The sequence below is a fragment of the Marinobacter aromaticivorans genome, from assembly GCF_002806975.1.
GTDB classification, from domain to species: Bacteria; Pseudomonadota; Gammaproteobacteria; order Pseudomonadales; family Oleiphilaceae; genus Marinobacter; species Marinobacter aromaticivorans.
Genome location: NZ_NIHD01000001.1, coordinates 287,901 through 344,033 on the forward strand (window position 1 = coordinate 287,901; position 56,133 = coordinate 344,033).

The 56,133-nt window shown below is 55.7% G+C and carries 54 protein-coding genes (2 of these 54 running past the window's edge); 29 read left to right on the forward strand and 25 right to left on the reverse strand.

Going from position 1 to position 56,133, the window contains the following annotated elements; translation table 11 throughout:
• Positions 1-316, reverse strand: partial view of a hypothetical protein gene (locus tag CDH48_RS01330; protein ID WP_100687188.1) — the 5' end (the start) only. It extends 812 nt beyond the left edge of the window; the window shows 316 of its 1,128 coding nt (coding positions 1-316); the start codon lies at positions 314-316; its stop codon lies beyond the left edge, outside the window.
• Between the two features lie 138 nt (positions 317-454).
• Between CDH48_RS01330 and CDH48_RS01335 the strand changes: the two genes are divergently transcribed.
• Positions 455-2,311, forward strand: coding sequence for a Na/Pi cotransporter family protein (locus CDH48_RS01335; RefSeq protein WP_100687189.1), 1,857 nt, complete (start codon positions 455-457; stop codon positions 2,309-2,311).
• Positions 2,312-2,542: 231 nt separating this feature from the next.
• The gene (locus tag CDH48_RS01340) at positions 2,543-3,415 is read left to right on the forward strand and encodes a formylglycine-generating enzyme family protein (protein ID WP_100686903.1); all 873 of its coding nucleotides are present in this window, start codon (positions 2,543-2,545) and stop codon (positions 3,413-3,415) included.
• 27 nt (positions 3,416-3,442) lie between these two features.
• On the opposite strand, the gene CDH48_RS01345 is transcribed toward CDH48_RS01340, so the two are convergent.
• The 7 genes from CDH48_RS01345 to CDH48_RS01375 form a co-directional block, all read right to left on the reverse strand.
• Positions 3,443-6,154, reverse strand: coding sequence for a LysM peptidoglycan-binding domain-containing protein (locus CDH48_RS01345; RefSeq protein ID WP_100686904.1), 2,712 nt, complete (start codon positions 6,152-6,154; stop codon positions 3,443-3,445).
• Positions 6,141-7,007, reverse strand: coding sequence for a DUF4123 domain-containing protein (locus tag CDH48_RS01350; protein ID WP_100686905.1), 867 nt, complete (start codon positions 7,005-7,007; stop codon positions 6,141-6,143). Before CDH48_RS01350 ends, CDH48_RS01345 begins: the two co-directional genes overlap by 14 nt.
• Complete coding sequence (locus CDH48_RS01355) at positions 6,970-9,087, reverse strand: type VI secretion system Vgr family protein (RefSeq protein ID WP_100686906.1); 2,118 nt, start codon at positions 9,085-9,087, stop codon at positions 6,970-6,972. The genes CDH48_RS01350 and CDH48_RS01355 overlap by 38 nt, the downstream gene beginning before the upstream one ends.
• A gap of 144 nt (positions 9,088-9,231) precedes the next feature.
• Positions 9,232-11,109, reverse strand: a complete 1,878-nt coding sequence (locus tag CDH48_RS01360; protein ID WP_100686907.1) for a protein kinase domain-containing protein — start codon at positions 11,107-11,109, stop codon at positions 9,232-9,234.
• Between the two features lie 5 nt (positions 11,110-11,114).
• Complete coding sequence (locus CDH48_RS01365) at positions 11,115-12,407, reverse strand: 2-oxo acid dehydrogenase subunit E2 (protein ID WP_100686908.1); 1,293 nt, start codon at positions 12,405-12,407, stop codon at positions 11,115-11,117.
• A 26-nt stretch (positions 12,408-12,433) separates the two neighbouring features.
• Positions 12,434-13,411, reverse strand: coding sequence for an alpha-ketoacid dehydrogenase subunit beta (locus CDH48_RS01370; RefSeq protein WP_100686909.1), 978 nt, complete (start codon positions 13,409-13,411; stop codon positions 12,434-12,436).
• A 1-nt stretch (position 13,412) separates the two neighbouring features.
• Complete coding sequence (locus CDH48_RS01375; protein ID WP_100686910.1) at positions 13,413-14,597, reverse strand: thiamine pyrophosphate-dependent dehydrogenase E1 component subunit alpha; 1,185 nt, start codon at positions 14,595-14,597, stop codon at positions 13,413-13,415.
• Between the two features lie 461 nt (positions 14,598-15,058).
• Here CDH48_RS01375 and CDH48_RS01380 point away from each other — a divergent pair, with 461 nt between their 5' ends.
• The 6 genes from CDH48_RS01380 (at position 15,059) to CDH48_RS01405 (ending at position 19,094) form a co-directional block, all read left to right on the forward strand.
• Complete coding sequence (locus CDH48_RS01380) at positions 15,059-15,442, forward strand: DUF2750 domain-containing protein (protein WP_100686911.1); 384 nt, start codon at positions 15,059-15,061, stop codon at positions 15,440-15,442.
• Positions 15,443-15,482: 40 nt separating this feature from the next.
• Complete coding sequence (gene trxC, locus CDH48_RS01385; protein ID WP_100686912.1) at positions 15,483-15,923, forward strand: thioredoxin TrxC; 441 nt, start codon at positions 15,483-15,485, stop codon at positions 15,921-15,923.
• 16 nt (positions 15,924-15,939) lie between these two features.
• Positions 15,940-16,287 carry a thioredoxin family protein gene (locus CDH48_RS01390; protein ID WP_188437605.1) on the forward strand — a complete coding sequence of 116 codons (348 nt, stop codon included), beginning with the start codon at positions 15,940-15,942 and terminating at the stop codon, positions 16,285-16,287.
• Between the two features lie 172 nt (positions 16,288-16,459).
• Entirely contained in the window at positions 16,460-16,639 is a 180-nt protein-coding gene (locus CDH48_RS01395; protein ID WP_100686913.1) for a hypothetical protein, read from the forward strand.
• A 167-nt stretch (positions 16,640-16,806) separates the two neighbouring features.
• Positions 16,807-18,288: an esterase/lipase family protein gene (locus CDH48_RS01400; protein ID WP_100686914.1), complete on the forward strand. Its 1,482-nt coding sequence runs from the start codon at positions 16,807-16,809 to the stop codon at positions 18,286-18,288.
• 107 nt (positions 18,289-18,395) lie between these two features.
• Positions 18,396-19,094 carry a crotonase/enoyl-CoA hydratase family protein gene (locus tag CDH48_RS01405; RefSeq protein ID WP_100686915.1) on the forward strand — a complete coding sequence of 233 codons (699 nt, stop codon included), beginning with the start codon at positions 18,396-18,398 and terminating at the stop codon, positions 19,092-19,094.
• Here the strand turns inward: CDH48_RS01405 and CDH48_RS01410 are convergent.
• A complete protein-coding gene (locus CDH48_RS01410; protein ID WP_100686916.1) occupies positions 19,091-19,939 on the reverse strand; it encodes a M90 family metallopeptidase in 849 nt (282 codons plus the stop codon). The genes CDH48_RS01405 and CDH48_RS01410 overlap by 4 nt on opposite strands.
• 103 nt (positions 19,940-20,042) lie before the next feature.
• Here CDH48_RS01410 and CDH48_RS01415 point away from each other — a divergent pair, with 103 nt between their 5' ends.
• The 5 genes from CDH48_RS01415 (at position 20,043) to CDH48_RS01435 (ending at position 24,155) form a co-directional block, all read left to right on the forward strand.
• Entirely contained in the window at positions 20,043-20,270 is a 228-nt protein-coding gene (locus CDH48_RS01415; protein ID WP_227520873.1) for a DUF1656 domain-containing protein, read from the forward strand.
• Positions 20,271-20,278: 8 nt separating this feature from the next.
• On the forward strand, positions 20,279-21,151 hold the full coding sequence (locus CDH48_RS01420) for an efflux RND transporter periplasmic adaptor subunit (RefSeq protein WP_100686918.1): 873 nt from the start codon (positions 20,279-20,281) through the stop codon (positions 21,149-21,151).
• Between the two features lie 13 nt (positions 21,152-21,164).
• Positions 21,165-23,222 (forward strand): FUSC family protein, encoded by a 2,058-nt coding sequence (locus tag CDH48_RS01425; RefSeq protein ID WP_100686919.1) that lies wholly within the window; start codon positions 21,165-21,167, stop codon positions 23,220-23,222.
• Positions 23,223-23,311: 89 nt separating this feature from the next.
• A complete protein-coding gene (locus tag CDH48_RS01430; RefSeq protein ID WP_100686920.1) occupies positions 23,312-23,677 on the forward strand; it encodes a thiol-disulfide oxidoreductase DCC family protein in 366 nt (121 codons plus the stop codon).
• A gap of 37 nt (positions 23,678-23,714) precedes the next feature.
• Positions 23,715-24,155 carry a MaoC family dehydratase gene (locus tag CDH48_RS01435; protein WP_100686921.1) on the forward strand — a complete coding sequence of 147 codons (441 nt, stop codon included), beginning with the start codon at positions 23,715-23,717 and terminating at the stop codon, positions 24,153-24,155.
• A gap of 34 nt (positions 24,156-24,189) precedes the next feature.
• Here CDH48_RS01435 and CDH48_RS01440 read toward each other — a convergent pair whose 3' ends face one another.
• Positions 24,190-25,044, reverse strand: a complete 855-nt coding sequence (locus CDH48_RS01440; protein ID WP_100686922.1) for a PA4780 family RIO1-like protein kinase — start codon at positions 25,042-25,044, stop codon at positions 24,190-24,192.
• Positions 25,045-25,326: 282 nt separating this feature from the next.
• On the opposite strand from CDH48_RS01440, the gene efpL reads away from it, so the two are divergent.
• The 3 genes from efpL to CDH48_RS19680 are packed head-to-tail and all read left to right on the forward strand — an operon-like array spanning position 25,327 to position 27,299.
• Positions 25,327-25,893 carry an elongation factor P-like protein EfpL gene (gene efpL, locus CDH48_RS01445; protein ID WP_100686923.1) on the forward strand — a complete coding sequence of 189 codons (567 nt, stop codon included), beginning with the start codon at positions 25,327-25,329 and terminating at the stop codon, positions 25,891-25,893.
• Positions 25,894-25,948: 55 nt separating this feature from the next.
• Positions 25,949-27,127, forward strand: coding sequence for a YbfB/YjiJ family MFS transporter (locus CDH48_RS01450; protein ID WP_100686924.1), 1,179 nt, complete (start codon positions 25,949-25,951; stop codon positions 27,125-27,127).
• 34 nt (positions 27,128-27,161) lie between these two features.
• Positions 27,162-27,299, forward strand: a complete 138-nt coding sequence (locus tag CDH48_RS19680; protein ID WP_100687191.1) for an AraC family ligand binding domain-containing protein — start codon at positions 27,162-27,164, stop codon at positions 27,297-27,299.
• Between the two features lie 72 nt (positions 27,300-27,371).
• On the opposite strand, the gene CDH48_RS01460 is transcribed toward CDH48_RS19680, so the two are convergent.
• Positions 27,372-29,174: an NAD(P)/FAD-dependent oxidoreductase gene (locus CDH48_RS01460; protein ID WP_100686925.1), complete on the reverse strand. Its 1,803-nt coding sequence runs from the start codon at positions 29,172-29,174 to the stop codon at positions 27,372-27,374.
• 379 nt (positions 29,175-29,553) lie between these two features.
• Here CDH48_RS01460 and CDH48_RS01465 point away from each other — a divergent pair, with 379 nt between their 5' ends.
• Positions 29,554-31,515 (forward strand): sigma-54-dependent Fis family transcriptional regulator, encoded by a 1,962-nt coding sequence (locus CDH48_RS01465; RefSeq protein ID WP_100686926.1) that lies wholly within the window; start codon positions 29,554-29,556, stop codon positions 31,513-31,515.
• A gap of 6 nt (positions 31,516-31,521) precedes the next feature.
• Complete coding sequence (locus CDH48_RS01470) at positions 31,522-32,295, forward strand: hypothetical protein (protein WP_100686927.1); 774 nt, start codon at positions 31,522-31,524, stop codon at positions 32,293-32,295.
• A 6-nt stretch (positions 32,296-32,301) separates the two neighbouring features.
• On the opposite strand, the gene CDH48_RS01475 is transcribed toward CDH48_RS01470, so the two are convergent.
• Positions 32,302-32,754 carry an Lrp/AsnC ligand binding domain-containing protein gene (locus CDH48_RS01475; protein ID WP_100686928.1) on the reverse strand — a complete coding sequence of 151 codons (453 nt, stop codon included), beginning with the start codon at positions 32,752-32,754 and terminating at the stop codon, positions 32,302-32,304.
• 284 nt (positions 32,755-33,038) lie between these two features.
• Between CDH48_RS01475 and putA the strand changes: the two genes are divergently transcribed.
• A complete protein-coding gene (putA, locus tag CDH48_RS01480) occupies positions 33,039-36,671 on the forward strand; it encodes a bifunctional proline dehydrogenase/L-glutamate gamma-semialdehyde dehydrogenase PutA (RefSeq protein WP_100686929.1) in 3,633 nt (1,210 codons plus the stop codon).
• Positions 36,672-36,721: 50 nt separating this feature from the next.
• On the opposite strand, the gene CDH48_RS01485 is transcribed toward putA, so the two are convergent.
• Both CDH48_RS01485 and CDH48_RS01490 read right to left on the reverse strand, forming a co-directional pair.
• Positions 36,722-37,420: a lytic transglycosylase domain-containing protein gene (locus CDH48_RS01485; RefSeq protein ID WP_100686930.1), complete on the reverse strand. Its 699-nt coding sequence runs from the start codon at positions 37,418-37,420 to the stop codon at positions 36,722-36,724.
• Positions 37,421-37,639: 219 nt separating this feature from the next.
• Positions 37,640-37,816, reverse strand: coding sequence for a DUF1328 domain-containing protein (locus CDH48_RS01490; protein WP_100686931.1), 177 nt, complete (start codon positions 37,814-37,816; stop codon positions 37,640-37,642).
• Positions 37,817-38,065: 249 nt separating this feature from the next.
• Between CDH48_RS01490 and CDH48_RS01495 the strand changes: the two genes are divergently transcribed.
• From CDH48_RS01495 to CDH48_RS01505, 3 genes are all read left to right on the forward strand, one after another.
• Positions 38,066-38,542: a hypothetical protein gene (locus tag CDH48_RS01495; RefSeq protein ID WP_227520874.1), complete on the forward strand. Its 477-nt coding sequence runs from the start codon at positions 38,066-38,068 to the stop codon at positions 38,540-38,542.
• 27 nt (positions 38,543-38,569) lie between these two features.
• Positions 38,570-38,806: a TIGR02647 family protein gene (locus tag CDH48_RS01500; RefSeq protein ID WP_100686932.1), complete on the forward strand. Its 237-nt coding sequence runs from the start codon at positions 38,570-38,572 to the stop codon at positions 38,804-38,806.
• Between the two features lie 65 nt (positions 38,807-38,871).
• Positions 38,872-39,765, forward strand: coding sequence for a DMT family transporter (locus tag CDH48_RS01505; RefSeq protein WP_100686933.1), 894 nt, complete (start codon positions 38,872-38,874; stop codon positions 39,763-39,765).
• Here CDH48_RS01505 and CDH48_RS01510 read toward each other — a convergent pair.
• A complete protein-coding gene (locus tag CDH48_RS01510) occupies positions 39,762-40,976 on the reverse strand; it encodes an iron-containing alcohol dehydrogenase (protein WP_100686934.1) in 1,215 nt (404 codons plus the stop codon). The two genes, CDH48_RS01505 and CDH48_RS01510, sit on opposite strands and share 4 nt — an antisense overlap.
• A 170-nt stretch (positions 40,977-41,146) precedes the next feature.
• Between CDH48_RS01510 and CDH48_RS01515 the strand changes: the two genes are divergently transcribed.
• The 3 genes from CDH48_RS01515 (at position 41,147) to CDH48_RS01525 (ending at position 43,514) form a co-directional block, all read left to right on the forward strand.
• Entirely contained in the window at positions 41,147-42,049 is a 903-nt protein-coding gene (locus tag CDH48_RS01515; RefSeq protein WP_100686935.1) for a diacylglycerol/lipid kinase family protein, read from the forward strand.
• A 7-nt stretch (positions 42,050-42,056) separates the two neighbouring features.
• A complete protein-coding gene (gene mtgA, locus CDH48_RS01520; RefSeq protein ID WP_100686936.1) occupies positions 42,057-42,755 on the forward strand; it encodes a monofunctional biosynthetic peptidoglycan transglycosylase in 699 nt (232 codons plus the stop codon).
• 78 nt (positions 42,756-42,833) lie between these two features.
• The gene (locus CDH48_RS01525; RefSeq protein ID WP_100687192.1) at positions 42,834-43,514 is read left to right on the forward strand and encodes a Rossmann-fold NAD(P)-binding domain-containing protein; all 681 of its coding nucleotides are present in this window, start codon (positions 42,834-42,836) and stop codon (positions 43,512-43,514) included.
• Here the strand turns inward: CDH48_RS01525 and CDH48_RS01530 are convergent.
• From CDH48_RS01530 to CDH48_RS01560, 7 genes are all read right to left on the reverse strand, one after another.
• Complete coding sequence (locus CDH48_RS01530; protein WP_100686937.1) at positions 43,511-45,184, reverse strand: GMC family oxidoreductase; 1,674 nt, start codon at positions 45,182-45,184, stop codon at positions 43,511-43,513. The two genes, CDH48_RS01525 and CDH48_RS01530, sit on opposite strands and share 4 nt — an antisense overlap.
• Before the next feature lie 55 nt (positions 45,185-45,239).
• Complete coding sequence (locus CDH48_RS01535) at positions 45,240-46,025, reverse strand: ZIP family metal transporter (RefSeq protein ID WP_100686938.1); 786 nt, start codon at positions 46,023-46,025, stop codon at positions 45,240-45,242.
• Complete coding sequence (locus CDH48_RS01540; RefSeq protein WP_227520875.1) at positions 46,022-46,927, reverse strand: alpha/beta fold hydrolase; 906 nt, start codon at positions 46,925-46,927, stop codon at positions 46,022-46,024. Before CDH48_RS01540 ends, CDH48_RS01535 begins: the two co-directional genes overlap by 4 nt.
• Positions 46,924-47,421: a hypothetical protein gene (locus tag CDH48_RS01545; RefSeq protein ID WP_100686940.1), complete on the reverse strand. Its 498-nt coding sequence runs from the start codon at positions 47,419-47,421 to the stop codon at positions 46,924-46,926. Before CDH48_RS01545 ends, CDH48_RS01540 begins: the two co-directional genes overlap by 4 nt.
• Positions 47,422-47,497: 76 nt before the next feature.
• On the reverse strand, positions 47,498-48,163 hold the full coding sequence (locus tag CDH48_RS01550) for an AbiTii domain-containing protein (RefSeq protein WP_100686941.1): 666 nt from the start codon (positions 48,161-48,163) through the stop codon (positions 47,498-47,500).
• A 212-nt stretch (positions 48,164-48,375) separates the two neighbouring features.
• Complete coding sequence (locus CDH48_RS01555; protein ID WP_100686942.1) at positions 48,376-49,182, reverse strand: DUF1338 domain-containing protein; 807 nt, start codon at positions 49,180-49,182, stop codon at positions 48,376-48,378.
• Positions 49,172-50,314, reverse strand: a complete 1,143-nt coding sequence (locus tag CDH48_RS01560) for an arginine N-succinyltransferase (protein ID WP_100686943.1) — start codon at positions 50,312-50,314, stop codon at positions 49,172-49,174. The genes CDH48_RS01555 and CDH48_RS01560 overlap by 11 nt, the downstream gene beginning before the upstream one ends.
• A gap of 116 nt (positions 50,315-50,430) precedes the next feature.
• Here CDH48_RS01560 and CDH48_RS01565 point away from each other — a divergent pair, with 116 nt between their 5' ends.
• Together CDH48_RS01565 and CDH48_RS01570 are read left to right on the forward strand one after the other, a co-directional pair.
• Positions 50,431-50,859, forward strand: a complete 429-nt coding sequence (locus tag CDH48_RS01565; RefSeq protein ID WP_100686944.1) for an Lrp/AsnC family transcriptional regulator — start codon at positions 50,431-50,433, stop codon at positions 50,857-50,859.
• 455 nt (positions 50,860-51,314) lie between these two features.
• Positions 51,315-52,997: an AMP-binding protein gene (locus tag CDH48_RS01570; RefSeq protein WP_100686945.1), complete on the forward strand. Its 1,683-nt coding sequence runs from the start codon at positions 51,315-51,317 to the stop codon at positions 52,995-52,997.
• A gap of 63 nt (positions 52,998-53,060) precedes the next feature.
• Here CDH48_RS01570 and CDH48_RS01575 read toward each other — a convergent pair whose 3' ends face one another.
• Positions 53,061-53,252 carry a hypothetical protein gene (locus CDH48_RS01575; RefSeq protein ID WP_100686946.1) on the reverse strand — a complete coding sequence of 64 codons (192 nt, stop codon included), beginning with the start codon at positions 53,250-53,252 and terminating at the stop codon, positions 53,061-53,063.
• A gap of 140 nt (positions 53,253-53,392) precedes the next feature.
• On the opposite strand from CDH48_RS01575, the gene CDH48_RS01580 reads away from it, so the two are divergent.
• The gene (locus CDH48_RS01580; RefSeq protein WP_100686947.1) at positions 53,393-54,292 is read left to right on the forward strand and encodes a LysR family transcriptional regulator; all 900 of its coding nucleotides are present in this window, start codon (positions 53,393-53,395) and stop codon (positions 54,290-54,292) included.
• A gap of 8 nt (positions 54,293-54,300) precedes the next feature.
• On the opposite strand, the gene CDH48_RS01585 is transcribed toward CDH48_RS01580, so the two are convergent.
• Entirely contained in the window at positions 54,301-54,921 is a 621-nt protein-coding gene (locus CDH48_RS01585) for a transglycosylase SLT domain-containing protein (RefSeq protein ID WP_100687193.1), read from the reverse strand.
• A 251-nt stretch (positions 54,922-55,172) separates the two neighbouring features.
• On the opposite strand from CDH48_RS01585, the gene CDH48_RS01590 reads away from it, so the two are divergent.
• The gene (locus tag CDH48_RS01590) at positions 55,173-55,928 is read left to right on the forward strand and encodes a DUF2059 domain-containing protein (RefSeq protein ID WP_227520876.1); all 756 of its coding nucleotides are present in this window, start codon (positions 55,173-55,175) and stop codon (positions 55,926-55,928) included.
• Between the two features lie 110 nt (positions 55,929-56,038).
• Here the strand turns inward: CDH48_RS01590 and CDH48_RS01595 are convergent, their stop codons facing one another.
• On the reverse strand, positions 56,039-56,133 hold the end of the coding sequence (locus CDH48_RS01595) for a peptidylprolyl isomerase (protein ID WP_303596297.1). It continues 184 nt past the right edge of the window; only the last 95 of its 279 coding nucleotides appear in the window; its start codon lies beyond the right edge, outside the window; its stop codon occupies positions 56,039-56,041.

Below are 56,133 nucleotides of genomic sequence, written 5' to 3' on the forward strand. Positions count from 1 at the left end.
GAATCTCCTCGCCATAGCGCCTGAGGATGTCGCGAAATTCCGGTTCGGTGGCATAAAGCGGAAACAGAGCTCTGGCCATGTCGGGGTAGCGCATGAAGGCAGCCTGGGCCTTTAAAAGCAGAAGAGGGTCATCGGCCATATCGAGCAGTATTGCCTGGATTTCAACAGGCTCCTGCTCAATGCCCGGAAAGTCACCGAGTACGTCGTTGGCCTGAATGTTGATCAGCTTCTGCTCAATGGGAACGGGCTGCGAGACAGTGCTGAAAACAGCTGCCATCACAATGGCCACAGCACAAATCAGGAGTAGCTTTTTCAAATCATCACCCGTGCAGTTCGGTTGTTCATGCCCCCAGTCTAGCGCGAACCGGGTGAGTTGGATTTGTTCCATTTCTGTTATCGTTATCAAAATGCTGTCGCAATGGCACCAACTCCGGGTTTTGCGTAAATGACAAGAATGAAATCGTTTGTACTGCCAGTACTTGCGCTGGTGATATTGTCCGCCAGTTTCTGGTACAGCAGCGGCTGGCTGCAACTGTGTGCGGGCCTGGCACTGTTCCTGTTTGGCATGCAATGCCTTGAAGAAGGCCTGAAAGAGCTTGCAGGCAGCCGGCTGGAGCAGCTTTTGGAGCGCAGCACCGCTACGCCGTTCAAAGGGTTGATGTTCGGTGTGGGCGGCACCATGATTCTGCAGTCCACTACCCTGATGTCGCTTTTAACCATTGCGTTCATCAGTACCGGCTTGATCCACCTGGCGGGTGGTATCTCCATTCTGCTTGGCATTAACCTGGGCACCAGCGGCGGCATCTGGCTGCTTGCTGCAGCGGGGCAGAACTTCAGCCTCAGCCCGCTGGCGTTGCCATTACTTGTATTTGGTGTGCTCGCCGGCTTCAGTTCCCCGAAAGGCAAGGCGTTTGGCCGCATTGTGCTGGGTATTGCCTTTATTTTCCTCGGTATTGATCAGATCAAAAGTGGGTTCAGTGAGTTTGGCGGTGCAATAGACCTTGCCGGAACCATGGACAGCAGCCTCCTGGTTCAACTCAGCTTTGTTGCTGTTGGCCTGTTGCTAACGGCGGTTCTCCAGTCCAGCCATGCCACCTTGATGCTGGTCCTGGCGGCTTTGGCGGGGGGGCAACTGGAGCTTTGGCAGGGCATTGCCATCGCAATTGGCGGCAATATTGGCAGTAGCGTGACCACCGCTATTGTGGGCTGGCTGGGCGGTAACCGCAGTGGCCAGCGGCTTGCACTGGTGCATGCCCTGTTCAACATCCTTACGGGTGTGGTTACCTTCGTGCTTTTGTCGCCCCTCACCTGGCTATCCGAAATAATGATGGCAGGGTTTGGCGCAGGCGATAACACGCTCCTGCAACTGGCCATGTTCCAGACTCTGTTTAACGTAATTGGTGTGCTGCTGTTCTGGCCCTGGCAGCAACAGCTGGAACGTGGGTTGCGCCGGGTATTGCCGGATCGCGCAGAGCCCGCTGTGTTGATTACCGATGCCACTACCGGCCCACGTAATCCGGTAGAACAACGGGAGCTACCGGAGAGCCATGCACGCTACCTGAACGAGGCAGCACTGGCTTCGGTTGATACAGCTTCCCGGGCAGTTGTTCAGGAGTTGCAGCATCTTGGTCGTTTGAGCCTTGAGGTAATCTGCCACGCGCTGTTTCAGCCAGTTGAGCAGCTGATCGCGCGGGAAGTGGATGAAGCGCGTTTGAACGCCCGGCCGGATGAATCCGAAGGGCTGGACACAGAAGACCTATACCGGCGCCATATCAAAGTGGTCTATTCCGATCTCCTGGGTTTTATGAGCCGACTGGATACCACCAAAGATGAGGACCACCAGCAATTCTGGATGACCTGCCAGATGGTTGCATTACAGCTTGTAGACGCTGTGAAAGACGCAAAGGCGCTGCAGAAGAACCTGGGGCGCTATCTGCGCGACGAACGCTCCCTGGCTCACGAACACTATATGGAGTTACGCCGACACCTGCTTTGGGTACTCAGGCAAGTGCGTGAAGTCAGCAGACTGGAGGTGCCCGACGACGTATGGCGCAGGCGACTGGACTGGATTGATAGCGAGGCGGCAAAGTTTGATTCCAGCTTCCGGCACCGAATCTTCAGCGATGTGCGCAAAGGCCAACTCAGTAACCTGCAGGCCAGTTCACTCATGCACGACCTGGGGTATTCCGTTCGCATAACCCAAAGCTTCCGCAACGTGTTGCAGTTGGGGCTTGCCGATGACGATGAGTTGCTGCGTGAAGTGCGCCGGCTGGGCAGTGATGACGACGATTTGCCGTTGATCAGAGCGTGAGGATTAGCCCGTGGGATTTTGCCGTAATTTGTCGGTATAATTCCGCTCTCTGACTAGGCTGCCCCAAGGCAGGGGCGGTCTATTCAAAATATCAACGCGGAAACTTATGGAACCATGCTGGTGTTGGCGAAGCAGGTCGGCTCGCCTGAATTATACACTGAGTAAATACACCAGGTTCTGATTTGATAATATTCTGAAGTAAACCAACATGACGGAAAGGATGCCGTGCTCATGCCATCTTTGTTAGCCCCCTGCAAAATAGTTCCCGTATTGACGTGGGTCTTTGTGTCGCTTTCTGGCTGTAGCCTTTATTACGAGACTAAAGCTGAAGAAATGGTCGAGCGACAAATGAACGCCATGGTGTTTGTTGAAGGCGGGGAGTTCATGATGGGAAACCCTGGGGGGTGGAGTATCCGAAGCGACACGATTCCCGCACACCGGGTGGTTTTGGACGATTTCTATATTCAGAAGTATGAGGTGACTCAGGGGGATTTTGAGTTGTTTATGGCGGTTACGGGATATGAGCCCTCAAGCCGTTTTTATGAGAAATGGCGAACTGAAAATCCGAAGCGTTACCGTGCTGATTTGCCAGCAGTTGCGTCATGGACAGATGCGATCAGATTTTGTAACTGGCTGGGCGAAAAGACGAATAAGCCTGTTCAATTGCCAACCGAAGCTCAATGGGAATTTGCAGCTCGTTCGCGTGGCAAAATGTTGCGTTACGCCACGAGAAATGGCGAAGCAATCGAAAACGAAACCATGGCACCGAGGCGCATTCGTACCCGATATGATGAGCCACCGTTTGATGATTTGTTGCCGCATGCGCCAGGGCTGTTTCCACCAAATCCTCTAGGACTTCACGACATGTCGGGAAATGTTGCTGAGTGGGTTCGGGACTATTATCGAAAAGACTATTACGAGTTTTCTCCAGCCGAGAACCCAGCAGGGCCTGAAACGCCTGCTCCTTCGAGCCCGCCTGATAATCCCTATCGCGTACTTCGAGGTGGGCATTTCAAAGACTTTATCGGTAACACTACGGTGACGAGAAGAGAGGAAATCCAAAATGGTTCTAGTGAAACCACTGGGTTCCGCTGTGCCTATTGAATCGCGACAGCTTTAACCAGTGAGCAGTCAGCTAACTATCTTCTGTAACCAAAACTCTGTTCGTGTTGCTTGTTTCGACTGCAATAATTGACGTGCAATTATTCTATAGTAATTGCGCTTTAGTCTTTCTATATGGCCTTTGCGGCTACCCATCCCAGTTCTTTTGAGCACCTCTACTAATTCACGGTGACTATGGACAGTTTCCAGAATTTTAATGCTGGCTTCCATAGCAATCTCACTGTGAGGGTTGCCAAATCCGAAAAGGGATCTGTTGTCTTCCGTCAATATATCCAGAAGGTCTGCTTTTGCTGTGGGTGTCAGAACATCCAGGTCTTTTTTTTCCAATACTTGAAGCGCAGTATCGCGAACTCGTGTATCAGCAGTAGTAATGGCGGCCCATGTTTCGGACAGGCTCACAAAACTCTTGTTGGCGACATCGACGAACCTTTCATCGCTAACCGCAAACAACCGCAAAAGAAACGATAGATATTCAAACGCGGCGCTATCAATCCAATCCAAAAATCTGAAATCACTCCGCTCCAGAGACCAACGCACAAACTTCACGAGTTCCCAGATTTGGCTGCTGTTTAGTTCTGCAGCTATACCCCCACCACCGCCCGGGCCTAGAACCAAGTGGCCGTTTATGTAGGCCACAAGCTTGCTTTCCTTGAGCTCAATTTTGAAGTCAAATCCGACACCGATGCCAGCCGATACAGCCAGCTCGGGTTTAACATCGAGCAGTGACCGGAATTCCGCGTCAGCTTCAGCTTGCTTTGCAGTCACAGAGTTTGTTTCAGAGGCTTTTGATTGGGTAGCGATAACCTTTTGGTAGGCGCCTTTCCATTTAACCCCAAACGTCGCCTCATTATTCAGGCTCGCTCCGGCAAAGGCTTCTCCATTGGTATTACCGGATATGCCTACACTCCCCGGTGCGCTGGAGATTTTTGCCTGAGCGGCGAGGGATGCGCAGGCACCCGCAAATCCCCTTATACGATACTCCGCATCCGCCCGGAAATATCCGCAATGGAGCTCTTTTTGGGTTCCGTCATGGCTCTCATACTTCAGAACCAGGCCCGAACCCTGCTCACTGGGAATTTGGGCTTTGAGAACGGCCTCGCCTTGCATCAGGCTATAGGCGCCTTGCAGTTTCCCGCCAATATAGGCTTCACCTTTTTCGTGGTCATAGGTGGCCGCAAGTCCACTCTGTGCAGCAAAGCGGAACATTTGCGCTTCGGCGCTTGCTGAAAACCGACCGTCTTCTGTGGCGGCTTCTTTTTTCAAAAGTTCCACTTCAAGCCGGTTGAAGAAGTTGTCATCTTTGCTTTTCCACTCGCCCAGTTTGAGAGACAACTCTTTGCTGGTTTTCAGGGCGTCTTTTGCTTGCCCCCAGGCACGTTTGAACTCTCCTGCGTTCATGGCCGCCCGCACATCGGACGTCTTCAGTGGCTTCCAGTTCTTCTTCAGCTGATCGGCCACTTCCCGGCGCATATACCGATAACCGCCGGTGCCGGTGTGCTTTACTTCAACAAGCGGGTAACGCTTCATGAATCCTGCCAGGGGGCTCTCAATGGTATCTATCCGGGAACTGACACCTATTGGGGAGCCGATTTCTGCGAGGTCTCTCAGTTTTTTTTCAGTGCTGGTCATCAACGACCGGCGTTCTTCCTGAAGTCTTTTGTGCGCTTGAACCTCGTCATTGGCGATCAGAGTCGCAAGCCAGACGGCAGGGCTGACTTTTGCTGAGTACTCGATGACATAGTCCATGTATGGAATCAGTTCGTCATCCAGCTTACGGAGCCTTATCGTTTGGGATGTCAGCTCCCTGACAGCCTTTTCGGAGATGTAATTTGGCCAAAGGGTAGCCTTCTTGAGCTCCTCGGCTTCGTAAAGGAGCTGGATAAGCTGTGATTCGGGTTTGCCGGATTGTTCGGCCACTCGATATTCAATTTCCGCTTCCAGCGCCGCGCGAAGGAGCTTCAGGTGTTCACTCATGCGGGTAAGATCCTGCTCCGAATTTTGTGTAGCTTCCTCATGGGCTTTGATTCTGCTATCCACCGCATCGAGAGTAGATTCCAGTTCGCCGCAATATAGCGTGAAGAACTGTAGCGACAGCCTGTCTTTTGGATCCTGAAAGTTCCGCTCTCTGCCCGGAATCAGAATTTGGTTGCGTAAGTTTTCGATTTCATAGGTAATTCGCTTTTTCCGCCGGCGCTGGTGTTCAAGGCGTTCCAGATCGCGCCTCCAGCGGGCTTCATAATCCGCCAATAACTCCCGGGCAGTAGTGGTTTGCTCCGGTTTTGGTAGTGCGCCCAGCTCCTTAAGCCTGTTCCATGCCTTCTCTCGCGCCTGAAGGATTTTGCTCTGATCGCCTTCTTCAGCCTCGGCCAATTCCGCTAATGGCTCGTTGAGGAGGTAGGTTTCGTATTCCAGCTCCTTCATTTGGGTCTTGGTAAGAGCGAATACCTGCTCGTCGTTTTCGGTAAGCTGAACGAGCCCAACATATTCCAGGGAGCAGTCGGAACACTCAACATCGTCCGATGAATCATCGTTAGCCGAATGAGCTGGTGGAAGTGGCGTCGTTGGGGCGGCAGCCTTCGGAATCGACAGGTTCCATCCTGCTTCGATGTGGTTTACATCTTTGATAATCGGGTTCTGAGCCTTAAGGGCTTCAAGCGATACACTATAATGCGAGGCGATTCTGGAGAGGGTTTCACCAGACTGCACTTTATGTTGTTGCATGGTAGGACTCCACTAAGCATTCCATTGCTTCAAGTCGGTCGTCGCCGGTCATTTCGGCGCTTTCTTTCAAGGCTTCGAATTGCGGGCCTGACGATAGCTCCCCGGCGCTCAGGATCGATAACCTTAAAAAGCGCTCCTGTTGAGAGGCTTTCAGGAAGCCGTAATTGCGAGCCTGCCTTAGCTGCTCCAGCACCCAGACACGCTTGTCGCCAGATGCAGTTATATGGTCGCTGTAAAGAGACGATAAGCGGCAAGCGCGTTCTGCCATGCGATAATCCGTTAAAAGAGCCAGCTCTTCTTCGGGCAATGTCCAGTCAGGGTTGGCTGTATCGAGCTGCGGTTCACCAGGACTCTGCCAGCTTATCCACTGCTGGTTATCGTGCCAGAACAGGGTTCCCTCTGGCGGTAATAACGAGACACTGTGGGTTCCTAATGTCGCCAGAAGCGCTTTCAGAGAGCGAGAGTCATAGAAACGGAACAGCCGGTCATCGTTTGTTGCGAATGCGAACAGACGGTTCGTGCTCCACGCCAGGATGTCGTCATAACTCAGGCTGGTTTCAATCAGCACGCCAATCCCACCAGCCGCCAGTTGGTTCATTACGGTTTTCTGAAAGTTTGCCCCGTCACGCAAATCAACCAGTATCGGGCCAAACTGCCAGCCACTCTGCCATCGGGTGCCTTCCAGAAGTGAGTTCCACCGGATGGGGTTTCGTTCCATGGCTCCATACAGCGATTTCAGAAAACTCTCTGTTCCTGCCAAGTCGATGAGCGCGAAATCCGCGGCTGCTGGTGCTTCAGAAGTTGCAGGTGTTTGGTCAAGCGTGCTGATGCAGAGTGCAGCGTCCATGCTCATCGTACTCACAGTCAGAAACGATCGTAGCGCCCTTGTTGGTGGATTCTTTCAGGAGCGCTGAGTAATCGGTAACAGGTTCTGGCGTTTCAGCCGTTGCATTGCTTCGCTGGCGATTAATGGCGAGAGCAGTAGGGCTTCCACTGGCGTATTCAACTTCTGTAGTATTTGGAAGTACCGACGCTTGGACGGCTGCCGCTGAACCACTCCCCGGCCCACCCCCCGAATTCATCCGCACCAGCGGCCCCGAGACCGTCACACCACTGGGATCCACCTTCACAAAGCTCCCACCGGCTTTGAGCGTCACTTCTGCGCCCGCTTCGATCACGATCTTCAAGCCCGCTTTGTGGTGAATTTCGTTGCCCGCTTCCACGAGCTGGGCTTTGCCGAGTTTGCTGTGGTGACTGCCGTTAACGGTGAGGCTGTAGTCGCCGCCGATCTTTTCCCGGTGTTCGCCGTCTACCGTTGAGTGGTCGCTGGCTTTCACCTGGCTGAAGCGGTTGTTCTCCACGGTCAGGTGGCTGTCGTTTTTGATGACTTCGGTGCGGTTATTTTCCGTGAGCAGATCCAGGTCTTTTTGCGCGTGGATGTAGATCTGTTCTTTGTTTGCTTCGTCCTCAAAGCGCAGTTCGTTGCTGCCTTCACCCTTGTGGCTCTGGGTTCTCAGGATGGTGCGGGTTTTATGTACCGGCAGCGGGTAGGGCGGTGTGTTGGTGGCGTGGTGGGTTCTTCCGGTGATGATGGGTTGGTCTGGGTCGCCATCCAGGAAGGAAACAATCACTTCGTTGCCAATCCTTGGCAGGGCCATGAAGCCATACTGGCCGCCCGCCCAGCCCTGGCTGACTCTTAGCCAGGCGCTGCTGTGTTCGTTATTTTGAGCGTAGCGATCCCAGGGGAAGCGTACCTTTACCCGGCCAAATCCATCGCAGTGGATTTCTTCCCCTTCGGGGCCGGTGACTATGGCTATCTGCGGGCCGTCCATCAGTGGGCGGTGGGCGCACAGTGGCCGCCAGTTTTTGTTGGCGGGAACAGCACTGAACAGGTTGTGGTAGGTGGTTGGCCGGGTGCCGCCTTCTTCTGCCAGTGCCTGGGGTTGTTCGCCCACGTGGGTGATGGTGGTTAACAGCCAGTCGCGGTTTAGTCTGGTGCTGTCGTGATTGGTGAGTTCCACTTTGGCACCGCAGGTGAAATCCGGGCGGTTGCTTTCACCGTGGGCGGTGCTGGCGTCGTTTCTGAGGGCGTCCAGTCGCGCCTCGGTAAAGGGCTGGCCACTGGCGTCGGCCTTGAAGCGGCCCGGGTAATCGAAGTGCTGGTAATCCTGGCGCTGGTTAGCGCTGGCGGCCGCGCTTTCGTGCATCAGCGCATAAGCCGGATTTTTAAAAGTGTAGTCCTTCATGACCACCGAAGCCGCACGAACCCGCTCTTCAGAGCGGAAGCGGAACACGGCGGGCTGCCTGGTGCTGCCACCTGCTTTGCCATTGTATTCGGCGGCATCCAGCCTGGGTGCGTCGCCGTGGTGGTCGGCAATCATCAAGCCGGGCTGTTCGCTGCCATCCACGCTGCCGTGCTGGTGGCGGTAGTGCCAGCCTTCCTCTGCCGCCAGCCGTTCAATAAACGCCAGATCGCTTTCCCGGTGTTGCACGCAGTATTCCCGTTCCTGGGGGGCACGCTTGAGATCAAACACGGAATCCACAATGCCCCGCTCTTCCAGCAGGGTGCGCAGGATGCTGTCTGTGGTTTGGGTCTGGAAGATGCGGCTGTTGTGCATCAACCCCAAACGCCACAGGGGTGGTTGAATCACAATCTCGTAGCGGGTGCGATGGTGGCCCGAATCGCCACGGGCAAACTCATTCACCACGCCGGTGAAGCGGCGAAGGGGTACGCCGTCCTGCCAGACCACCAGGTCTACCGGTTGCTCCAGTACGTCAGCGGCCCGGATGCAGGGGTCGGTGCTGGCCATGATCAGGCGGCCATGAAAAAGCTCCGAAAGGCCTTCGGTCAGTGCAAAGCTGACAACAGAAAACACATCCGGGGGAAACTCACCGACACGGGCGGTGAACTGCAATCCGTTTGCCTGGGGCATATCTTCAATCCTTGAAGGTATGTTTATCTGGAGATAAATCTGAGCGAAAAGTTACCAGTGCTGCGCCTGAAAATCCAGTGGCCAGGTTGCGCTTTCTCACACTGCATGTTGCGATTTGCGGCGCGGTTCCCCAGGCCGAACGGGTCACTGGCTTACTTCTGGTATTTCCAGCCGGGGATTTCTGGGGTAATAACGCTCTGGCAATCGCTCGATGTAAGGGAAAAAGCGGGCATCTTTGTAGGGCATTTTCATAAAGCCGGATACGCCCAGCCCGGTAATCTGATCCACCGCGGCGAGAATTTCATCCAGCCGCCGGCGGAATTCGTCTTCTTTTTTCGGGTCCAGCAGGCGGTACTGGCTGTGGATTTTGAGGTGGAGGGGCAGGGCCTCGAAGATGATCATGCCGGTGTGATGGATGGTGTTGAGCGCCTCGAGGGATTTGATGATGGTTTGGGGCAGCACCAGAAACTCTTCCGGGTCCGGGCCGTCCTCAAAGTAGGAGTGTATTCGTGAGCGATCTTCCACTTCCGGGGCCGAACTCACCTGATACGGCAGCCGCATCTCCGGTGGTGCCACGAATGGCTGGTCTGGCTCATCCCGCTCAATATGCAACGTGTCCCGGGCGTTGAACAGGCAGCTTTTGAAGATGCCCTGGCGGTAGATTGCCTGGGCCAGGTTGATCATGTTGTTCACCGCTGTGGTGAAGGCGGTTCGCAGCCCGGGATCGTGCAGGTTCAGGGACGTGTCCACGTAAACACCATCGGGCTCCCAGCGCACCGCCAGCCCGCCTTCCACCGGATAGCGCCCCAGCCGGCTGACCGCCGCCAGGAAGGCTTTTTCGGTATCTCCCATGCCCTGCATGAAGTTTTTATAGTAGCGGTCCAACTGCACGTCGTTAACGTCATTCAGTGTTTCGGCGGCACCTTCCTGGCGCAAAAACGCCTTTCGGGAGCTGTACACCACCGTGTCGATTTCCCGGTCCGAGATGCGTGTCCAGATGGGCACCAGCTGCGTGGGGGGCGGTTCCGGCAAATCGATCATTACCGTGCGCCCCATGCGGGGCATCTCTTTCAGGTAATGGTCGCCAGCACGCATGCGCAGGGCAGGATCCGGGTCCAGCATGCCATCCAGCATGCGGGCAAATTCCATGGGCAAGCCAAGGGAGGTGGCAGGTATGGCCAGATGGCCAAAGCGACAGGACTGCCCTGAAGCCAGCGCATAAAGTGTGGCCGCAGCACCCTGCTCGTCGAACCTTGGAGATGACAGGCCGCCGTGGAGCTGTTCATCGCCGATAAAGTACACATCCCCCAGGCGGGCATTGGTTTGCTGCAGGTTGTCGGACATCAGCTCCATCACGCTGGGGCTGAGGAACTGCTGGTTGGCGTCCAGTTGGGCGAATACCGAGGAGCCCCAGTCGATCAGCGCGATGTTCTCGGTTTCATCATCAAACACCAGGTTGGACGGCTTGATATCCCCGTGCACAATCGGGCGCCTGCCGCTGTCGGTTTCACGCCGCAGGTTGCGCAGTATGTCGGCCAGTTGATCGGCAATGCGGATAATCAGGCGCGGGCTCAGGCGCCCCTCCCGTAGCGAAACTTCTTCCAGGTTGAAGCCCGGAGCCCGTTCCATCACCAGAATCGGCTGGCTGCCCGCACGGTGATAGGCGACCAGGCGCGGCACCCGGGGGTGCTTCACCTGTTCCAGTATATAGGCTTCGTCTTCCAGCCGGTCGTGCAGGTGCTGGGGCAGGGTGATGCGGGTAAACTTGAACACATGCTCAAGATCCCGCGCCCCCTCCAGCGGCAGCCGGCCTGCAAACACGAAGGCAAAGGCACCCTTGCCAATCATCGCTATGTCTTCGTAGCCCATCTGCCGGAGCTGGTTTGTGCACAGCTCTACCCAGTCTTTCAGCTTTCTCGCATCGTCGTGGCTGAGCAGGTAAATCGACTGCTCTTCCGGGATGTAGAATTGCTGAATCTGAGCCTGTTGCAACGTCAGCGATGATGGGCCCGGTGGTGCCATATTGGTCAGCCCATCTGCAGAAGCATGGTTTGCGGTGACTCCAGGTAGCTCTTCCACAGATTGTTGAAGCGTGCAATGGTGCCACCATCAATAATGCGATGGTCGCCCGCCCAGCTGATGGTCATGATGGAACGTTCCACCACCTGCCCGCTGGCATCAAACCGCGGCAGCTTCTGGGTGCGCCCCAGGGCCACAATCGCCACTTCCGGTGCATTGATGATGGGCGAGGCGTAGGTGCCGCCCAGTGCACCAATGTTGGAAATAGTAATGGTGCCGCCTTTGAGGTCCGCCTGGCTTACCCGGCCTTCCCGGGCAGCTTCGGTCAGCCGCGTGACCTCGTTGGCAATTTCCAGCAGCGTAAGCTGCTCCACGTTTTTCACGTTGGGCACAAGCAACCCGATCTTGCTGTCCACCGCCATGCCCACGTTGCAACTTGGCTGGTAGTGGATTTCGGTAACATCCTCGTTGATCTGGCTGTTGAGTACCGGGTATTCACGCACTGCCAGAGCTATGGCTTTCATAATGAACGGCATGAGTGTAAGGCGAGAGCCCCGGGCTTCGGCTTCCGGCTTTAGCTGCTGGCGCAGGGCCAGCAATTCCGTTACATCAATGTCTTCGCTGAAGTTGAAGTGTGGAATGGTGGAGGCCGATGCTACCATGCGTTTGGCCATCACCGCCTGCATGCCTTTGATGGGTTCTATGCGGACTTCCTGGCTTTGGGCGGTGGTGCGCTGCGGTCTGCCTTCCGAAGCGGATGAGCCACCGGATTCAGCCCGCTCAAGATGGGACAGAACATCGGCTTTTAGCACGCGCCCATCCTTGCCCGAGCCTTCGATATCCGCCAGTGCCAGGTCATTTTCCCGAACCAGTCGGCGCACCGCCGGGCTGGCGGGGATTCTTTGCCCAGCCTGTCGTGCTGAAGACGCCGGGGCAGCGGCTTTTGCGGGCTCTGGGCGGTCTTCAGCCCTGGTGCCGGGCTGAGGTTCAGCCGATGTGGCTTCCGCTTCTTCGCTTTTGTTTTCGTCACTGGGTCTGGCGGCCGCTTCACCTGATTCCTCGCCGCTCTCATCCACCAGTTCAAACAGCGGCGCATGCACCTTGGCTATGTCGCCTTCCTTCCAGTAAAGGCGTGTTACCCGGCCTTTATAGGGAGCGGGAATTTCCACCAGGGCCTTGTCGGTCATCACTTCGGCAACCGGCTGATCCTCTTCGATGAGATCCCCTTCACTCACCAGCCATTTGACCAGTTCACATTCCACGATACCTTCGCCGATATCGGGCAGTATAAAATCGCTCATAATTGTTCTCCTGTCCGGATATCCGCTTAGAATTCGACGCTTTCCCGAATGGCCTCATAGACCTTCAGGTGATTGGGAAGGTGCTCTTTTTCCAGCACCAGCGGGAAGGGGGTGTCCATCCCGGTAACCCGTGCGATCGGCGATTCCAGATAGAGGAAGCAACGCTCCTGAATAGTGGCGGCTATCTCACCGGCAAAACCGCCGGTCAGGGGCGCTTCGTGGGTGACCACCAGGCGCCCGGTTTTAAGCACCGATTCCGCCACGGTTTCCACATCCCAGGGCAGGATGGTGCGCAGATCGATCACCTCGCAGGAGAAGCCTTCTTTTTCCGCCATTTCAACGGCTTTATCGATCACTTCCATCTGTGCGCCCCAGCCCAGCACTGTTACATCCGTGCCTTCTTTGAGAATTTCTGCTTCGCTCAGGGGCAACTGGTACTCACCCTCAGGCACCTCGCCAACAGAAGCCCGGTAAAGGCGCTTTGGCTCGAAGAACAGGGTCGGGTTGGGGTCGTTAATGGATGCCAGCAGCAGCCCTTTAGCTTGGTGCGGGTTGCGCGGCACCACAATTTTGAGCCCCGGTGTGTGGGCGAAGTAGGCTTCCGGTGACTGGGAATGGTAAAGGCCACCGGCTATGCCACCGCCATAGGGTGCACGAATGGTCAGATTGCCCACATTGAACAGGTTGCCCGAGCGGTAGCGGAACTTGGCCGATTCGTTAACAATCTGGTCGAAGGCAGGGAATATGTAATCGGCAAACTGGATCTCAGCCACCGGGAAGGAACCCTGGGCTGCCAGGCCGTTAGCGAAACCGATAATGCCTTGCTCCACCAGAGGCGTGTTGAAACAGCGGTCTTTGCCGTACTTCTGTTGCAGGTTGCTGGTGGCCCGGAAAACACCGCCAAACACACCCACATCTTCACCGAAGCACATCACCTTGTCGTTGGCAGCCATCGCGATATCAAGCGCATCGTTGATGGCCTGCAGCATGTTCATCTTCGCCATGTTATGCCCCTCTCTGAACGTGAGCCGCCGACTTTGGGTACTCGTCCGGATACTTGCGGATGTGTGCCTTGAGCTTCTCGAACTGCCGGTTCAGCAGCGGTGGCACTTCGTCATACACATCGGTTACCAGGGTTTCCAGCGGGGGTGGGGGCAGCTTCTGCGCCCGTTTCATGGTTTCGAGCACTTCACGGCGCAGGCGTTCCTGCAGTTCTTTCTCCTGGCTCTCGCTCCACCATTTTTTACGGGTGAGCCAGTTTTGCACGCGCAGAATAGGGTCTTTCTCGCGCCACACGGCTTCTTCGTCCTTGCTGCGATAACCGGAGGGGTCATCGGATGAAGAATGTGCTGCCAGGCGATAGGTCATAGCTTCGATCAGAACCGGGCGGTTCTCTTCTACCGCCAGTTTGCGGGCGGCTTCGGTGGCCTGGTAAACCGCCAGAAGGTCGTTGCCGTCTACGCGGATGGTGTCCATTTTGTAGCCGAACCCCCGCGGCGCTATGCCATCGGCGGCAAACTGCTCGTTGGCGGGGGTGGAAATGGCGTAGCCATTGTTGCGACAGAAGAAAATGGCGGGTACGCGATGCACTGCGGCCATGTTAAGGCCGGCGTGAAAGTCGCCTTCCGACGCTGCGCCTTCGCCGAAATAAACGATGGTGCACTGCTTGGAACCCGCCATTTTCTGGCCGTAGGCATAACCTGTGGCCTGGGGGATCTGCGTGGCCAGCGGCGACGAGATGGTCATGTAGTTGAGCTTGCTGGAGCCGTAGTGAACCGGCATCTGGCGGCCCTTGCCGTAGTCTTTCTCGTTGCCGAAAAGCTGGTTCATAAACTCATCAATAGTGAAGCCACGATAAGCCAGTGAGCCTTGCTCACGGTATTGCGCCATGATCATGTCGGCATCGTCCAGCGCAGCGGTGCTTCCGATTATGGCAGCTTCCTCGCCGGTGCACTGCATATAAAAGCTCAACCGGCCCTGGCGCTGGGCCGCAAGCATGCGCTCATCCAGCACGCGGGTGGTGACCATGGCGTGGTAGATTCGCAGAGCTTTTTCTTTGTCTATATCAGGCGCTTTGCCGCCTTTATAGAGCGTGCCGTCCTGCTTCAGTAGTTTAAACGTCGGAATGCGGTATTCCGCACCGTCTGTAAAACCGGGTGTATAAACCGTTTTGGATTTTGTTGTTGTCATAATCCTCTTCCTGGGGTGATGGCTTGAGGAACAGAATGCCCCTTGTGAGGGCCTCGTTAAGTTATGGAGCCTCGTTCTTTGTGCCGGTGTTTTGCCTGAGTATAGAACGCATTATGCAACCCTGCCGGTATCTCGGTGAGGCTCCGGTTGCCAGTTTCTCCGGTTTGGGTAAAACCGGATCAAACTGCGCAAAGTTGACCTTAACGTAAAGTGCGCGTTTTGGGTAGTACCCTTTCTTCCAGGTAATAGTCACTGTGTGGTGCGGGTGCGAGGTGTGCCGTCTACCCGGTACTCTGGAGATTCATCAGCCCTCGCAGGGCAGCAATATTAACGCCCCAATGGTTTATTCGGCGGAAAGTGCCCATATTATCCTTTACACGGCAGGCATGGCGTTATCGAAAGGCCCAGCGTGGGGGTATTCAGACACCATGAGCCCAATTCATTAAACCGGGATTCAGACTATGAGTGATGAACAGTTAACCAGCGTCCTTGAACTTGATGGCGAAGAGAGATACGACTACTTCCTGAGCGAGGTGTTGGAAGAACGGGAGATCTGGATCCTCGTTAATTCGGAGAGTCGTTTCCTGTCCATCGTGTCGGAAGACGACGGAGTGGCCCATGTGCCGGTCTGGCCAAGTTCGGCATTCGCCGTTGAGTACGCCAGGGGGTCGGATGACCTGACTCCAAAAAGTATCTCGCTGCCGGATTTTTTCAAAAAATGGGTGCCGGGACTGTCGAGGGACGGATTGCAGGTGGGGGTATTTCCGGGTGCTGATAAAACCTTGTGGATAACCGAAGCGAGTGAACTGAAAAAAGACCTGCAAGATGAGTTGTCCAGTTTCTAGTGTCCAAAACAATTGACGTTGAGTGTTGCGAGGTGAATTCATGAGTGACGATCTTAAACATGTGGTTTGTCCACACTGTGACAAGGTAAACCGGGTGCCAGCCGCTCGCCTGGAATCCGGAGGTAATTGCGGGGCCTGCAAGCAGCCCTTATGGCCGGAGAAAGTGTTGGAGCTGTCAGGGCAAAACTTTGCGACCCATACTGGCCGCAGCGACCTGCCTGTGCTGGTGGATTTCTGGGCGAGCTGGTGTGGTCCCTGTAAAATGATGGCACCGCAGTTTGAGCAGGCGGCGCGCGGCTGGCAGGGAAAAGTACGCTTTGCCAAGCTCAATACCGAAGAACACCCGGGGCCGGCAGGGCAATACAGCATCCGCAGCATTCCTACGCTGATTCTGTTCCGCAATGGCCGCGAGCTTGCCCGGCAAAGTGGTGCCATGAATCAGGGCCAGATCAACCAGTGGCTTCAGAGCAATGGTTGCTGAGTAAGGGGCGGGCAGCATGAGAGTTGTTGACAGTGAGGAAGCGCTGGCGGAGCTTGTGGGCAGGAGTGCGGCGGCTCTTGTGTTGTATGGCGGGGAAAGCTGTGGTGTATGCCAGGCGGTGAAGCCACAACTGGAGCGCATGGTTCGGGATGAGTACCCGGCGCTGGTAATGGCGTATGTTGATTGCCAGGCATCTGCGCCTTTATGTGCCAGGCGTGGTATTTTTACTCTGCCGGTGATTCACCTGTGGTTTCAGGGGCAGCGCTTTGCGGAGTTTGCCAGAGTGTTTTCGATTGGCGACGTGCGTGCTGCACTTGAGCGGCCCTATGCTCTGGCGATGCAGCAGGATGTCACTGAACAGTAATTGATCTGGTCAGTTAACGGTCATATTTGCCGAACGCCCGTTTTAGCTGGCCTGAGCAGGCTTGTCCCGCGCCTTTTCACAAAGTTATCCACAGATTTACGGGATAAGTCTCAGCCAGGAAATCCGTGCACAGCGCGAGGGGCTCCACCCCCGGCATTCAAGGAGAACTTCGATGGAAACACTGCTGATTATTCTCGCCGTTCTGTTTCTGGCACTGATTATTATTCTGCCTCTGGTGGAGAAATACGCCCCGAAAGATGACAGTACCAGTTATGGTAACCTCACGCGGTTTATTTTCCCGCTGGTGGCTTTGCTGATTGTTGCGCAAATGATCCGGTATTACTTCTTCTGACTGCAACGTGCGGGTAATGTGCGCCCCGCTTGTCAGCATTCTTTACGTTTTCTCTGAGCCTGCGTGAGCCGGCGCAGCGCAAGTGCCGGCGATTTCCCTATAAAGAGATTTCCGGAACGGATATCGCATGCAAACAGGCAGGATCAGCCTGAAAGGATGCAATTGTCATGAGCCAGTTCCACCCCATCATTTACGTTCGTGGCTACGCCATGACGGCAAGCGAAATAGCCGATACCGTATCCATGCCCTACATGGGTTTTAATCTGGGCGCAACAAAGGTGCGCCAATCCTGGGATGGAACCACCTACAAGCAGATCTTCGAATCACCGATGGTGCGTCTTTTGAAGGATTATGGTTACAAAGATGCCTTTTCTGATGGTGCCGAGGTCGATCGGGAAATTACCCGTAAAACGGTTATTATTTATCGTTATTACGATCAGGCGGACAAGGACTTCGGTGAAGGGAAACCGTTGTCCATTCCTGCCGCTGCGCTGCAGCTCCGTGATCTGATTGCAAATGTCCGGCGCCAGCTGTGTGGAGAGGATCCGGAACTGCTGGAGGATTTTCGGGTACACCTTGTGGCGCACTCCATGGGTGGCCTGGTGTGCCGGTGTATGCTGCAGAATGATGGAATCAGTAACCCGTCGGTGCGAAAAATGGTGGATAAGGTGTTCACCTATGCCACTCCACACAACGGTATAGAAATGGCAGGTATTAACGTGCCTTCGTTTCTCGGGCTTTGGGATATTAACAACTTTAACCGGAAAACCATGGCGGATTATCTGAGCCTGGAGGGCAAGCCGGAACGCGTGGATACCCTGGATGGAAAGTTCGATCCGAACCGGTTTTTCTGCCTGGTGGGCACCAATCAGCAAGACTACGGTGCTGCCAGGGGCGTATCCCGGTGGCTTGCCGGTAAAATGAGCGACGGGTTGGTGGCCATCGAAAACGCCAGTGTTCAGGGGGCGCCGAGGGCGTTTGTATACCGCAGTCACAGCGGCCCCTATGGCATTGTTAATTCAGAGGATGGCTTTCAGAATCTTGTGCGGTTTCTGTTTGGCGATGTGCGGGTAGACGGTGTGATGGATGTGGAATCCCTGCCGCTGCCGCCATCCGTAGAAAAAGCCAGACAAGAAGGGCGCCGGGTTCGCGCCTCCTATTATTTCGAGGCCACTGTTTCGCCCCGGGGAGCGCGCAGCTTCCGGCTCACGGAAAGGCGCAAGGAAACCTTCAGTGCGGTTTTGCGCAAATTCGATGAAATGATGAACCCGAAGCAGGCGGGTCTGGATTCAGCCCGCTCTCCGGTGCTGTTTTCCACCTTTCTGGATAGTTCGAAGATCACGGTCGAACGGGGGCGGACAATGGTAATGACCGTTGAGCTTGCGGTATCGGCAACGGATTACTTCGTTGACGGTGCCCTCTGGGCAGAGCACCGGGTAGAGGGCGAGTATCTATACCGGGACACGCTGACCCTGAAAATGACCCCTGCCGGAGACAGCTGGAATTTGCGCTATGTAACCACGGACGAACAGTGGAGCGAGCGCGGCGGCAGTAAAGCCGAGCCGAATGGTGATAACTACCTGATCCCGCTGTCATCAAAGAAAGGTTTCAAGGCCCAGTTGCGATTGATACTCCGGCGCACAGGCTGAGAAACCGTGAATGAAACCGGCTCCTGCTGAAGAATCGTTTGTGGCCGCCGGTATAAGCTGGCAAAGTTCCGCAAAATCAGACTTATATCCACCAAGAGGAAACGCCGGTGACCGACCTGGTAAATTACACGCTCAACGATGGCGTCGCGACAATTGTTATTAATAACGGCAAAGCCAATGCCCTGAGTCACGATGTATTTGAACAGCTGAATAAAGCTCTGGATCAGGCAGAGCAGGATAAAGCCGTGGTTATCCTGACCGGGCAGCCAGGTATTTTCTCAGGCGGTTACGATCTGAAGGAAATGCAGAAGGGCATGAAGGAAGCGGCTGCGCTGGTTACTGTGGGCTCAAAGCTTACCCGTCGGCTGGCTGCTTTTTCGTTACCGGTAATCGGTGCCTGCAGCGGCCACGCTATTGCCAAAGGGGCGTTTATCATGCTGTCGGTGGACTACCGGGTTGGTGTTGAAGGGAGCTTCAAGCTGGGCCTGAACGAAGTAGCCATTGGCATGACCATGCACCACGCAGGCATCGAAATAGCGAGGCATCGCCTGGCACCTGCTCACTTCTATCGCTCGGTTATCAATGCCGAGATCTACAACCCGGAAGGCGCTGTGGCTGCCGGTTATCTGGATGAAATTGTTGCCCCGGAGCAGCTTTTGAATCGGGCGAATGAAATTGCCCAGGGCTTCCGGAAACTGAACATGAGAGCGCATGCCCAGACCAAGGTGAAAGCCAAAGCGGGTTACCTTGAGCTGCTGGATCGTAGTATCGAGAAGGATGCGGAAAACCTGGGCCTGATGGCTTAGGGAGCCTGCCTGGCAGGCCGGCTCTGCGCCAGCTCGCCAGGGTCTAGCCGGTAAAAATCACGAAGCAGATCATACACCGCCGGCTGTTGTTCTTTCAGGTGTTCCGGCTGTTGATAGAAGGTTTCCGTAAGCACGGCAAAGAACTCTGCGGGTTTTGTGGCGCCATACGGGTCGAGCCAGCTTGAGCGGTGTTGCCTCAGTGAGTGCCGGAGGCTGTCGTAGGCCATGGTCATGGTCTGCTGCCATTCTTCGGCATGGTCCCCGCTCAGTGGCGGGGCACCATCTGCGGCTCCGTCCAGGTAATCAAGCTGATGGGCGAACTCGTGCAGGATGACATTGTGTGTGCTTTCGGGGCGCATGGCACCGCTTTCACACTCCGCCCAGGCCAGCACCACCTGCCCCATGGACGAGGCTTCGCCCGCGCGAACCTGATTGCTCACGCTTACCACCATACCGTCGCGATCCGGGGCTCGCACCTGATAAATATCCGGGTAAACGAGAATACTGCGAACTTCATCGTAATCCGCAAACGAGCGATTGACCGTAAGCAGGCAAGCGTGACCGGCAATGGCCACCCTGACCCGGTCAGTCACCTCAAATCCACCACACCCGTAAAACGCTTTTTCAGCAAGAAACAGCTGTACCTGATCTTCCAGAGTTTCCTGAAGCTGCCCCGGTAGCCGAGCGTAAAGCGGTACTGTTGACTGAAGGTACTGCTGCCAGATTTTCGGGAAAGGTTGTTTCAGCTCCCGTTCGCGCCGCCAGTTGCGATAGAAAAACAGATAGAAGGTTGCCAGTGCGATTAAGGCCACGGCGAAAATGGCAAAGACGGTTGCGGACGACATGCATTCAAAACTCACATGATAAATACAACTATTACTCTATCATATACTGGTTGGCGAATAGCCCGGGCGGCGCCTATGATCAGACACTCGGCGGCGAATTGCGGTGGCAACGCTTGATAGTAAGGATGATATGCTTCACGAAATGAGTATTGGTGGGATGCTGTTCAGCCCCTTTGTAGTGCTGGTGCCTCTGGCGTTTATTCTCTCGGCCGCCACCCGGCTGGCTACGCATTATCTGGGCCTGCGCCGCTTTATATGGAGGGAAGCCTGGTTCGACGTTGCGGTGTTCGTCTGTTACCTGGCCGCTATTGTTTATCTGTTCGGGGATTGAAGGACTTCATGGGAAAGCTGGCGCGTATTGGAGTGACATTGCTGGTGGTGGTTGCGGCGGTTTTTGCCGGCACCTGGGTTTGGGATCACTACCTTTATTCACCCTGGACGCGGGACGGTCGTATCCGGGCGGATGTCATCACCATTGCGCCTGATGTGTCCGGGTATGTGGCTGAACTGAGTGTTCAGAACAACAAGATCGTCGACAAGGGCGCGCCGCTGTTCAGCATTGATAAAACCCGTTACCGGGCCAAGCTGGCAGAGAGCGAAGCCCGGCTGGCTCAGGAGCGAACAGCCTGGGAACTGGCCAGGCACCAGTATGAACGCCGCAAGCGCATGTCTGACCGGCAGACCATCAGCGAAGAGGATCTGGAGGCTTATCGCATTCGTGCAGAACTGGCAAAAGCCAGTTATCAACTGGCCCTGGCTGAACTGAATACCGCCCGTATCGATCTGGAACGTGCCAGCGTGCTGGCACCCGAGAGTGGTATTGTGAATAACCTTACCTTGCGTGAAGGTAACTACGTAACCCGTGGTACACCTGTGTTATCACTGATTAAACGCGACTCTTTTTATGTGATCGGTTACTTCGAGGAAACCAAACTTCAGATGGTGCGGGAGGGGCAAAAAGCCCGTATCACGCTGCTCTCCGGTGGTGAAAAACTGACTGGTGAGGTGGTCAGTATTGCCCGTGGTATAGCCGATTCGAACACCACCAGTGACAGCCAGATGCTGCCCCAGGTGCAGGCGGCGTTTAACTGGGTGCGCCTGGCCCAACGAATCCCCGTTGAGATTGCCCTTGATCCGCTCCCGGAAAACATCAACATCAGCGCCGGCATGACGGTTTCCATTTATCTGGAAACAGACCGCGATAAAGAGTGACGGAGCCCCCGCAATGACGCTCCACCCGCTGCTGGCCCAGCTGGTCATGCCTGACAAGCGCTCTGTGATATACGCGCTTAAAGGCGTGATATCCATGGCTCTGGCCTTGCTGGTTTCCATGTACCTGCAGCTGGATCGTCCATACTGGGCTCTGGTGTCTGCGGTTTTCCTGCAAATCCGGCCGGAAAGCGGGCTGGTTATTGAAAAAGCGCTGTGTCAGATTTTCGGTTCGGTGCTGGGTGGAGGCGTTGGAATTCTGATTCTGGCACTGTTTATGCCTTTCCCTCTGGTGGCGCTTGCGGGTCTCACGCTCTGGATCGGCCTGAACTCCGCAGCCTCTTCCATGGTGCACAACACCAACTTTATGTACGCCTTCGCCATGTCCGGGATGACCGCTGTCCTGGTGGTCATTCTGGTTATGTCGGATGCCAGTCTGGCGAATGACCGCGCGGTTTTTGATATCGCGCAGTCCCGCATCAGTGAAATTGCGGTGGGAGCAATCTGCGCAATGCTGGTCAGCCGGCTGTTGTGGCCGGTAACGGTCACCGACAGCATGCGTAGCCATTCCCGGGACGTGATCAACAGGACCCTGGAATACCTCTCTCTGGAGCTGGATCCCGACAGCACCCATGAGCAGCGCCACCGGCATGCAGACAAGATTCTGGAAATTCTGGTTGTGCTGAATGATGACTCCAGTGCGGTTGCCTATGAAGGGCCTGAAGGGCCGGGCCGGAGCAGGGCGGCAAGCCTGCTTTGCAACAAGGTGATGTCGCTGCTGGCGGTTACACAGATCATGGGGCGCTTCCCGCGCAATCACCCGGAACTGGTTTCGCCGGCCTTTGCTGAGCTGCTGGCGGATATGCGAGCACTGTTTATTAAAATTGCCGAGGCGGAAAGCTACGAGGAATCTTACCGCCAGGCGCAGGCATTGAGGCGGGCGCTTCTGGAACACCGGGCTGCGTATGTGAAGGAGTCGGCCATTGTTATCCGGCTGACCCAGACAGCGGTTGAACTGGTCGCGGATCTGGTCATGGTGCTGCGGGCCTACAACGCACTTGAAAACCGCGACCAGACGCTGTTGAAGGCTTCGAAGCTGAGAACCCATCGCGATCCACTGATCGGTGCCGTTAACGGTTTCCGCACAATGGTGGTGTTCATGATCGGGGCTGCCATCTGGTTAAGCACCGCCAGCCCTGCAGCCATGATGATGATGATCATGCCACTGGTGTTTTCCGTAATGTTTGCCCGCTTTCCCTTGACCGTCCTGAAGCCCATGTTGCGGCGTCTGTTGCTTGGGGTTGTGGTGGCCATCCCGGCGGCGTTGTTCTTCGGGCTGGGGTTGCTATCAAGAAGCAGTGGCGATTTTGAAATGCTGGTTCTGGTGCTGGCCGGGCCCTACTTTATTGCCTTGCTGGCGCTCGCAAACCAGCCCACGCTGCCCTACGGGCTGGGCTTTTGTATTCCGTTTACGCTTATCGTGCAGCCCGGCAATAACATGACGTTCGGCGCCGATATGGCGGCCAGTAATGCGCTGGGGTTATTTGTGGGCATCAGCACTCTTTACTGGGTGTTCCGGCTGATTACGCCGCCTGACAGCCAACTGATGCAGCGGCGATTGTTCAAGGCCACGGCCCGTGATCTTGTCCGGATCGATTACCAGCGACGGCCCGAGAACTGGTTTAACGGTCGTATGGGGGAGCGGCTGCTGAGGCTTGCCAATTACGACCAGGCATCGGGTAGCCCCAACCGGAATATGACGGACCTGGGCTTTACCGGCCTCAATATCGGCCATATGTCGATACGTTTGCGCAGGCGCCTGAAAAACCACCGCAACGCCCTGGTGGATGAGAAACTTGCGCAGTGGCAGCAGGTGCTTGCCGATACCTATCTCGACAGTGCGCGCGGGCACATGAACCCCCGCTTCCGGGAAGTCAGTGCAGAGCTCCTGAAGGCCATTCACAAAGCCGGGGAGCCGGATGCACAAACGAAAACCATTGAGGGTATGCTCGAGCGCATGGCGCTGACGTTTGAGCGAACAGCGGGGGCTCTGGCCAGGCAGGAACAGGCCTGAAAAAGCTGGCGTGTTTCAGCCTGCCTCTTGGCGCAACGGGGCTTAATGTTACAGTAGTCACTCAGCTTTCTTTTGATCGGAGGGCTTTTATGAGTGCGGCTACTGGTAAACTGATCGTTTTTTACGATGGGTCCTGCCCGGTGTGTATAAGAGACCGGCGCTGGTATGAAAAGCTGGCGGGCAAAACCGGTGATTCCGTTGAATGGCTGGATATCACCGGCAGGGATGAAGAACTGCGCCGGCAGGGCGTGGATCCGGACAAAGCGCTCCGGGAATTGCATGTGAAAGATGACCAGGGCGAAATTCATCGTGAGATGGACGCCTACATACTGTTAATGTCGCGGGTTCCGGTGCTCAAGCCACTGGCATGGCTGATTTCCCTGCCGGTGATCCGACCGGCTCTGGCGAAGCTTTACCATTCCTGGGTTGAGCGTCGCCTCGCTGATCGGGCCTGAGCGGGTATTCGCCTGACGTAATCTTGGAGAGCCCTGAGTGACGCATATTCGGGAGCAGGCCATTCGGGGCCTGAAAGCGGGTGACGTGTTTACGATTACCCGAACGTTTACCGAGAGTGACACAGTCACGTTCGGAGAAATCAGCCGGGACATGAACCCGATTCATTACGATGAGCGCTTTGCTGCCAGTAAGGATTTCCGTGGCAAAATCTGCCACGGCCTGCTGGTCGGCGGCATGATTACCGAAATCGGCGGCCAGATTGGCTGGCTGGCATCCGGCATGAACTTCCGGTTTCGGAGGCCAGTCTACTTCGGCGATACCATTACCTGCGTGTTCACCGTTACTGAAGCCGATGAATGCAACCGTGCCAAAGCCGAAGCCGTGCTTTCCAATCAACACGGCGAGACTGTTATCGAAGCCTGGCTGACTGGCTTGTTGCCGGGGCAGACGGAGCGGGCCATCCTCGCGCAACTCTGATTTTTGCTACCCGAGTTAAGCGCAGGACGGGCAGTCAGTCATCCATTTCGTCCTGCATGCGTTCCTGGCGTTCGCGTTCTTCTTCTTTGGCCGCTTCAATCACTGACATAAGCTCACCCACATCCGCGCTATGGGTGTCGTGTTCAAAACACCCTGTCAGCTTGCTGTCCGGGTGCAGGTCGCCGCTTTCATACAGTGCCCAGACTTCCTTACCGTAATCGGTAACCAGCAGGTCGGGAGCGTATTTACCGAAATAACGGCGCATATTGTCCACATCCCGCTCAAGCATGCGCTCGGCATTGTTGTTGCCGGCGGCATTCACCGCCTGGGGCAGATCGATGATCACGGGGCCATTGCTATCCACCAATACGTTGAACTCCGACAGATCGCCATGGATCAGGCCGGCACTGAGCATTCGGACTATTTCACGGATAACCCGACCGTGATAATCCCGCGCCTGCTCCGGCGTCAGGCTGATGTCGTCCAGCCTTGGAGCCGCTTTGCCATCTGCATCGGCAATCAGTTCCATCAGCAGTACGCCATCCACAAACCCCATGGGCTCGGGCACACGTACCCCCGCTTCGGCCAGCCGGTAAAGGGCATCCACCTCGGCATTGAGCCAGGCATCTTCCTGCTCTTTCTGGCCATAGCGTGTCTTCTTGCTCATGGCCCGGGCCCGGCGGCTGTTGCGTACCTTCCGGCCTTCCTGGTATTCAACGGCCTGTTTGAAGCTTCGTTTTTTCGCTTCCTTGAACACTTTGGCGCAACGCACATGGGCACCACACCGCACCACGAAAACCTGTGCTTCTTTGCCGCTCATAAGCTGGTAAAGCACTTCGTCCACCAGGCCGTCGTCGACCAGGGGTTGCAATCTCTTGGGTACTTTCATATAGCCTTTCAGTTTAGCGGTAAGCGTGCCGACCATGCGTGTTGCGCAACGCTGAATTCAAACAGGGGTAAGGATGATGGTCACGAAGGGGCATAGCTTACATGAAATCGGCCTTTGTTATGTGAATCCGGTTGGTGCGCCGGGAAGCTTTTTTCCGAATGGCTTATAGTGTCTTCTTATCCTGTATCGACAGGGCAGATTTACGGGTAAAGTTGGCAGGTTTGAATAGCCGGCATACGCCCGGTGTGGATGCAATTTGTGACTGTTTTGGAGCTTTTCTAAATGCCTAGAGCCAGTGAAATCAAAAAAAATTCGGCGGTTGAATATCAGGGTAATGTGTATTTTGTAAAGGACATCGAACGCTCGGTGCCCCAGGGCCGTGCCGGTGGCAGCCTGTACCGCATGCGTATGTACGATGTGGTCACGGGTAACAAGATCGACGAGACGTTCAAGGATTCGGATATGCTGAACCTGGCTGATCTCGTGCGCAGGCCCGTTACCTTCTCCTATTCCGATGGGGATGAATACGTCTTCATGGACAGCGAAGACTTCACCCAGTACAGCCTGAACCGGGAAGCCATCGCCGACGAGCTGCTTTTCATTACCGAAGAGACCCAGGGTGTTATGGTGATTCTGGTCAGCGAGGCGCCTGTCGCTCTGGCCCTGCCGCCAACGGTGGAACTTGAGATCGAAGAAACCGACCCTTCCGTCAAGGGGGGTTCCGCGACCGCGCGTACCAAGCCGGCAAGAATGGCAACCGGGCTGGTGGTTCAGGTTCCCGAGCATATTTCCACCGGCGACCGCATCAAAATCAACGTGGAGGAGCGCAAGTTCCTTAGTCGCGCGTGATCTGTCGCGCCTGATCTGAAGCTGTTCTGAAGTTGTCCGGAAACAGGAAAGCCCTGTGAAAACAATAGAAACAATAAAGGTGCTGGCGGCCAGCGTGATTGCGGTGGTGGTGATGGTCGGGATAGCCCGGTTTTCATACACTCCGATGATTCCCGAGATGGTGGATGCACTCGGGCTAAGCCAGTCTGTCGTCGGCTTGCTGGCCACTGTGAACTACGCCGGCTATCTCACCGGGGCGCTCCTGATTACCCGGATCAGTGATCTTGATCTCAAGGTAAAGCTGTACCAACTCGGCCTCGTTGTCGCAGTAATCACTACAGTCCTCATGGGGTATACCACTGACGTATGGCTGTGGTTTTTGCTGCGCTTCGTGTCCGGGCTGAGCACCTCGGCAGGCATGTTGCTGGGTGCCGGCCTGCTCATGAGTTGGCTGATAAAAAACAATGAGAAATCCGAGCTTGGCGTGTTCTTTTCGGGCATCGGGCTTGGCATTGTTCTGACTGCCGTGCTGGCAGAACTGATCAAAGAGCCCTTCACCTGGGACCAGCAGTGGGTGATCTACGGGCTGGTCGGGCTTGCACTCGCTGTTCCCGTCTGGCGCTGGACGCCAGACTATCGCGCCTGTGCCTTGCCGGCAACCGGAGACGCGAGCGCTGGTGACGACCGAAGCCGGTTTATCGTGATTCTGCAATTGGCCTACTTCTGTGCCGGTGTCGGATATGTGGTGACCGCCACATTCCTGGTGGCCATTGCTGAATCCATGCCGGAACTCACGGGCCAGGGCTGGCTTATCTGGCTGATTGCGGGGCTGGCGGCGACACCTGCCTGCTGGCTGTGGGATGTATTCTCCCGCCGCTGGGGGCAGTGGACAGCGCTTTATCTTGCCTACCTGCTCAATTCCGTAAGTATTCTGATGCTGATTCTCAATACCAGCATGGCCAGCGTGATGCTCAGTGCCGTTATTTACGGAGCCAGTTTTATCGGTATTGTCAGCATGATGCTGGCGATGGTCGGGCGTGTGTTCCCGGAAAATCCGTCCCGGCCCATGAGCCGGCTTACCTTCAGCTATGGCATCGCTCAGATGCTGGCGCCCGCTGTTGTGGGTTATCTGGCGGATGTGGAGGGCAATTACACCAATGGTTTATGGCTTACCCTGCTGGTGATGGCTCTGGGTGTGGTGATGGTTTATCTGGCGCGCCAGGCCAAAGACAGAGAAATGGAGCCCGCCCGATGAGCAATCCCACGTCCACGAGGGGTCGCTGGTGTTCATGAACCCTGAATGGGTTCACGCCTGTAACCCGGTGCGTAACCAGCCCTGGGCCTATTTGATGCTGTACGTGGATGCGGCCTGGCTTCCGGGCCCTCTGGCCGCCGGCTTTTTTGTACGGGAGCGCAACGGCTCCTGAAAGGTTAATCCGGCTGGCATCAGTTGCTGGAGGTTATAGAAAAGGCTGGCCTCGGCCAGCCTTTTCTGAGGTTCAGGAAAGGTGATGAACGGCTTCCATGCCATACACAGGGGTTTCCAGACCTTCTTTCCGGGCTTTTAGCTGCAGCGCCAGATACAACGAATAGTGGCGTGACTGGTGCAGATTGCCACCATGGAACCAGAGCGCTTCCTGCTGGGTTGGTTTCCACATGTTGCGCAGCTCGCCCTCCCAAGGGCCCGGGTCTTTGGTGGTATCCGAGCCCATGCCCCAGCATTTGCCAACTTTGTCTGCGACTTCCTGGGAGATGATCCTTGCCGCCCAGCCATTCATGGAGCCAAAACCGGTGGCATAGACGATCAGGTCCGCCGGCAGTTCCGTGCCATCAGTCAGTGTTACAGAGCGCGGGTTGATGCGTTCAATACTGACACCACTCTTGAGCTTGATTTCCCCTTGTGCGACCAGTTCGGAGGCACCAACATCAATGTAGTAGCCAGAGCCGCGGCGCAGGTATTTCATGAACAAGCCTGAGCCATCATCACCAAAATCCAGCATGAAGCCAGCCTGTTTCAACCGGTGATAGAAGTCGGCGTCCTGTTCTGCGACCTGCTTGTAAACCGGGATATGCATATCAGGCATAATTCTGAATGGTACAGATGCGAAGGTGAGGTCGGCCTTCTCGGTAGTTGTGCCGTTTTGCACCGCCTCCTCGGAATAGAGTGGGCCGAGTACCAAGTCCATCAGAGTGTCGGATTTGATGATATGCGTCGATGAGCGCTGAATCATGGTGACATCGGCGTCGTTCTCCCAGAGTGCTGCGCAGATGTCGTGAGCAGAGTTGTTGGCACCAAGAACGACACATTTTTTGCCCTTGTAGGCACTGCCACCGGGGTGTTTGCTGGAGTGGTGCTGTTCCCCTTCAAATGTATCCGCACCCGGAATGTCAGGAATATTGGGGATGCCAGACATACCGGTGGCCAGAACCAGTTGTTGCAGGCGCAGTGTGACTTTCTTGCCTTCCCGGATGACATCAACGACCCATTCCTTGCTGTTCTCATCGTAGCGGGCACTGGTGCATTCCGTTGAACTCCAGTAATTGAGCTCCATGATTTTAGTGTACATTTCCAGCCAGTCACCGATTTTGTCCTTCGGGGCGAATACTGGCCAGTGGTCCGGGAAGGGCAGGTAAGGCATGTGGTCGTACCAGACCGGGTCATGCAGGCACAGGGATTTGTACCGGTTGCGCCAGGAATCACCGGCTTTTGGATTGCGTTCGATCACGATCGTGGGCACATCCAGCTGCCGAAGCCGCGCTGCCAGGCCAATTCCGCCTTGCCCGCCTCCAATTATCACGCAGTAGGGCTGGCGGCTGTACCCAAGCTCCCGTTCTTCCTCTTGCCTTGCTTCAAGCCAGGTCCGGCGGGACTTGGTGGCGCCATGCTGCGCACCCTTGGGTCTCAGGAAGTTGCGCTTTTCCGGAAATTCTTTCAGCTCCTGCATGGTGGTTAGAAGTGTCCAGGCAGAGCCATTACGCAGCCGGATATGGCCTTTACCCAGCGCATCCCTGGTTTCGAAGGTAATCCAGGCTTCGGTAACACCATCCTGTTCGGAGGCTTCGTCCGCTACCTTCCAGTTACTGGGGCGAGCCTGCCCTGCGGTATGTTCCAGCATGTCGCGGATGCTATCCCGGCCTTCCATCGTCTTGATATTCCACGTCATGGCAACGAGGTCGCGCCAGAAACCATTTTCCTCAAACAGCTCAGCCGCCTGGCCGGGGTCGTTGGTTTGCAGGGTTTCGTTGAATCCATCGAGCCATTGCTGGATTCGTTGGGTGGGAGAGATTTGTGCGTCGGTCATTGCAGTTCTCCAGGTTTGCATTGTTTTTGTTGGCAGAGTGCCGGTGGTGCCTTGTGCAGGAGTGAATCCTTCAGACAGGCAGGAGCAGACGTCGTGCCAGTTCGGATTTTTAGCAGTGACGGTTTTCATAAGCGGCTGATATGAAGTGCAATATTGTGTGGTCCGATTGGCGGCAGGTGGTAGGCAAGGGGCTTCCGAGCGTACGAATGAGCGTTACACCTGTAATGTTCCTGGCAAAAAAGGCGTGACAGGTGTAACGCTATACCGGGTCCCAAAGGAGGATGTCGGTTTTGGGTCATTGGGTATAAGCTGGTAAGGCGGTGCAGCAGTATCTCTCGTTGCTGACAATAACAACATCAGAGTGTTGCAGGAGCCTGACATGACGACACAACTGGCGCAGCAGCGCCATATTGACGCTATTTTAAGCTATGCAGATAACTCTTCTTCCGTGAACCTGTCGCCGGGGGACGAGCTGATTGGCCGTTCCTGGAAACGCTGTATCGACGAGTACGGACTGGACCCGAGTCAGCCTCGCAGGGCCCGGATTGTCACCCAGCAAACCCTGCGGGAGCATCAGGACTCGGTGGATGAATTTCTGAATGTGGCCAGGTCAGGTGTTGAACAACTCTACTCGAACATCGCCAAGCTCGGGTATGTATTGTTATTGACGGATCATCGCGGGATTACCGTTCAGTATCTTGGGGATCGCAGGCATGACCAGCGCCTGCGCAAAGCGGGCCTGTATCTGGGCGCGGACTGGAGCGAACAGTATGCGGGAACCTGTGCAGTAGGCACCTGTATTCAGGAACAGCAGGCCCTGACGTGTCATCGGGTAGACCATTTCGATGCAACCCACATCAATCTGACCTGCACATCAGCACCCATCCTTGACCCAATGGGCAATCTTCTGGCGGTTCTGGATATTTCTGCTCTGGATTCGCCCAATGCGCGCAACAGTCAGACATTCGCGTTGCACCTAACCCAACTCTATGCCCGGATGATCGAGGATGCCTATTTCCTGCGCCGTTATCGAAAACAGGTAATTTTCCGGTGTGACGCTTCCCGGGAGTTCGTCCAGGTTAATGGCCAGTACCTGTTTGCCATTGATGAGGAAGGCCGTGTGGAAGCAGCCAATACAGCCGGACGCTCGCTTATGCTGAGCCCGGGCTCCGACAACGGCATCGAGCCCCGTCCTGACCTGACCAGCCTGTTTGAGTGTGAACTCCGGGATATCTGGAGCATACCCTATGATCATGATGACCAGATTAAAGCGTTCCGGCACTCTACCAGCGGGCGCACTTTTTTTGCCGCTCTGATTCAGCCCAGGGTCCGATTGCCTGCAACCTCAACAAAGGCGGCCCTTGCGGCTGAAGAGCATGTACCTCAGTTGGACGCCTTGGCGGCGGATGATCCTGTCATGCGGCGTACACTTGGGCTTGCGAAACGTCTTCGCAACAAGGATGTCGGGTTGCTTATTCTGGGTGAAACCGGCACCGGCAAAGAGGTTCTGGCGAGGGCAATCCACGCGGCTAGTCATCGGTCCCGGAGGGCGTTTGTGGCGGTAAACTGCGCGGCTATTCCTGAATCGCTGATTGAGAGCGAGCTTTTCGGCTATGTTAGCGGTGCGTTCACCGGTGCCCGCACCCGTGGCATGCGCGGACTGATTCAGCAGGCCGATGGCGGTACCTTATTTCTGGACGAAATCGGGGATATGCCCTTCCAGTTGCAAACCCGCTTGTTGCGAGTGCTGGCAGAGGGGGAAATTCTGCCTGTTGGCTCTGATAGCCCAGTGAAAGTGAATTGTCGCGTGATGGCTGCTACCCATCAGGATCTCGGCCAATTAATAGAACAAGGCAGTTTTCGTGCAGATCTGTATTATCGGCTTAATGGCGCTACCCTGCGCCTGCCATCTCTGAGCCAGAGAGCGGATCGACAGCACGTGATTAAGCAGGTGCTCGCAAACCGGATTGAACAGGACGGCCTCCCGGCCGTCCGTATACGGGCCGATGCTATGAGTGCCTTGCTTGCCTATAGCTGGCCGGGCAATATCCGCCAGCTGGATAACGCACTGGCGTTCGCCGAGGCTACATGCGACAACGGGGAAATCACCGTTAATGATCTGCCCGAGGAATGCCTGTGTGAACAGGTGCTATCGGTGGTGGAAGCCGATGATGACAGTGATGATGCCAGTCCGCTGCTGGAAGCTTTGATGGAGCATCAGTGGAATGTCTCCGAGGTGGCCCGTTTCTATGGGGTATCCCGGCCAACGATCTATCGTTGGATGCAGCATCAGGGGATTCAGCATGCCAGGTTTTTGGGGAAGCCAAAAAAGGAGCGGTAGTCAGACATGCCAATATCAGAAGGCGCGCAACATTACGTCCTTATGCTGATTCCCAGCCTTTTGCAGGACATCGAGAAGCTGGGGCTGCGCCGGATTATCCGGACCTCTGAATTTTCGGAGCAGGAGGTGACGGCTCTTTACTTCGAGTTTGTGTCAATCAACCGCGTTCTGCCAGACAACCCCCGGTTGATTGAACCCGCCATTTGGCAGCATCTGCTCCATTGTGTGCAGGTGATGAGTTCGCTGGTGAATCTGGCGACCATTGAGGATCTTGAGCGGGCCCGCGAAACCGCGATCCGCCGGTATCTTCCCCATGCAAAAGAGAGCCTGAAAAACGAGTTTGAGCAGATGCGCAGTGAAGGGAAGGTGGACTTCCGGCTTGCGGGCATCCTGCGCCAGGGTGATTTACCGGAGAACTCAGGGCAGGTGTGTATGGAGGCTATCCGGCGTGAGCGGGAACAGCGCGTGGAATCCATCAAGTGCCTTGGGACCGAGCATCTAACCAACCACGAAGCCTTCATTGTGGAGTCTGCCAGGGCGTACGTTATGTCTCAGATTCACGACGCACCGGAGAATTTCAGCATTCTTGACCTGGTTATCCGCCTTCTGGATCTCCTGCGCCTGGTGCTGGTTCTGGAATCCCGTTCACCCGGCGGGGCAATCGCAGTATCCTCAAACTTTACGGTGGAAAACATTGTGCTGGGTATCGGCAATGCCATGTTCCGCAGCGAATTAGGCTTGCACGTTTCGTCTCTGGGCCTGGCCAGGGTTAACAAATAGGCCCGCTCAAAGCCCCGTATCCTTTACATTTTCCATCACCACAAATGTACTGGTTTGCAGCACATGGGGCAGGGCGGAAATCTGCTCGCCCAACACCTGTCGGTACTCCGCCATATTACGGGTTCGTACTTTCATCAGATAATCAAAATTGGCGGCAATCATGTGGCATTGCTCAACAGCTGCAATCTGCTTGACGGCTGCGTTAAACGCCTTCAGTGCTTCGCTGCTGGTGTCGTTCAACGTAATCTGGGCGAAGGCGATATGGCTCTGCCCCAGCTTGGTTTGGTTAACTAGTACTGTGTAGCCGGTAATAAAACCCCGTTCTTCAAGCCGGCGCATCCGCACCTGGCACGGGGTTTTGGATAAACCCACTCTTGAGGCAAGTTCGGTAACGGTAATCCGCGCATTCTTTTGCAGTTCTCGGATAATGGAGTGATCGATTCGATCCAGTTCGCTCATGTTGTTCTGTTCCTCACAACGCGTAAAAGCACTACTTTTGGGCAAGTCATGGCCATGGGCACTATGCTGTAGGCTATGAGTGCCTGATGCCACACGGGCCTGACGCTGCTTTGGCCTGGTGGTTAAAGGCGTTTTGGCTGAAATGGTATTCAATACAGGGAAATTAGTGCATTTGCTCCAGTTAATAAAGCCGGAATGGTAAGTCATTCCGGATCTTACAGTGAAACAGTCTTTGCTGTTGTCGGTAGAATGCGGGAAAGACAAACAACTGAGAGGTTACAGCTATGAGATCGCAGCAATCAGTGACTCCCGATCTTGCCAGCAGTCGGCAGGCAATTCGCGATTACTATCTCGAAGACGAGTACAAAGTGATCCACGAGATGATTGCTGACGCTCAGTTTTCCGGCGCAGAACGTGCAGCGATTTCTGCACGTGCCGCTGATCTGGTTCGCAGTGTCCGTGCCAATGCGAAATCCACCATTATGGAGAAATTCCTTGCGGAATACGGCCTGACTACCAAAGAGGGTGTAGCGCTGATGTGCCTGGCGGAGGCATTGCTTCGGGTGCCTGATAACACCACCATTCACGCGCTGATTGAAGACAAGATCACTTCAGGTAACTGGGGAGCCCACGTAGGCAAAGCCTCGTCCACGTTTATCAACTCCACCACCGTTGCATTGCTGATGACCAGCAACCTGCTCAAGGATTCCGAGCGCCAGTCAGTCGGCGAGACACTGCGCAAGCTGGTCAAACGCCTTGGCGAGCCGGTTGTTCGTACCGTTGCCGGCCAGGCCATGAAGGAAATGGGCCGCCAGTTTGTTCTCGGCCGTGATATTGAAGAGGCCCAGAGCGAAGCCAAAGCCTATATGGCGAAGGGGTACACTTACTCCTACGATATGCTTGGCGAGGCCGCGCGTACCGACGCCGACGCCCGGCGTTATTATGAGTCTTACTCCAATGCTATCGATAACATTGCCAAAAACTGCAAAGGTGATGTGCGCAAAAACCCCGGCATTTCCGTCAAGCTTTCTGCGCTGCTGGCACGCTATGAGTATGGCCAGAAAGAAAGGGTCATGGCCGAGCTGATGCCTCGCGCTCTGGAACTGGCGAAAAAAGCAGCGGCCGCCAACATGGGTTTCAACATCGATGCCGAGGAACAGGACCGACTCGATCTTTCGCTTGATGTTATCGAAGCCATTCTGTCTGACCCGACCCTGGCAAACTGGGATGGTTTTGGTGTTGTGGTACAGGCTTTTGGCAGGCGCGCCTCCCAAAAACTTGACTGGCTATATGCTCTTTCTGAAAAGCTGGATCGCCGGATTATGGTCCGTCTGGTCAAGGGTGCTTACTGGGATGCAGAAATCAAGCGCGCCCAGGTAATGGGCCTGAGCGACTTCCCGGTTTTCACACGCAAGGCGTGCAGTGATGTTGCCTACCTTTCATGCGCGAAAAAGCTGGTGGGTATGAGCGACCGCATATACTCACAGTTTGCCACCCATAACGCACATTCCGTATCGGCTGTCCTTGAAATGGCCAAAACCGCCGGCCTGGAGAATTATGAGTTCCAGCGCCTGCATGGTATGGGTGAATCGCTGCACGATCAGGTCCTCAGGGAGAGCGGTGTTCCCTGCAGGATTTATGCGCCCGTGGGCAAGCACAGCGATCTGCTGGCTTACCTTGTGCGCCGCTTGCTCGAGAACGGTGCCAACAGTTCCTTTGTCAATCAGATTGTGGACACCAGCATTACCCCCGAGGAGATCGCCAAAGATCCCATCGAAACGGTTAAGGAGCTGGGTGAAAACCTTTCCAGCAAAGTGATTGTGCGCCCTGCGAACCTGTTTGGCAGCCAGCGTCGCAACTCCAGGGGTTGGGATATTACTGACCCGGTTACGGTTGCCCGCATTAACGAAGGCCGCGGGGCGTTCCGTAGCCATACCTGGACCGGGGGCCCGCTTATCGCTGCGGAAAATATTGCCGGTACAGAAGTATTGGACGTGAAAAACCCGGCCAATCCGGACGATCTGGTGGGGTACATTACCCAGGCCAACGAAGCCGATGTGGATGCCGCCATTACCGCTGCCCGGCAAGGTTTCACAAGCTGGTCCACGCTGCCGGCGGAAGACCGGGCGGCCTGCGTTCGCAGGGTGGGTGATCTGCTGGAAGAGAACGCCCACGAGTTGTTCGCACTGACTACCCGTGAAGCCGGCAAATCCCTGCTGGACGCCATTGCTGAAATTCGGGAGGCTGTGGATTTTTCCCAGTACTACGCCAACGAAGGTGTGCGCTATAAAGACAGCGGAGAGGCGCGGGGCGTTATTTGCTGTATCTCGCCCTGGAATTTTCCCCTGGCTATTTTCGCGGGGCAGATCCTGGCAAACCTGGCGGCTGGCAATGTTGTTGTGGCTAAGCCGGCAGAGCAGACATCGCTGTTGGCGGTTCGCGCGGTTGAGCTGATGTACGAAGCCGGCATTCCCAGAGACGCAGTCCAGCTTCTGCCCGGTTCCGGTGCGACTGTGGGTACGGCACTCACGTCTGATTCCCGTGTCGCCGGTGTGTGCTTTACCGGCTCTACCGCAACGGCCCAGCGCATCAACAAGGTCATGGCGGAAAACATGGCCCCGGATGCGCCGCTGGTGGCGGAAACCGGTGGCCTCAATGCCATGATTGTGGATTCCACGGCCCTGCCGGAGCAGGTGGTGCGTGATGTATTGGCGTCGTCGTTCCAGAGTGCCGGGCAGCGGTGTTCGGCCCTGCGCATGCTGTATGTACAGAGAGATATAGCCGATCACCTGCTGGAAATGCTCTACGGGGCCATGGAAGAGCTGGGTATCGGCGATCCCTGGGCCCTGTCTACCGATGTGGGGCCGGTTATTGATGAGGCCGCCCGCAAGAAGATTGTGGATCACTGCGACAAGTTTGAGCGGGACGGCCGCTTGCTTAAAAAGCTTCCGGTGCCGGACACCGGCCTGTTTGTCTCTCCTGCTGTGCTCAGGGTGAGCGGGATCGAAGAGATGGAAGAGGAGATTTTTGGGCCGGTACTGCATGTGGCAACTTTCGAAGCCAAGGACATCGACAAGGTTGTTGATGCGGTAAACGCCAAGGGCTATGGCCTGACGTTTGGTATCCACAGCCGGGTTGATAACCGTGTTGACCAGATTGCCAGCCGCATCAAGGTTGGCAATACCTATGTTAACCGCAACCAGATTGGCGCAATCGTGGGCTCCCAGCCCTTTGGTGGCGAGGGTCTTTCCGGTACCGGTCCCAAGGCAGGCGGCCCACAATACGTTCGCCGCTTCCTGAAAGGTGCCACTGTTGAGCGCCCGGCGGAAGCAGGCGGTAAAACCATTGATAGCAAGAAGCTGGAAGGGCTGATCGGTAAGCTGGGCAAGCTTGCAGTGCCTGCGCCGAAAGCCAGGGTTGAGGCGTTGGAGCCGGTTTTCGGTAAGGTGCCTGAACCGCTGGATGCCCACTCTGAAGAACTGCCGGGACCAACCGGCGAGCTTAACCGGCTTTCCAACTACCCTCGTGGCGTTGTTGTTTGCCTGGGGCCAGACAAGGAAACAGCCCTGGCCCAGTCTGCTGTGGCGTTGTCACAGGGCAACAAGGTGGTGGTGATTGCACCGGGTGTTGAAGGCACCGTGAGCCGTGCAGCGCAGGCAGGCCTGCCAATTGTGGCGGTGGATGGCCACCTTGATCCGGAAGCACTGGCGAGTGCCAATGGGTTTGAGGCAGTTGTAAGCTGTGCCGAGCAGTCACTCCTGCGTAAGTACCGGCTGGCTCTGGCCAGGCGTGACGGGGCGCTTTTGCCACTGGTTACCGAGCATACGCTTGATCAGCGTTTCGTTATTGAGCGCCATCTCTGCGTTGACACCACTGCTGCGGGTGGCAATGCCAGCCTGATCGCGGCAGCCGAATAAGCAAGGTGTCTGGGCGGGCCGACCTGGGGACGGGTCGGCCGGTTCGTGAATCAGTTGCTGGCGTAGCGCTCGCGGAGTATGCCAACCCGCTCTACGTAAGCCTTTGTTTCAGCATAAGGCGGAATGCCGCCGTAGCGGCTTACGGCACCAGGGCCAGCATTATAGGCTGCGGTTGCGAGCCGGGTATCGCCTTTGAAGCGTTGCAGCATTCTGGCCAGGTAAGTGACGCCACCGCGGATATTGTCTGCCGCCACCATGGCATTCTTGACCCCCACTTCCAGCGCCGTTCCCGGCATTAGCTGCATTAACCCCTGCGCACCCACCGGGGACAGCGCCTTTTCGTTGAATGCCGATTCGGCATGAATAACAGCACGAACCAGCGCAGGGTCAACATCATGCTCCTGCGCCGCGGCTTTGATCTCTGTTTCATAGCGCCCGGAGAACAGGGGCGTTGTGCGCCAGTCAACCTGGGAGTCCGGGTCGCAGGCGTAGCAGTGGAAGCTGATAACCTCGAAATCCGCAGCGGAAGGCTGGGTTCCGCTGTAGGCCACAATGCCATTGTCGTCCCTGTAACGGAATACGGTCTCGTTTTTGCTGGACACCCTCCCGGGGTTGTTGCTTTTCACGTTGGTAAATTCAATCCGGCCATCAGGGTGCTCAATGCGCTTGATGCTGTCTGCCGCAGCCGGTACGGAAAGCCAGATCAACGCAGTAAGTATGGGCAGAGCGAGTTGTCGGGGGCTTGTCATTAGCTACTCACGGAACGCGCAACAATCAGACATCATAACAGCCTGTCAGGGTGAAACAGGCCTGGCACTGATTATAGGGCGTTACCGCGTAGAAGTGATATTACGTCTTGTCGGTAAAATGTTACCGGGAGGGCAAGCAAGGGGTGTGAAGGATGAAAGCACAGCCCGGGTTTACTGCATGTACCCGGGCCGAAACCTTGATCGGTTGCGTCCTGAACGCTAGATTTTCGGCCCCCGTCCGCGTACTGCGTTGGCCACCAGAGAAATTACCAGCAGAACGAGAAAGATAAAGAACAGTACTTTGGCGATACCTGCAGCCGTACCGGCAATACCCCCGAAACCGAGAACACCGGCAATGATGGCGATAATGAGACAAATGACAGCCCAATAAAGCATAGTCGTTCCTTCTTGTCAGGGTTCACTTTAAAAGTGGCACAGGTAGCTGGAATGCACAAATACCGTGCCTGCTGTAAGCCCCCTGCAAACAGTTATTGTCTGTTTTGGGATTTTTTAAGCGTCTGTTTTTGTTGATGTAAGCGGGTTTTATTGACGTTTGGTTACGTTTTCATAAGGCAAGTTGAAAGACGGGATGTTGTTATGATGGTGCTACTGCTACTCTTTACCAATATAGTGCAGGAGTAATTTATGAACCCGAAACATCTGATCTGTGCCCTGTTTTTTGCCACGCTGAGCGCCGCTACTTTGCCAGTCCACGCCGAAACCGAAGACTCCTCGGTGGATAAGCTCAAGCAGGAAACCCGGGAACTTGGTGAGGCACTGCAGGAGTACAGTGCCGATCAAAAAGACCAGGCCGAGGATGCCATTGACGAAATGCTCTCAGCCCTCGACAAGCGCATTGCCGAGCTGGAAAAGGAGCTTGCGGAGAACTGGAATAGCATGAACAACAAAGCGCGGGAGCGCGCCCAGGACAGCCTGGCATCTCTGCGCGAGCAGCGCGAACATGTACAGGACTGGTACAACGAATTGAAAGCCAGTTCGGCGTCGGCATGGGAGAGGGCCAAAAAAGGCTTTGCAGATGCCTACGAGGCATTTTCCGAGCAGTGGAATGAAACCGAGAGGGATCTGACCCTCGATCAGGAAAAGAAATCCAAAAGTATCTGACCACCAAAACCAGAAACAGGAAACACCATGCCATTTTCTTCAGATCATATTGCAGAGCTCAATCTGCTGGCTCAGTTTGAGTCCTCTTCGGGCCAGGCGGGTATAAAAGTACACCGGCATGATGCGGCTCCCGAGACTGTTCAAGCCGCAGAGCGCCTTTTTGCCAAGGGCCTGATTACCCAGAATGATGGCGGCTACCTTACACCCCTTGGCAGTGAGGCTGTGGAGCTGACCCAAAAATTGCAATCCATACTCACTACATAGTTACCTGCCCGGTCTGGTTCCCTGCGCCAGCTGAGTTCCCGGTGACCTGACTCCGGCAGCCGTTTATGCGATCGCTGTTTTACTCGTTTATTGTTCCCGCGCTGTTCGTCTGGCTGTGGAGCACAGGTTTTATCGGTGCCAAGTACGGCTTGCCTTATGCCGAGCCGTTTACCCTGCTGCTGATCCGGATGCTGCTGACTCTGGGTTTGCTCGCAGTCCTTGCCGGGCTGTTCAATACCCGCTGGCCTGGATGGCGGGCATGCGGGCACCTCGCGATAACCGGGCTGCTGGTTCACGGATGCTATCTGGGGGGTGTTTACTATGCAATTCAGGGGGGAATGCCTTCTGGAATTGTCTCTCTTGTGGTCGGCTTGCAGCCGCTGGTCACTGCCGGTGCTGCGGTTCTTGTTTTAAAAGAAACGGTTTCGTGGAGGCAATGGCTGGGGTTGGGGCTGGGCCTGCTCGGGGTAACGCTGGTTCTGCTGGAGAAGTTTGGCGGCGCCGGCAACCCCGGCGAGGGCTTTCCGCTATGGACACTGGTCTGGGCGTTGTTTGCGCTGGCCGGTATCTCTCTGGGTACGGTGTATCAGAAGCGCCATGGTACTGGCGCGGATCTTGTGGCCGGCACCATTATCCAGTACGGAGCCGCGGCAATGTTCTTCGCTGCTGGTGCATTTATGCTGGAAACCCGGGAGGTGGTGTGGTCCCTGCAGTTGAAGCTTTCCATGGCCTGGCTGGTGCTGGGGGTTTCCATTGGCGCCATACTCCTGCTGATGTGGTTGATTCGCCGTGGTGCGGCCTCCCAGGTCGCCAGCCTCTTCTATCTTGTACCCCCCGTTACGGCTCTGGAAGCTTTTTGGCTGTTTGACGAGCGTTTGGGCGTGCTGGCGATTACCGGGGGCATTGTTTCCATTACCGGTGTTGCGCTGGTGGTTTCCCGGAAGCAACCGGGGCACTAGGTTGTGCTGATCACCCGCAGCACTCGGGTAATATCGGCGCCATTCAGGTACCTGGGTACCGCATAGGTGCCATGGGCCTCTTTCATGGCCGCCCTGGCCATCTCGGCAAAGTGCTTTTGATCTATCCCTTCCACCTTGCGCTCTATGGGAAGAGCCATCAGGAGCTCATTGATCCTTTGAATCAGCGTGTCGGCTGCGACCACATCTGAGTCTGCCGCTGAAGCCAGCTCGCACAACCTTGCCAGTGCCGCCAGGCGCGCCTGCGCACAATGCCGGTTAATCTCGAGAATATGTGGCAAAACGATGGCATTGGCCCTGCCGTGGGGCACGCCGTATTGTGTCCCCAGCTGGTGTGCAATAGCGTGCACATAACCCAGCCCCGTTTTGTTGAGAGCAAGCCCGCCATAATTGGCGGCCAGTGCCATGGCGTCGCGGGCTTCGTAGTCCTCGCCGTTTTCACAGGCTTTTTCCAGGTATTTCAGTACAAGCTTCACCCCGGCACCCGAGTAAAACTCTGTCTCCGGCGTTGAGAAGTCGCTGATCCAGGATTCGAGGCAATGGGTGAGGGCGTCAATGCCTGTATCTGCAGTAACCGACCGGGGCATGCCGGCCATGATTTCTGGGTCCAGAGCTGCGGCCAGGGGCACCAGTTTCGGGTCGATTACCAGGTTTTTTACATGAGTGTTTTCATCCGATATTACCGCACCGATGGTGACTTCCGAACCGGTGCCTGCGGTTGTGGGAATAACGAAAAGCGGCAGAGCGCGCTTGCGGGCCTTGAGTATCCCAACCAGTTTCCGGGGTGTTTTCCGGTTTGCGGCAGCCAGCGCCATCACTTTTGCAGCATCAATCGATGAGCCTCCGCCCACGGCCAGCAAGGCGTCGCAGCTGTTCTGTTCAAGCACATTCAGGCCATTTTCGACAACCAGGAACCCGGGGTCTGGAGTCACGCCGCTGTATACAACGGTTTCAACGCCCAGTTCATTCAGACGTTTGGCGATAGGGTCGGTAACGCCCAGATTGAAAAGTGCCTCATCAGTGACCAGCAGAACCCGTTTGAAGCCAAAGTGGGCCATGTGCTCGGCCAGCCGCAGCCGGGATTGCCTGCCCAGAAGGGTATGGGGCATTGGAGTTGGTATCAGTTTTACTATGAGTTTGAGTGCCGCCAGTTGGGCCCTGGAGCGCGCAGGCGTCAGCTTTTCAGAAATCATGGTCAGCTACCGGATTGTTATATTCAGTTTTGGTCGTTAACTATAGTCTGACAATCCAGCAATTGGAAATGGCTCTGGTGTCCTTATCGTAACGTCAGTAAAGACGTGTTTGAGGTATCTTGGGGCGATTGTTTTCGGGGAAAAGACGCTGGTACAGAGATAGGCATGTTATGACTTATTGGCTGGTTGCTAATCCGGAGGCGGGCGATGGCCAGAGAGGTCGGGCGTTCTGGCTTGAGAAACTGGCGAATGCCGGGATTGAAAATCCGCAGTGTTGCGATTTCAGGGAGCAGGCCTGGAAAACGCATGTAAAGCCAAACGACGTTGTGATGGTTGCCGGAGGTGATGGTTCGGTAAGCGCCGGGGCAGGTTTATGCCTTGAGCGTAATGCAACGCTGGCAGTCCTGCCTTCAGGCACGGCCAATGATTTTAGCCGTAACCTGGCGTTGCCGGCGGATCCTGCGGCCCTGTGTGAACTGATTCGACAAGGCGTTACGCAACAGGTCGATGTGGCAGAGTTTGGCGACGGGATTTTTCTGAATGTTGCCCACGTTGGTCTGGGGACACTCCCCGCCAGGGAATCGCAGGGTTATGCGAAGAAGCTGCTTGGCCGGTTCAGTTATGCCGCTGAGTTGCTGCGGCGAGCAAATGCCAAGCGGGGCTTTCATGCGAAAATACAGTGTGACCAGGCGGTTGTGCACGGGCGCTGGCTGTCGATTGCCATATCCAGCGGCGCATTTTTTGGTGGTGGGAATGAAATTCCGGAGGCAACAGCCAATGACGGGCTACTCGATATTATTGCGGTAAAACCGCGACCGCTCCTGCAGTTGTTGCTCACCTTCGCTCTGGTTCAGCTCAATGGCAAATCCCCCAGGCGCACCAGTACGGTTGTGCATCTCAAGGGGCGGCGCTGTGATGTGCATACAACAAAGCCAAAAACTGTAACCGTGGACGGAGATGTAGCGGGCAAAACGCCCCTCCACGTGGTGTGTCGCAAGCACTGTCTCCGGGTTATAGGCGCCTCAGTGGTGCGTACCGGGCCAGCTGAAAGCGGCCAGCCGAAGCTGAAGTAGGGCACCTATGGCGCGGAAATCACTGGTAAGGCGCTGTTTGCGTGCGGTTGTTCTGGCATGTCTCATTTTTATAGTGTTTTTGGCTCTCGTGCTGCTTCTGTTCCGCTATGTAAATCCGCCAACATCGGCTTTTATGCTGGGTTATCACGTTGCGAACCCGGAAGGGAGCATTCAGCAGCAATGGGTGGGCTTTTCTGATATTTCACCCTGGATGCCACTTGCGGTTGTGGCCAGTGAGGATCAACGGTTTCCCGATCATTGGGGCGTTGATTTTGCTGCCATTCGCAAGGCGCTTGCCGAGTATCATGCGGGCGAAGGCCTCAGAGGCGCCAGTACCATTACCCAGCAAACGGCAAAAAACCTGTTTCTCTGGAACGGTCGCAGCTTTGTGCGCAAAACCCTGGAGGCTGGCCTGGCGCTTGCCATGGATGGTCTGTGGCCGAAACAGCGCATTCTTGAGGTGTATCTGAATATTGCCGAGTTTGGCCCTGGTATTTACGGTGTGGAAGCGGCAAGCAGAGCTTATTTTGGTATCTCTGCCCGCCAGTTGTCGGCTAACCAGTCCGCCCGGCTTGCTGCAGTTCTGCCCAACCCGAAGGTGCTGAGTGTCACCTCGCCTTCGCCTTATGTGCGGGATCGGGTTTTCTGGATTCGTGGCCAGATGGATCAGCTTTCCGGTCTTCAGTACCTGAAAGATCTGAAGTGACTGCGCTGACAAAAAGAGCAACCTTAGTCTGGTTGAGTTTTGTTACCATGGAATCCGGTGCCGAACGACGAGAACATTATGAAAGTACTGTTACTGGGAGCAACCGGGTTGACCGGAGGGTTTGTCCTGAACGGGCTGCTGGCCCGCGACGAAGTTGAACAGGTTGTGGTGCCAGTGCGCAAACGCCTGCAACTGGTTCACTCCAAACTGCATCAGCAGGAAGTGGATTTTGACCACATGGGCGATCATGCGGCGCTTTTCGAGGTGGATGTGATTATCTGCTGCCTGGGCACCACCATAAAAAAAGCGGGCTCTCAGGCGCAATTCCGGAAAGTGGACTACGGCTATTGCCTGAAGGCTGCAGAACTTGGCCGGGCAGCGAATGCCCGTGGGTTTATTCTCATGTCTGCCATAGGTTCGTCGTCTTCATCGACCATTTTCTACAATCGGGTAAAAGGCGAACTGGAGGATGCCATAAAAGGCCTGGGGTACCCTTACCTGTCGATTTACCATCCCAGCCTGCTGCTGGGTGACCGGTCGGAGCACCGCCTCGGAGAAGCTGCCGGTGCCAGGGTTATGCCGCTTATCAACCGGGTTCTATTGGGGCCACTGGAAAAGTATCGGGCCATCGAAGCGGCCACAGTTGGCCGTGCCATGGTTAACGAGGCCTGCAGCCTGGTTTCCCAATCCGCTGCGGAACAGGTGGTTCAGGTGCGGGAGTATCCGGATATCGTCAAGCTGGCTGAGCACACAGCTTAGGCGCCGGCCAGAATCCAGCCTGCCGCTTTCTCGGCAATCATCAATGTTGGTGAATTGGTATTGCCGCTGGTGATCAGGGGCATCACTCCTGCGTCCACCACACGCAAACCGTTTACGCCTATGACCCGTAAATGGGAATCCACTACCGCCATTGCATCGTCGGGTCGCCCCATACGGGTGGTTCCTACCGGATGAAAAATAGTGGTGCCGATATCACCCGCCAGGCGGCTCAGGTCTTCGTCGCTCTGATACTCGGGCCCGGGCTTGTACTCCTCGGGCCGGTACTTTGCGAAGGCGGGCTGGCCGGCAATGCGGCGTGTTACCCGCAGTGAATCTGCCGCCACCTTTTTGTCCTCCGGAGTGCTGAGATAATTGGGTGCAATCGCCGGCGCCTCCCTGGGATCCCGGCTGCGTATCCTTACCGAGCCGCGGCTGCTGGGGTTCAGGTTGCACACGCTGGCGGTAATGGCCGGGAAAGGGTGCAAAGGCTGCCCAAAGGCATCCAGGCTCAGGGGTTGAACATGGTACTGGATGTTGGGGTAGTCGTATTCATCCGAGCTGCGGGTAAACGCGCACAGCTGCGACGGCGCCATGCTCATGGGGCCTGAGCGCTTTAAAAGATATTCCAGACCAATGCGTGCCTTGCCCCACAAAGAGTTAGCCATGGTATTCAGGGTGAGGGTGTTGTTAACCTTGTATACAGACCGTATCTGCAGGTGATCCTGAAGATTTTCGCCTACCCCGGGCAAGTCCGCGACCATGGGAATGCCCAGTGTGTGTAACAGGCTGGACGGCCCTATGCCGGATAACTGCAAGAGCTGGGGGGAGCCGATTGCGCCCGCTGAGAGAATGACTTCGCGATGGGCCGTCGCGAGTGCCTCTTTTCCCGTGTTGGCATTTGCTACGTGCACACCGGTACACCTCGGCCGGTCTCCATCGGTGTTCATTTGCAGCCCCAGTGCGTGGGTGGAATGCCAAACCGTGAGGTTGGGGCGTTTCGAGGCACTTCGCAAAAAGGCTTTGGAAGTGTTCCAGCGCCAGCCGGCACGCTGGTTCACCTCAAAATAATCCACGCCTTCATTATCACCCCGGTTGAAGTCCTGTGTGCGCGGCAGGCCCGCCTCAACCGCGGCTTCGGCAAAGGCCTCAAGAACCTGCCATTTCAGACGCTGGCGCTCCACCCGCCATTCACCGCCATGGCCGTGGAAACCCTTGCCGGCGTTATCCACCGTGCTGCCGGTGTCCAGGCTATGGTGGTCCTCATGGCGCATGAAATCGGGCAGGCAATTGTCCCAACGCCAGTCCTCATCGCCGGTGATCTCTGCCCACCGGTCGTAATCCCTGGCCTGGCCCCGTATATAAAGCATGCCGTTGATGCTGGAACAGCCGCCCAGGGTTTTTCCACGGGGGTAGATCAGCGATCGATTATTGAGCCCCGGTGCCGGTTCGGTGCGAAAGCACCAGTCGGTGCGTGGATTGTCGATGCAGTAGAGGTACCCCACCGGAATATGAATCCAGTGGTGGTTGTCTCGCCCTCCGGCTTCGATCAGCAGCACCCTGTTCTGCGGGTTGCTACTCAGCCGGTTGGCAAGCAGGCAGCCGGCTGTTCCGGCGCCGACCACGATATAGTCGAATTCGAACAGCCCTGGTGTTTTCTTGTTATCGGGCACGGTGGATTCTCCATAATGACCTGAACAGTAGACTGAACAGGGAATTAGCGTGTTATCAGCCCAAAGTGGCGTCCAGAAACATCATCACAACAAAACCCACCAGCAGTGAGAAGGTAGACAGGGTTTTGTATTTGTTCCTGTGGGTTTCCGGGATAATCTCATTGCTGATAATGAATAGCATGGCCCCGGCGGCAAATCCCAGAGTCCAGGGCATAACTGGTTCCGCCAGCCACACCATCGCAGCGCCAAATACCCCGCCGATGGGTTCGGCAAGACCGGTCAGCAGGGCAATGGTGAATGCCCTGGCACGGGAATACCGGATGGCCATCAGTGACAGTGCAACGGCAAGGCCCTCCGGGATATTCTGAATGCCAATACCCAGCGCCAGCACATAGCCATTGCGTACATCTCCTCCCGCAAAACCGACGCCCACCGCCATGCCTTCCGGGAAGTTATGCAGAGTTATTGCAATAATAAACAGCCAGATGCGGCGGATGTGGGAGGCGTCGGGCCCTTCCGGCCCGAGGTTAAAGTGCTCGTGGGGCAACTTCTGGTGAATGTAGTATAAAGCGCCGGCGCCGGACAGAATGCCGACAATCACCAGCAATGCCGCTGCCCAGGTTGAGCCCAGCAGGGCTTCACCGTGTTCCAGCCCCGGAAGCAGCAGGGAAAAGAAAGAAGCCGCCAGCATCACGCCTGCAGCGGCTGCCAGCATGCTGTCTTGCAACCGGTCTGAGAGATCTCTAATGAAGAATACCGCCAGGGCACCAATGCCTGTTGCAAGGCCGGCCAGCAGGCTTGCCAGCGCACCAAGCCAAACGATACTGATATCGGTAGTCATGAAGGTCGGGTTCCCTTTTGTGGTGTTCTTCCGGTTAAATGTTGGCGAATGTTTTCAAAAAGCCGGTCCTGGAAATCTTCGGCCAGTGGGTAAAGGTGGCCGGCACCGGGCACCAGTGTCAATTCGGCATTGGGCAGATGTTGCGCAAGATGACGGGCGTAGTCTACCGGCACAAACGCATCGTCTTCTCCCTGGAAGATCAGAACAGGAGCATTTACCTGCTGCAGACTGAAACCCCAGTTCCCGAGCTCGGTGAGCAGATCGGTCGCGATTGCCTTGCCGCCGCTTTCCAGACAAATCATCTGGTCTTGCCGGAAGGTATCTCCCTGTAGTAAGCGGTTGAGCAGGTCGCGATCTGCCTGGTTGATGAACGCCCTGGCTTTACGCATGTAAAGCCCCGGGTGGCGCCGGGAAAGGCGGGCTATGAGTCCCGCCACGAGCCTCACCAGCCCCGGGCTATATCGGGCCAGTGCGGGCCCCGGCCAGCGGGTTGCTTCCAGCAGTCGGTGCTGCCCCTTGTATTCAGCGAAGTGTGTGTACCCTGAAAGGCAGACACCCAGATCCAGTCTGTCACTTAGTGTGTAGCAGCACGCAAGGGTACGTGAGCCACCGCTGGACCAGCCAAAATGACTGAAGCGGTGGATGCCCAGTGTATCAGCGAGTTGCTCGATATCGCCGGGATAATCCAGCAAACGGCGCCCCGGCTGGTAATCCGAATGGCCTATGCCGGGGCGATCAGGCGTGAGAATCCGGAAGCCGTGCCGCAGTGCCTGATTATGGAAAAACCGGCCCTGCAGCCGGGATCCCGGCATACCATGGCCAAAAATCAGCGGGTAGCCTTGCGGGTGACCGAGGTCGCTATACGCCAGAGTGCGGCCATCGCGCAGAGTCAGTTCTTTCAATCTGTCGCCTGGGTCGGGCTTTTCGAGCGTGACAGTGTGGGTTTGCAGCCAACCACCTGTCTTGCCTGTTTGTGTGCGTGCAGGTACCAGCGGATTCCAGGTCGGGTAAACGTTTGCGGCGCAATGGTGAACTCGGTTGTTTCCATTGTAGCCGGGATAGGTGAGCCGTCCGCATGGCGGTAGACACAGCTGGTGCCAAGCGTCAGAGCAGTGGCAACCGGGAGCGCTATAAACCCGTCCGGGCGAATCTGTGGTGCATCACCGTTTACCGTGATGATTTTGAGGCAGGGGCCATAGTGAACTCTGCCCTCTTCACGCAGATATTCATTCAGACAGTGCTGGGAACTGAGGAGGACTTTGTTACTGTCTCCGTTGTTGCCGTCAACCGGCAGATTTCCGTTGCCTTGTTCATTAACCGGCTCTTTGTCCGGCAACGACTGGCAGCCCGCCAGAGTGAGAAGGCAGGCGATAATAAGCGCGACCACAGGCTTCATAGTCACTCCTTGTTGCATTGAACGAAACAGAGTTGTTCGGGAACAGGGAGTCAGTTTAGCCTAAATCATAGAAACACTAGCTTGCCCGCCCGAAAATTCGTTCGAAAAAGCCAGCGGAACGCACGTCGGGAATGGGCAGTGAATCCACTTCGTCCAGGGCCTTGCGCCAGAAGTGTTCGGGGGTATCCAGTTCTGCCACCTGAGCGCGCTCCTCGGCGGTGTAATGGTTATGCTCTCCCTCCAGTCCTTTTTCCATGAGAGCCTGTGTCCACAGGTAAATTGCTCCGCGCACCGTTCGGATAATGCGCGAATAAACGTCGCGGCTCAGGTTGATTGCCAACTCGGCGCTGAGATTTATCTGCTTCTGAAGAATGGCCATATCATCCGCATCCAGCAGCAGCCGGTTACCGTCGCCCTTTTTACTGTTAATGCAGATTTTTTCCAGTGATTTGGTGCCTTCCAGCAGATCAAGGTGGGCAAACTCCAGAGTTTGCTGAGGGCTTACAGGTGCCGGAATCCACCCGTATTGCGGGGACTTTGCCACGATATGCCCCGGTACATCCCGGCGGTAGGGGGGCGCAGCGTCATGATCCTGATAGCCATCGAGCTCCGCACGAAGCCAGGCAGCCATTTTCTTATGGCGCAGCATCATGGCGAGCGTGATGGCAGAAGGCATGATGTCTTCAAGAAATTCGCCGGAATCCCGGGTGCGTTCATCGAGATGGTTTATGGATGCAGACATGTTTTCTCCCCGGCGAAGGCTGGAGGCTGGGCACCGTCGCCGTATTTTTGTTTTTGTTCAAATCCCGGCTGGATCTGACCGGCTGTCTATGGAATACACGTATGATTGAAAAATAGACAAATAAAGCGGATTGCACCGTTGTAAAAGGTTGTCTCTTTGTAACGACGAGTAAGCAGTGTCTGCGGATCTGCCTTTTCCTGCCACGCCTGCATTCACATACCGGCGTGGGTGCTCTCGAAAATCTTGTCTGCAGAAGCAGCAACAAACCCGTTATAAAGGCTGCCATCGGGTTTCGGGTAACGCAGGGCAAATTCGTAAAAGCAGCTGGGGATAGCCATGGTCCGGTCGCTGAACTGCACAGGAACCCGGTCGGCCATGGTGGATGACTGCTCAAGAAGATCCTCGGGCGAGCCTTTCACTTCCCCGCCGGAGGCATTTACGGTGAAGCCGTTGTCTTTCAGCAACTGATTTATTTCGGCGACGGTTTTGTAGTTTTGCAGGTGATTAACGCTCACAGTAAAGTGATTGGCCCGATAGCCCCACGCCGCCAGCCAGGCCGCATACTCGCTCTCCTCCAGCAGGTTTAGGTAGGTGGTGTAATCCAGATCCCAATGCCTGCCGGAGTACAGGAAGTTGTCTGCCTTAACCTGCTCCGGCTTTACCTCTGCTACCAGTTTTTGGACCGTTTGTTGCAGCGCCGCTGAGCACTGTTCTGTCAGCAGTTCTGAGATGAATACCCTCGGGGCATCCGGGTCATCGTGCTCGTAGTGCCTGGCGTAGAGTTTTTTGCCTTTAAAGTGGTATTCGCCCCCTTCGCGGTATCCCAGCGCAAGAAAATGTTCCGCGAGCGCATCCAGGCCCACAGGGGCAAGGTTGAAGGTTCGCAGGGCAATATGATCGTTAATGATTGTGTGGCCTTCCTCGGCGCCCAGAATCCGGTGGATTTGCGCAGCCGAGGGTGTGACCCCCTGATAGTTGTGCCAGAGCTTCTCGAACAGGGTGTTTCGATCAGTATGCATAATGTGACTCCGTGGCCGGGGTTGGGGTTGCCGCAGGCATAGTCTGGCCTAGCGGCAAAGTGGTTGCCAGGTGCCCGTCTGCAATGCGCAGTTTCTCCGCCAGGGCGGAAGTAATCATCAGGTTGTGGGTGCTCTGTTTGTCCGAGCTTTGAAACCAGGATGCGCCCGGGGTGATGACGGTTGCCCGAAAATCGACCGTTGCTGTGTTTGTTACGATCATGGCCCCGTTCTGTGCAGAACTGGCATGTTCGTATCGACCGTTGCTACCTGTGCTTATTTTGCCCGTCTCAGGGCCAACGCTAACCTTGCATAAAGAGGAGGATTTCACGCTGTTAATATCTGCCAGGGCACATTCCACTGTTGGCCCTGCATCAAAGAGGTCAATGAAGCCTTTATGCTGAAATCCCTCGGCTTCCAGTATCCGCAACGCTGGCCGTGTGTGCTCGTGCACCTGGCTGATAACCGCCCGCGCCTCCGGGCTCATAAGGCACGTGTAGAGAGGGTGGGATGGCATCAGTTCGTCAATGAAATCCGTATAGCCAGAGCCGACCAGGTGAGTGGCGCGGCTAAACTCCATATCAACGAAATGCGTCTTCAGCCAGTCCCAGAACGGCGATTGGCCCGCGTCGTTACATACACCGCGCATCTCCGCGATGATTTTGGTTGAAAAGCGTTCCGGGTGCAGCGCCATAAACAGGAAACGCACTCTGGATAACAGTTTGCCCGCGTTGGCACGGCGGAATTCCGGGCGCAGATAAAGCGAGCAGATTTCAGAGTAGCCGGTGTAGTGATTGCAACGGGTGAGGGTTTCCACGCTTTGGCGAAGGTCAAGATCCCGGGAATGATGGACCACCGTATTGCGCCGGAAATGATAAAGCGGTCGGGTATGCCCCGTATTTGCCTCGATGCCGGTGGTGCCCAGAATGTCGCCGGTGGTTTCATCCTCGAGCACGAACAGGTAGTGCTCATCGCCGGGGCTGGTTACCTTGCGCTCAAAGCTGGCCATGGAGTGGGCAATCTTGCGCGCCAGCGCCGCCCTGTCGGGCATCAGGGATGTAAACCCCGGGCCGGATTCCTCGGCTATCTGAACCAGGGTATTCAGGTCTCTTTGGGTAATGGGGCGAATGATCATGGGCTGCAACCTGATGTTGTTTCGCAACAGTATGCCGCGAGGTTGCGCCAGTTTGCAGATGCAGTTTGACCGTAATGCGCTATGATCGTTTCAGAATAACGAAAGGATTTGCCAAAATGATTGAAAATAAAGACCAGAAGCTGCTTATGCTGTTGCGTCAGAATGCCCGGGTCAGCATTACGGAACTGGCCAGAGCCTTGAACCTTTCGCGTTCAACGGTGCAAAACAGGATAGCCCGGCTGGAAGCCAGTGGGGTGATTGCCGGGTATGCGGTGCAGTTAGGGGGCGATTATTCTTCCAGCCAGGTAGAAGCCCACGTATCAATAAAGGTGGCACAGAAGCTGACGGCGCGAACCAATACCGCGCTTGAAGGCATCTGCCAGGTAGCACAACTGTTTTCGGTTAGCGGTGAGTACGATCTTATCGCGATTGTGCAGGCACAGTCTCTGGAAGAGTTGAGTGCTGTGCTGGATGAGATCGGTAATCTTGAGGGTGTCGAGCGGACCAACTCCGCGGTGGTGCTGGAAACCCGCTTTCGGCGTTAGAGGCTTTCCAGCACCCACTCATATCATGATTCCATAACGCCAGGACCCGGATGTTCAGGAACCCAGCATGCCCGCAAAGGCTGTGTAGAGGAATGCAGCTGAACCCAGCAGGATTAAACCCCAGGCCGGGAAGATAAGGACAGAGCGAGTCGATTGTCTCATGGCGGTCTCCTATGAGTGATGGAATTCGATACGCTTGATGAATAACCTTAGATCAATCTTGATTAATGTCACGAAAAAAATTCAGATTTTGGGATGCTGGATTGGAATTTTGGGGTGGATTGGCCAATAAAGCGGGTGTTTAATGCTATTGAGCTCTTGCCAAATCCGGTTAATACTACAATAAAGTGAATCCGGATTCCGATGTTGGCTGATGCTGAGTTGGCTGGTATTGAATTAGCTGGTGCTTAGTTAAATGAGTGCCGACAGACGATAACAACAACAAGGAGTTTCTAATGGCAGTGGACCCCCGCAGGCAAACCTCTTTGCACTGTTTGTATTACTGGGCAGAACAGAACCCGGGAAAAACGTACCTGACTCAGCCGTACCCCGATGGTTCGGTGGAGGATATAACCTGGAAGCAGGCTGCAGACCAGGTTTCACGCATGGCTGCTCATCTCAGAAGCCTTGGGCTGCCCAAGGGCAGCAATATCGCCATTCTGGGCAAGAACAGCGCGCACTGGATACTGTCGGATCTTGCTATCTGGGCAGCAGGGCACGTATCTGTACCCTTGTATCCCACACTCAATGGTGAATCGGCTGCCTACATTCTCGAACATAGCGAGGCCAAATTACTGTTTCTGGGGAAACTCGATGGCACAGCGGATGGCTGGAACGATATAAAAGGGCGTCTTCCTGCAGATCTTCCCATTATTTCCCTGCCTATGTCCCCCAGAAACGACACGCCCAAATGGCTGGATGTCATTGCAGAATATGAGCCGGCAACGCCGGAGCTACCGGACCCTGATGCCCTGGCTACCATAGCCTATACCTCGGGCAGTACGGGGCGGCCCAAGGGTGTGATGCACAGTTTTCGGGCCATGATGTCGGTTGCGGACGGTTTACAGCAGATGTTTACTGCCACTTCAGGCGACCGCATGTTGTCATACCTGCCCCTGGCCCACGTTGCCGAGCGCGCGGCGGTTGAAACCCAATCATTGTACTTCGGCTTCCACGTTTACTTCGCCAATACCCTGGAGACCTTTCAGCAGGACCTGCAGCGTGCCCGGCCAACCCTGTTTTTCTCGGTTCCCCGCCTGTGGATGAAGTTCTACCTTGGGGTTAATGCCAAATTGCCGCCCAAAAAACAGAGATTGCTGTTCAGCATTCCGCTAGTGCGTTCAATGGTGAAAAAGAAAGTGCTCAGGCAACTGGGGCTGGACCACTGCCGGGCCGCCCTAACGGGTGCGGCGCCCTTGTCGGAAGAGATTATCACCTGGTACCGGAGTCTCGGGCTGGAATTGCTGGAGGTTTACGGTATGACGGAGAACTTCGGTTACTCCCATGCCAGCCGGCCCGGGCAGGCCCGGATTGGTTATGTGGGCGTGACAAACCCCGGCGTGGAGCATCGTATTGGTGAAGGCGGTGAGTTACAGGTCAGAAGCCCCGGTATGATGCTGGGGTACTATCGTAACGAAGAGAAAACCCGTGAAGATGTTACCGATGACGGTTTTCTGAAAACCGGAGACATGGGTGAGATAAATTCTGACGGTTATCTGACGATTACCGGCAGGGTAAAAGACCTGTTCAAAACCTCAAAAGGCAAATATGTGGTGCCGGTGCCCATTGAAAACCGGTTCAATCATCCATCAGTTGAAGTTGTCTGCGTGGCCGGCGCCAACCAGCCCCAGCCCTGTTTGATGCTGCTGCTCTCCGAGGATATACGGGAGGCGCTTGCAACCGGCATGGAGCGGGATGAGCTGGAGCAGGAGCTGGAAGACGAACTGAAGGCGGTAAACCAGAGTTGTGAAGCCCACGAGAAAATCGCATTCGTGGTTGTGGTCAAGGAGCCCTGGTCCGTGGAAAACGGAATGCTGACGCCCACCATGAAGATCAAGCGGAATGTAATAGAGGATGTTTACAGTCGCAGGATGGACCAGTGGTTTGAGCAGAACAAGAAGGTGATCTGGGAGTTTTGAACCTGGCGGTCGAAACGCCGACAGATTCCTTGAGAATGGTCGGCGTATTCAGTGTGGCTTCAATCAGTGGCCGCCCTGAACCTGAGCGACATCTGTTACTGCTGCAGTCTTGCGGTTGAATGAGCGCAATTTCCGGCTTACAAACTGTGTTGCCATTTTAGCGGCTGCACGGGTGTACTGGCTTCTCACCTCAACACTATTGTGGAGGACACTGGACGGCAGCGGGTGAACGGTTGCGATATGCTTTTGAGCCATAGCGACTTCCTCCTTATCTGGTGAGTTGCTATTTGTGTGTGACTAAAGATATTTGCTGAATTTACGTTGAATTATAGGGGTATTTTTTTGCAGTGTGAATACGTTAAACTCCGTACTCATGTTGCAAATATGCAGTAACTATGGACTGGGATTATCTTCGATATATACATGCTCTGGCAATAGGTGGAACTCTCGCAAAAGCCGGAGAAATACTGGGCGTGCATCAAACCACGGTTCTGCGCCGGCTGGACCAGATGGAAGAATCGCTGGGGGTGCAGTTTTTCGAGCGCAACCGGGACGGACTGAAGCTCACTCCGGTAGGAGAAACGGCCTTCCGTGATGCCGAAAAGCTTGCGATAGAGATGGAAAATCTCGAGCGCAAGCTGGTGGGGCAGGATGCTGCGCCAGTAGGAAAGGTGCGCCTGGCCGCCGAAGACACCATGATGAGCGAGTTGCTGGGATCGGTTCTGGCTGAACTGGTGCGGGAGTTTCCGGATATTGAACTGGAAGTGCTCACCGATAACGACGTGACCAATCTTACGCACCGGGAAGCGGATCTTACCCTGCGCCCCGAGAACAAACCCCAGGCAACGCTGGAGGGCGAGCGAATAGCGGCGATCGAGTCTGCGGTATACGGTTCCGCCAGCTACTGCCGGCGCCACCGCAATATGGATATCGAGAACCACCCCGAAGACTGCCTCTGGATCATTCCGGATGACACCTTCAGCCACCTCGCCACCGGTCGGTGGTATCGCAAACACCTGAAGAACGCCACATCTGTTATCCGTTGTAACAGCTTGCACGCCATGCATGCCCTGGCCCGTGCAGGGGCCGGGCTTGCAGTTTTGCCGTGTTATCTGGGGGAAGGCACCAAAGAACTGCGCCGTCTTTCAGACCCGCTTGAAGGCGAAAGTGTCGACCTGTGGGTGCATGTAAACCAGGACACGCAGCAAATGGCCAGGGTTCGTATTGTGATGGAGTTTCTGGTTGACCGGCTGCGGGCCCAGGCGTCGGCAATCGAGTTCAGCCCGACACCATGACCACCGTGTCAGCCACAGAACGGCCAGAACTGATACCAGCGCCAGCACTGGAATTCCTGCTCACAGGCCTTGAGCTGGTTGTCGTATCGGAAAGCGCGCGTCTGAACCCGTGACGCCAGGGCTGTAACAGCAGGTTTTCGTTCAAACGTCCTGCGAGCGTAGCCGCCACGGCCTTCGTGGTAGGCCAGGTAAAGCTGGCGCGGGTTATGGAAGGGAATACCAAGCTGGCGGTGGGTCAGGTGGTTGTACCAGCCCACAAAATCCAGCGCATACTCCATGTCAGTGCGCACCGTAAACAGGCCATCGCCGTTGGCTGCAAGGTATTCTCCCCAGGCGGGATCCAGTGCCTGTGCATAGCCGTAGGCTGTGGTTGGTCGGGTCCAGGGTATGAAGCCCCAAAGCCGGGTTCTCGGTGGCCGGGCGTGGCTGCGGAATGATGACTCGTAGTATACAAAGGCCATCTGGGTGGCAATGGGTGTTCCCCAGCGTTCCTGGGAGTCTTTTGCGTAGTCGTACCACACGGTGTGCTCGCGAAAAATATCGCACAGATCGTCGGGATTAACGGGCGGATCCGGGGCAAGCAGGCTGAAGCGCAGTGTTGCCCAGGTGCCAATAACCAAACCCAGCACGGGAAGCCCGTACCATTTCAGGCGGGATCGCCAGCGGGCACGGCGAGCCGGGCGCTTTCTTGTGCGCGGACCAACAGGCCTCCAGAATTTCCCTACCAAACTGTCATCTCCGGAACCCATGGATTGCTTGCTCAGGGAAGGGTGCGCGTGTCATAAACGCAGCATCCATCAAACAGGATGATAGTGAAATGAAGCTTGGCACCCTAGTTAAACCTCTTTTAATCACCGGTCTTTTTCTGGCCGGCCCAGCCATGGCTGCGCCCAGCGCCCAGCAGGTTCTGTCGGCATCGCCCATCGACGACATTGTGGATCGCTACCCCGCCATGATGAGTGAGGGCATTCGCGAAGGCATGAAGCGCAACCCGCAACTCCCGCCCATGGTTGCAGATACCATCGGCTATATTGTTACCAACAGCTTTCGTGCGGCGGATATAGAGCAGCAAATTGTGAATAATCTGGAGCGCGACCTCTCCGGAAAGCAGCTTGCAGCCGTAGAAAGCTGGTACCAGACGCCGGTGGCCCGGAAAATCTCGGCGGCGGAAATCGCGGCTTCTGACCCCGCCACCTGGCAGCAGATCCAGGCCAGGGCTCCGGAGTTGAACAAAAAGTATAAAGGCACGGATCGCGCCAAGATGTTCGAGCGGTTCGACCGCGCAGCACGGGCCACTGAAAGCGCTGTTGATACCAGTATTGCCGTACAGCTTGGCTTGGCAACCGCCATGGGGGCGTTCAGCAACGATTCGGCCAACTATGATGAGCTTAAACGGAATATTGAAAGCCAGCGCGGTAAAATCCGGGGTATTGTTGAGCAGCAGGTGTATGACAGCTACCTGCACACCTACGAAAAAATCAGTATCCAGGAGATGGGGCTGTATATCGACTTCCTGGAAAGCGGCCCGGGTTCCGCATTTTCAGAAAGTGTGACCCGGAGTATTCAGCAGGCGATTACCGACCCGATTGAATCCATTGGTAACCAGATGGCGCGGTTTCTTGCCCCGCAAAAGTAGGACGGGCGCTCAGAAGAGTGCTATCGCCTGAGAGACTGGCTCCTGATTATTTCAGGAGCCAGTCAATCGTTCGCTGCAGGGGATTACCTGTGCTCGCGACTGAAGATCTCTTAGCTGCGGCTGGTCACTTCCAGCAGATGATAGCCAAACTGGGTTTTCACCGGCCCGAGAACCTTGTTGACTTCACCGCTGAAGACCACTTTAT

Bases quoted from the DNA above. Each gene is read 5' to 3' on its own strand.
- CDH48_RS01335 (WP_100687189.1), top strand. From the start codon at position 455: ATGAAATCGTTTGTACTGCCAGTACTTGCGCTGGTGATATTGTCCGCC.
- CDH48_RS01340 (WP_100686903.1), top strand. From the start codon at position 2,543: ATGCCATCTTTGTTAGCCCCCTGCAAAATAGTTCCCGTATTGACGTGG.
- CDH48_RS01345 (WP_100686904.1), bottom strand. From the start codon at position 6,154: ATGCAACAACATAAAGTGCAGTCTGGTGAAACCCTCTCCAGAATCGCC.
- CDH48_RS01350 (WP_100686905.1), bottom strand. From the start codon at position 7,007: ATGAGCATGGACGCTGCACTCTGCATCAGCACGCTTGACCAAACACCT.
- CDH48_RS01355 (WP_100686906.1), bottom strand. From the start codon at position 9,087: ATGCCCCAGGCAAACGGATTGCAGTTCACCGCCCGTGTCGGTGAGTTT.
- CDH48_RS01360 (WP_100686907.1), bottom strand. From the start codon at position 11,109: ATGGCACCACCGGGCCCATCATCGCTGACGTTGCAACAGGCTCAGATT.
- CDH48_RS01365 (WP_100686908.1), bottom strand. From the start codon at position 12,407: ATGAGCGATTTTATACTGCCCGATATCGGCGAAGGTATCGTGGAATGT.
- CDH48_RS01370 (WP_100686909.1), bottom strand. From the start codon at position 13,411: ATGGCGAAGATGAACATGCTGCAGGCCATCAACGATGCGCTTGATATC.
- CDH48_RS01375 (WP_100686910.1), bottom strand. From the start codon at position 14,597: ATGACAACAACAAAATCCAAAACGGTTTATACACCCGGTTTTACAGAC.
- CDH48_RS01380 (WP_100686911.1), top strand. From the start codon at position 15,059: ATGAGTGATGAACAGTTAACCAGCGTCCTTGAACTTGATGGCGAAGAG.
- trxC (WP_100686912.1), top strand. From the start codon at position 15,483: ATGAGTGACGATCTTAAACATGTGGTTTGTCCACACTGTGACAAGGTA.
- CDH48_RS01390 (WP_188437605.1), top strand. From the start codon at position 15,940: ATGAGAGTTGTTGACAGTGAGGAAGCGCTGGCGGAGCTTGTGGGCAGG.
- CDH48_RS01395 (WP_100686913.1), top strand. From the start codon at position 16,460: ATGGAAACACTGCTGATTATTCTCGCCGTTCTGTTTCTGGCACTGATT.
- CDH48_RS01400 (WP_100686914.1), top strand. From the start codon at position 16,807: ATGAGCCAGTTCCACCCCATCATTTACGTTCGTGGCTACGCCATGACG.
- CDH48_RS01410 (WP_100686916.1), bottom strand. From the start codon at position 19,939: ATGTCGTCCGCAACCGTCTTTGCCATTTTCGCCGTGGCCTTAATCGCA.
- CDH48_RS01420 (WP_100686918.1), top strand. From the start codon at position 20,279: ATGGGAAAGCTGGCGCGTATTGGAGTGACATTGCTGGTGGTGGTTGCG.
- CDH48_RS01425 (WP_100686919.1), top strand. From the start codon at position 21,165: ATGACGCTCCACCCGCTGCTGGCCCAGCTGGTCATGCCTGACAAGCGC.
- CDH48_RS01430 (WP_100686920.1), top strand. From the start codon at position 23,312: ATGAGTGCGGCTACTGGTAAACTGATCGTTTTTTACGATGGGTCCTGC.
- CDH48_RS01440 (WP_100686922.1), bottom strand. From the start codon at position 25,044: ATGAAAGTACCCAAGAGATTGCAACCCCTGGTCGACGACGGCCTGGTG.
- efpL (WP_100686923.1), top strand. From the start codon at position 25,327: ATGCCTAGAGCCAGTGAAATCAAAAAAAATTCGGCGGTTGAATATCAG.
- CDH48_RS19680 (WP_100687191.1), top strand. From the start codon at position 27,162: ATGAACCCTGAATGGGTTCACGCCTGTAACCCGGTGCGTAACCAGCCC.
- CDH48_RS01460 (WP_100686925.1), bottom strand. From the start codon at position 29,174: ATGACCGACGCACAAATCTCTCCCACCCAACGAATCCAGCAATGGCTC.
- CDH48_RS01465 (WP_100686926.1), top strand. From the start codon at position 29,554: ATGACGACACAACTGGCGCAGCAGCGCCATATTGACGCTATTTTAAGC.
- CDH48_RS01470 (WP_100686927.1), top strand. From the start codon at position 31,522: ATGCCAATATCAGAAGGCGCGCAACATTACGTCCTTATGCTGATTCCC.
- CDH48_RS01475 (WP_100686928.1), bottom strand. From the start codon at position 32,754: ATGAGCGAACTGGATCGAATCGATCACTCCATTATCCGAGAACTGCAA.
- putA (WP_100686929.1), top strand. From the start codon at position 33,039: ATGAGATCGCAGCAATCAGTGACTCCCGATCTTGCCAGCAGTCGGCAG.
- CDH48_RS01485 (WP_100686930.1), bottom strand. From the start codon at position 37,420: ATGACAAGCCCCCGACAACTCGCTCTGCCCATACTTACTGCGTTGATC.
- CDH48_RS01490 (WP_100686931.1), bottom strand. From the start codon at position 37,816: ATGCTTTATTGGGCTGTCATTTGTCTCATTATCGCCATCATTGCCGGT.
- CDH48_RS01495 (WP_227520874.1), top strand. From the start codon at position 38,066: ATGAACCCGAAACATCTGATCTGTGCCCTGTTTTTTGCCACGCTGAGC.
- CDH48_RS01500 (WP_100686932.1), top strand. From the start codon at position 38,570: ATGCCATTTTCTTCAGATCATATTGCAGAGCTCAATCTGCTGGCTCAG.
- CDH48_RS01505 (WP_100686933.1), top strand. From the start codon at position 38,872: ATGCGATCGCTGTTTTACTCGTTTATTGTTCCCGCGCTGTTCGTCTGG.
- CDH48_RS01510 (WP_100686934.1), bottom strand. From the start codon at position 40,976: ATGATTTCTGAAAAGCTGACGCCTGCGCGCTCCAGGGCCCAACTGGCG.
- CDH48_RS01515 (WP_100686935.1), top strand. From the start codon at position 41,147: ATGACTTATTGGCTGGTTGCTAATCCGGAGGCGGGCGATGGCCAGAGA.
- mtgA (WP_100686936.1), top strand. From the start codon at position 42,057: ATGGCGCGGAAATCACTGGTAAGGCGCTGTTTGCGTGCGGTTGTTCTG.
- CDH48_RS01525 (WP_100687192.1), top strand. From the start codon at position 42,834: ATGAAAGTACTGTTACTGGGAGCAACCGGGTTGACCGGAGGGTTTGTC.
- CDH48_RS01535 (WP_100686938.1), bottom strand. From the start codon at position 46,025: ATGACTACCGATATCAGTATCGTTTGGCTTGGTGCGCTGGCAAGCCTG.
- CDH48_RS01545 (WP_100686940.1), bottom strand. From the start codon at position 47,421: ATGAAGCCTGTGGTCGCGCTTATTATCGCCTGCCTTCTCACTCTGGCG.
- CDH48_RS01550 (WP_100686941.1), bottom strand. From the start codon at position 48,163: ATGTCTGCATCCATAAACCATCTCGATGAACGCACCCGGGATTCCGGC.
- CDH48_RS01555 (WP_100686942.1), bottom strand. From the start codon at position 49,182: ATGCATACTGATCGAAACACCCTGTTCGAGAAGCTCTGGCACAACTAT.
- CDH48_RS01560 (WP_100686943.1), bottom strand. From the start codon at position 50,314: ATGATCATTCGCCCCATTACCCAAAGAGACCTGAATACCCTGGTTCAG.
- CDH48_RS01565 (WP_100686944.1), top strand. From the start codon at position 50,431: ATGATTGAAAATAAAGACCAGAAGCTGCTTATGCTGTTGCGTCAGAAT.
- CDH48_RS01570 (WP_100686945.1), top strand. From the start codon at position 51,315: ATGGCAGTGGACCCCCGCAGGCAAACCTCTTTGCACTGTTTGTATTAC.
- CDH48_RS01575 (WP_100686946.1), bottom strand. From the start codon at position 53,252: ATGGCTCAAAAGCATATCGCAACCGTTCACCCGCTGCCGTCCAGTGTC.
- CDH48_RS01580 (WP_100686947.1), top strand. From the start codon at position 53,393: ATGGACTGGGATTATCTTCGATATATACATGCTCTGGCAATAGGTGGA.
- CDH48_RS01590 (WP_227520876.1), top strand. From the start codon at position 55,173: ATGGCTGCGCCCAGCGCCCAGCAGGTTCTGTCGGCATCGCCCATCGAC.